Raw genomic sequence first — 54,055 nt, 5'->3', positions numbered from 1 at the left:
GGCACGTCAAAGTCGGCGACCGGATCGAGGAAGACGGCAAGCTGGCCGACGTGATGACAGACAAGGCCACGGTCGAGATGGAAAGCCCGGTTTCGGGTGTGGTTCTTGAAGTGGCCGGCGCCGAGGGCGACATGATCGCAATCGGATCGCCGCTGGTGGTGATCGAGACAGAGGGCGAAGGGGCAGCCGATGCCGTTGCCGACCGGATCGACGCCGAAACGCCCGACGCAGCGGATGTTGCAAAGGTGATTGCGGCCGTGCCCGCCTGTGATGAGCAACCCGAACCAGCTCCTGCATCTGCGCCAGCGCGAGCGCCCGAACCCGCGGCGCCTCAGTCTGCCGAGGGCCGTTCACCATCAAGCGCCCAAACTGCCAAAGTTCTCGCCAGTCCCGCTGTGCGATCGCGGGCCAAGGAGCTGGGCATCGAACTGGCCCAGGTCCGCCCGGCTGAGGATGGCCGTCTGCGCCACGCCGATCTTGATGCCTTCCTGGCCTATAACGGTGCCTATCGCGGTACTGGCGGCAAAGCGGCTGATCAACAGGTCAAGGTAATTGGCATGCGCCGCCGGATTGCGGAAAACATGGCTGCGTCCAAGCGCAACATCCCGCACTTCTCCTATGTCGAGGAATGCGACGTGACCGCGCTGGAAGAATTGCGCGCGCAGCTGAACACCGGCTTTGGTGCGGACCGGCCCAAGCTGACGATGCTGCCGCTGCTGATTGCTGCGATCTGCCGGACGCTGCCCGATTTTCCGATGCTCAATGCGCGGTATGATGACGAAGCCGGCGTTGTGAGCCGCTTTGGCGCGGTCCACCTGGGCATGGCGACGCAGACCGACGCCGGACTGATGGTTCCGGTCATTCGCGATGCGCAGGACAAAAACCTTTGGCAACTGGCCAACGAAATCCGCCGGCTGGCAGACGCGGCTCGCACCGGCAGCGCCAAGAGCGAGGAACTCTCGGGATCGACCATTACGATTACGTCGCTCGGTCCGCTGGGCGGAGTGGCGACCACACCCGTCATCAACCGTCCCGAAGTGGCGATCATCGGCCCCAACCGGATCGTCGAACGGCCGATGTTCGTGCCCGACGGAATGGGGGGCGAGCGCATCGCCAAGCGCAAGCTAATGAACATTTCGATCAGCTGCGATCACCGCGTGGTCGACGGCTGGGACGCGGCCAGCTTTGTTCAAGCGGTCAAACGGCTGATCGAAAACCCGGCGTTGCTGCTGGCTAGCTGATAGGCCTGCAAGATAACTGGTCAATTAGCGGACAATAGCGCTGTAGGCGATCTGTCCTGATCCGCGCGCGGCGACAAGTGCCGGCACGCGCCAGCGGATATGGGTGACGTCTTCCGGCGTGGCAAGGCGGCTGCCGAGACGCATCGCATCCAGCTTGCCCCAGGTCCGGCCACCGTCGATTGACACCTCTTCGTTCTCATCAGCGCTGGCCTGGTAGTAGACCGTGCGGGGCAAAGGATTGGTCACCACGAAACCGCCATCACCAGCCTGTCGCGTCCAGGTGACAACATAGACCACGCGGTCGCCGCGGCTAAGCCGGCTTGCTGGTTCCAGCATCCGCCCGCTGCGTGCCGTGGCTCGTTCAACAAAAATCGCGCTGTCCAGCGCCACCGTGGCACGCGCCTGCGCCAGAGCGGGAGCGACAAGAGCCCCTGCAACCATCAGGGCGGACAGAACGCGCGTTGCGCTGCGGTATGTTTTCAGCACCTGGCAATGGCCCCCGATTCACCCGCATAGGGGCGTCTCAAGGCGTTATGCCGGGCAGCGGCAAACATATGGTTAATGCTGTATTTGCCAACGCCATGCCACTTGGCGCAGAGAGCAAAAAATCCATGGGCGAAGCGGTTGACAGCCCCGATTGGCTGGCCTAGTGGCGCTGCTCCCAAGTGGCTGCGCGGGTGTAGCTCAGTTGGTTAGAGTGTCGGCCTGTCACGCCGAAGGTCGCGGGTTCGAGCCCCGTCACTCGCGCCACTTGGGGTTTTCCAATAAGATTGCGTAACGCGTTGTCGGTTTTGCGGCTAAGCGAATGTTGTTGCCCTTGTGGCGGGCAACAAGCACGTTCGCGGCATGACGCTTACGCCGCTGCTTCGATCAGCCTTGATCGACGTATCGACCATCATGGCGCCGGCGCGGCATGATTGGTGGATCATCGGCAGTGCGGCGCTGGCGCTTCATGGTTTTGATCCCGGGCCAGTTGGAGATGTGGATGTCTTGCTCGATCCGCGCGACTTTCAGCAAGTACTCGCTCCGCTGGCAATTGATTCTGCAGCGGGCGGCGATGCTGATCGGTTTCGGTCTGACATGTTTGCGACATGGTACGGCGGCGCATTGCCGGTCGAGCTGTTTGCCGGATTTTCGGTACGCGAAGGTCAGACGTGGCAGCAAGTTGCGCTAAGAAGGCGTCAGCCAGTCGATCTTGACGGCCAACGCCTTTGGGTGCCGCCGCCGGCAGAGCTTCACGCCTTGCTGCTGCGCTTTGGCCGGGAAAAGGACCTCGCCCGCGCCGCACTGATCAGCCCCAGCGGCCGGTTTCCATCCAGATCAGGAACCGCTTGAGCGGCAGCAGCCATACAAGGCCCAGAACAACGTACACCGGAAGCTGTGCCAGCGCAGGCCAGCTTTGCATCAGCGGGGCAACGGTGCGGGCAATCACAACGCCGTAGACCAGCAGCGCCAGCAGAAGTCCCAGGATGCCAAGCGGGATGCGGAGAGTGGGTTCTTCGCGCATGATCAGAACGGTCCGTAAAAGCGGGTTGGAGTCACCACCGCGCGCAGCGGCATATCGTGCGATTCCAATGGCAAGGCTTCAACCCGCTGGCAATCCCAGGCAAGGCCGATTGTCACAGCGTCCTGATATTCCGTCAAATAACGATCGTAATGCCCGCCGCCCTGTCCCAGCCGGTTGCCCTCGTCGGTAAACGCCAGCAGCGGCACGATCAGGACTTCGGGATCCGCTGGATCAGCAGCATTATCGGGTTGCAATCCGCCCCACGGCGACTGTTCCAGATCGTCCGTATCAAAGGGATTGTCCCACAGCCGAAACTGCATTGTGCTGCTGCGGCATTCAAACCAAGGCAGGGCTACGCGGTGGCCGGCTTCGTAGAACCAGCGCGCGTAACCCAGCGGAGACGCTTCGTTGCCGATCGGATGATACAGTCCGATCACTGCATCCGGCGCGATCAGGTCAAGCAAGGGCGAAGGCGGGCGCAGGAACAGCAGGCTGCGCATCGCATCGGGGATTGCCGCCTGGTGCTGTTGCCGTACTGCGCGCATCCGGGTGCGAAGCGCTTGCTTGTCGGTCACGGAGCGGCAGCCTTTTCGGGAAACGAGGGTGGGTGACGGGACCACCATGGGCCGTTGCCGGGGAAATCCTCTGACGCGTTCACGTCAGGTGGGGACCATGTGTGCCAAATCTCTACGCGAAGTAGCGATCTGACCAGGGACAGCCCCCATTGGATTGCTTATAGCCTCAGGGATGTTCTGTCGGTTCGTACCGGGCAGTACCCGTCGCGCCCCATGTAGGGCCATGCGGCCTAACCCTCAAGAGACAGAGCGAGTTTTTCCAGCCTGTCGGCTATTGCTTCAAACGCACCCGCGTTTTCATCGCTGTATGCGGCGGGTGTTGAAGCGGCAATTGCGGACGGACGGCCGCGCGCTTCGTGCAATTCGTCGGCCAGCAACAGCGATGCGAACAACAGTTGCCGCACTTCGCTTTGTCCGGCGCCCATCTGTTCAACCTTATCGGCGATGGAGCGGCCGAGCGCGGCAATGTGCGCTTCTTCCCCGTCCGCGCAGGCCATGGTGTAGGCGCGGCCGCCGATTTGCAGGGTCACGTTGCTCATCGCCGGATCACCCTTCAGCGCTTTCGATTATCTGGTCGAGCTGGCTGAGCGAATCCTGGACCACCGCGCGCAGCCGGTCATGCCGCGCCTGCAAATGCGCAAGTTCGGCCCCGCCGGTCGGGGCAGCTGCCCCGCCGCCCAAGCCTTTGGCCCTGTGCGCGCTCGCCTCGATCCGGGCGAGCGCCGCTTCGATCCGCGCCTGTGCGCGGGCGGTGCGATCCCCATCCATAATTGCTGGCTAACCTAAAACCTCCGGTGTGCAAAGGGATGCGTCATGCTTTTCCCACGCTTTGACAGCCCCACCCGGCAAGGCCGGGTTGACGGGGGCCGGTGCCTCCGCAAAGGAAGCGGCGCGCCGACTCGGTGCATATTCAGCGATCTTTTCGGGAGCCTTTGTGATGAGCCCCTCTGCCGCGAACCTGGCTCCTTCCCGCCTGGCCCCCATGGCCAATGCAATCCGTGCGCTATCGATGGACGCAGTGCAGGCGGCCAATTCCGGCCATCCTGGCATGCCGATGGGCATGGCCGACGTTGCCACCGTGCTGTTCAGCCAGTTCCTGAGCTTTGATCCCGCTGCGCCCAAGTGGCCCGACAGGGACCGGTTCATCCTGTCAGCCGGGCATGGATCGATGCTGCTTTATTCGCTGCTTTACCTGACCGGGTATGATGCGCCGACGATCGATGACATCCGCAATTTTCGCCAACTGCACTCGGTTTGTGCAGGGCATCCTGAAAATACCGAACTTGCCGGGGTCGAATGCACTACCGGTCCGTTGGGTCAGGGGCTGGCCATGGCGGTGGGCATGGCCATTGCCGAACGCCACCTCAATGCCGAGTTTGGCGGCGATCTGGTCAACCACAAAACCTGGGTGATCGCCGGTGACGGCTGTCTGATGGAAGGCATCAACCACGAGGCGATCGGACTAGCCGCCAATTACAAGCTGGGCGGAATGAACGTGCTGTGGGATTCCAATCACATCACGATCGACGGGGACACGTCACTTTCGACCTGCGAGGATATTCTTGCCCGCTACCGCGCGACCGGCTGGCACACCGCCGAATGCGATGGTCACGATTTTGCCGACATCGCCCGCGCCCTGGCCGAGGCAGAGGCCGATCCGCGCCCGTCGCTGGTTGCCTGCCATACCGTTATCGGCAAGGGCGCGCCTAACAAGCAAGGCACCCACAACGTTCATGGCAGTCCTCTGGGCGCCGATGAGATTGCCGCGGCGCGCGGTGTTTTGGGGTGGAGCGCCGAACCTTTCGTCATTCCCGCCGACATTCTGGCTGACTGGCGCAGCCTGGGCGCGAAGGGCGCCGCCAGGCGCGCCGATTGGGAAGCACGGCTTGCCTCCAATGCGCGCAGCGGCGAGTTTTCCGCGCGCATGGCTGGCGAGCTTCCGTCCCTGAACGGCTGGCATGAATACCGCGGCAAGCTGGCTGCCGATATGCCCAAGCTGGCCACCCGCAAGTCGAGCGAAGACGCGTTGACCGTCCTGACCGCAACCGTTTCGGCCATGATCGGTGGTTCGGCTGACCTCACGGGTTCGAACAACACCAAGACCGCATCGACCACGCCGTTTTCACCGGCTGACTATGCCGGGCGTTACCTTTATTACGGGATCCGCGAGTTTGGCATGGCCGCGGCGATGAACGGTATGGCCCTGCACGGCGGGATCGTGCCCTATGGCGGGACTTTCCTGGTATTCTCTGACTATTGCCGCAATGCCATTCGCCTGTCGGCGATCCAGCATGCCCGGGCGATCTATGTCCTGACTCACGATTCAATCGGACTGGGTGAGGACGGACCGACCCACCAGCCGATCGAACACGTCGCCTCGCTGCGCGCCATCCCCGGCCTGTGGGTGATGCGTCCGGCCGATGCGATGGAAACCGCGGAATGTTGGGAATTGGCGCTGAAACGGCAGAACGGGCCCAGCGCGCTTGCTCTAACCCGCCAAAATCTGCCTGCGCTGCGCAATGATGCGGACGAAAACCGCTGCGCCAAAGGCGCTTACCGTCTGGTTGCCGCCAAGGCATCGCGCAAGGTGGTGCTGCTGGCGACCGGCAGCGAAGTGCAGATCGCCGTGGAAGCCGCCGCCGCGCTGGAACAAGCCGGCGTGGGCGCCGATGTTGTTTCGATGCCCTGCTGGGAACTGTTCGAAGCGCAGGATGAGGCTTACCAGGACAGCCTGATTCCTGCTGGCATTCTGGCCGTCTCGATCGAGGCGGGCACGACTTTCGGCTGGCACAAATGGATTGGCCGCGATGGTCTGGCCATCGGTATCGACAGGTTCGGGGCATCGGCGCCGGCCGAAAAGCTATTCAGCTACTTCGGGCTTACGACCGAAGCTATTGTTCCGCAAATCAAGGCCAAGCTGGGCCTGTAAGAGGAGTTTAGTTCATGGCGATCAAGGTTGCGATCAACGGTTTCGGGCGCATCGGGCGCAATGTGGCGCGAGCCATTCTGGAGCGGACCGACCACGACCTGGAACTGGTTTCGATCAATGATCTCGCCTCGGCGAAAGCCAATGCCATGCTCTTCCAGCGCGACAGCGTGCACGGCGCGTTTTCGGGTTCGGTCGAAGTGGACGGCAACGATCTGGTGATCAACGGCAAGCGCATCCAGGTCACCGCCGAGCGAGATCCCGCCAACCTTCCGCACAAGGCCAACGGTGTTGACATCGCGCTGGAATGCACCGGTTTCTTTACGGACCGCGCAAGCTGCGAAAAGCATATCGCAGCCGGTGCGAAGAAAGTCCTGATTTCTGCGCCGGGCAAAAACGTTGACCTGACCGTGGTGTTCGGTGTCAATCATGACAAGTTGGAAGCAGGCCACACCATCGTGTCCAATGCTTCGTGCACAACCAATTGCCTGGCGCCGTTTGCCAAGGTGCTGAACGATGCGATCGGGATCGAGCGCGGGCTGATGACCACGATCCATGCCTATACCAACGACCAGAAGATCCTTGACCAGATCCATGAAGATCCGCGCCGCGCGCGCGCGGCTGGCATGTCGATGATCCCGACCACCACCGGCGCGGCCCGTGCTGTGGGCGAGGTTCTGCCCGAACTGAAAGGCAAGCTGGACGGCAGCGCGATCCGTGTGCCGACCCCCAATGTCTCGGTTGTTGACCTGACTTTCCAGCCCAAGCGCGACACCACCAAGGACGAGGTCAACGCCCTGCTCAAGGCCGCGTCGCAAGGTGCGCTCAAAGGCGTGCTAAGCTATTCGGACGAACCGCTGGTCTCGATCGATTACAACGGCGATGCCAGCAGCTCGACCATCGACGCGCTCGAAACCTCGGTGATCGATGGCAAGCTGGTCCGCGTGCTGAGCTGGTACGACAACGAATGGGGCTTTTCCAACCGGATGGTCGATACAGCTGGCGCGATGGGCAAGCTTATCTGATGAGCGGCGGGCGTCTTGTTGGCATTGCGCGGCACGCACGGCCGCGCGGGGCGATAGAGACGCTGGACCGGGTGCCGGTGTCGGCTGCAGGGGGCTTGCAGGGTGACTTTCGCGGTGCAGTGCGTCCCGGCCGCAAGCCACGCCGCCAGGTCTCGCTGATCGAGGCGGAAAGCTGGGCCGCCGCGCTGGCCGAACTGGGCCGCACCGATGACCCGGACCTGCCGTGGTGGGTGCGCCGGGCCAATCTGCTGACACAGGGCATCCGCCTGCCGCGCCAGCCAGGCGCAGTTATAGAAATCGGCGATAAACTGCGGATTGAGGTCACTACTGAATGTGATCCGTGCAGCCGGATGGAAGAAATCGCAACCGGCCTAAAGGCGGTTCTGCTGCCCGATTGGCGGGGCGGGGTGCTGGGCCGGGTTATAGGCGATGGTGAAATTGCCGTGGGTGACGGAATAAGGATAAGCGAATGACGCGGTTCAAGACGCTTGACGATCTGGGCGACGTTGCGGGCAAGGTTGCGCTTGTGCGGGTGGATCTCAACCTGCCTATGCAGGACGGCGCAGTAACCGACGATACCCGCGTGCGCGCTTCGGCTCCAACGATCCTGGAATTGGCAGGAAAAGGCGCCAAGGTCCTGCTGCTGGCCCATTTCGGACGACCCAAGGGCGAGCGGGCTTCGACCCTGTCGGTGTCGATGACGCTCGATGCGGTACAGGCGGTGCTGCACGAAGAGGTGATGTTCATCCCCGAAATCACCGGGCCTGTGGTTGAACAGGCGATCGGCATCCTCCAGCCGGGCGACATAGCGATGCTGGAAAACACCCGTTTCTGGAAAGGCGAAGAGGCCAACGATCCTGATTTCGCCGCGGCAATCGCCGCCAACGGTGACTTCTACGTCAACGATGCGTTTTCCGCTGCGCACCGCGCCCATGCCAGTACAGAGGGCATTGCGCACCTGCTGCCGGCCTATGCCGGGCGGTCGATGGAGGCTGAGCTTAAGGCGCTTGATGCGGCGCTGGGCAATCCGGCCAAGCCCGTCGCTGCAGTGGTTGGCGGGGCCAAGGTTTCATCAAAGCTGGATGTGTTGAAGCACCTGGTCACGCGGGTCGAACACCTGATTATTGGCGGCGGCATGGCCAACACGTTCCTTGCTGCGCGCGGGGTCGATGTGGGCAAGTCGCTGTGCGAACACGATCTGGCCAGTACGGCCGAAGAAATCCTCGACGCCGCCGATAAAGCGGGCTGCACCGTTCACCTGCCTTATGACGTGGTGGTGGCAAAGGAATTTGCCGCAAATCCGGCAAGCCTCCGAACTTGCAATGTCCATGAGGTCGCGCCGGACGAAATGATCCTCGATATCGGCCCGCAGGCGGTGGAAGCCCTGGCCGATGTGCTCAAGACCTGCCGCACTCTGGTCTGGAACGGGCCTCTCGGCGCGTTTGAGATGGCGCCGTTCGATACAGCGACCGTATCGCTCGCGCGAAGTGCCGCGGCGCTGACAGTCGAAGGCGCACTTGTATCGGTGGCGGGCGGCGGCGATACCGTTGCCGCGCTGAACCATGCCGGGGTGGCGGACGATTTTTCTTACGTCTCGACCGCAGGCGGTGCCTTTCTTGAGTGGATGGAAGGCAAGGAACTGCCTGGTGTGGTTGCTCTGGAACAGGCCTGATCGCCGCACTTGCAGGGTGACCGCAGGCCGGTTATGGCCCGCTCACATACGTATGCAACGCCAGGGACCCCACGCATTATGAACACTGCCGACATGACCGCCAAGATGGCCAAGGGAAACGGTTTCATTGCCGCGCTGGACCAGTCGGGCGGGTCGACGCCCAAGGCGCTGGCCGGTTACGGCATCGAAGCCGGGGCGTGGGGCAGTGACGACGAGATGTACGGCCTGATCCACGCCATGCGCAGCCGTATCATCCGGTCCCCGGCATTCGACGGCAGCAAGGTAATTGGTGCCATCCTGTTCGAGCGGACAATGGATGGGCTAGTCGACGGCCAGCCGGTCCCCTCCGCGCTGATCGCCAAGGGCATCGTCCCGTTTATCAAGATCGACAAGGGCCTGGAGGATGAGGCTGATGGGGTTCAGCTGATGAAGCCGATGCCCGATCTGGATGCGCTGCTGGAAAAATCCAAAGCGCTGGGCGTATTCGGGACCAAAGAACGGTCGGTCATCAATGCAGCCAACGCCGAAGGTATCGCTGCCGTGGTTGCTCAGCAGTTTGCAGTGGGACAGCAGGTCATCGCCCACGCCATGATGCCGATCATCGAACCCGAAGTGAACATCAAGAGCGCCACCCGGGCAGAGTGTGACACGATCCTGCGTGATGAGATCCTTAAAGCGCTGGCAGCGATGCCAGAAGGGCACAAGGTAATGCTCAAGCTGTCGCTGCCGGTCGTGCCGGGCACTTATGATGCGCTGGTCGACCATCCCAAAGTGCTGCGCGTCGTCGCTCTGTCGGGCGGATATGCGCGGGCCGAGGCCTGTGCCGAATTGGCCAGGAACCGCGGTATCATAGCCAGCTTCAGCCGCGCGCTGCTTGAAGACCTGCGCTTTGAAATGAGCGAAGACGAGTTCGACGCCGCACTGGGCAGTGCAATTGACGAGATTGCCGCCGGGTCGACCGTCAAGACGGGCTGAGGCGTTACAAACCTCCGGCGAACTTGAAACCGAAGCGGTATTCATCAGGGTAGATCGCCTGGTCTTTCTTCTTTTGAGGCAGCACCTCGACCAGCGTAAGGCTGCCATCTGCCACCGATTGCTCCTCGCCCAGCACCATGTCGCGGGTTTGTGAGCCGGTACCAAGTTCGACCCGCACCGATACCTTGACCCGTCCCGCCCAAAGGCACTGCACTTCGGCCGGGCAGCGGCTGTCTTCCAATACCGCAAGCGGAGTAACGGTCGGCCCGTCAACGCTGCCGGACTCACCAATCCGCAACCGGGTGATCCCGTCGCTGCGGTTCTGGTAGGTGATGCAGCCGGACAAGGCGACAACAAGGAGCGAGGCAAACGCGATCTTTTTCATGGCGACCCTAACGAACGATCCGGCTGAACGGTTGCGGAACGCTTGGCTAAGCGCGCCGGGGTCGATAGAGCGCAGGCCATGTCCGATTGCCAGCTTTATCTGATCTCTCCGCTCGACGTGTCGGGCGCCTTTCCTGATCGCCTTGCAAGTGCGCTCGATGCCGGGCCGGTCGCGGCGTTTCAGTTTAGGGTCAAGGGCATTGACGAACATGAAGCGGCGCGGCTGGCCGATCCGCTGCAGCGGATCTGCGCCGATCGCGAAGTTGCTTTCATCGTCAACGATTCGGTCAGTCTGGCCAAACGCCTTGGCGCCGACGGGGTTCATCTGGGACAAAACGACGGCGACCTGGCTGATGCCCGCGCACGCCTTGGCCGCGACGCGCAGATCGGCGTCACATGTCATAACAGCCGACATTTTGCGATGGAAGCGGGGGATGCCGGCGCCGACTACGTTGCGTTCGGCGCTTTTTACCCGACCATTACCAAGCAGACCGAACACGTCGCCGCACCTGACCTGCTGACCTGGTGGCAATCCATCTTCGAACTTCCGTGTGTGGCAATCGGCGGCATCACGCCAGACAACGCAGCCCCACTGGTGGCTGCTGGTGCCGATTTCCTGGCCGTGAGCAATGCGGTCTGGGGCGGTAATGAAGCCGCTGCGGTACAGGCCTTCGCCGCCGTCCTGCAAGCGTGAATCGCGGCACGCGCGTGATGAACATGCGGGATATTCTGTCCTTGATGTTCAGGGCTTGTCCCAAGGTTCCCTACTCCGACAAAACCTGTCACACCTTTGTCCAAGCGTTTGGCTTGCAGTAGGCGCTAGCGGTTTATGCGCACACGACCGTGTGTTTTGTGTGATGTTGTTCATTTCCTGCCACGCGAATATGAATGAGGGTATCTGATGAGCGGCATGCCGATTCCCAAGGAACTGACACTGCGCGGTGTAGTGCTGGGTGCGATCCTGACAGTCGTGTTTACCGCGGCGAACGTTTACCTGGGTCTGAAAGTTGGGCTTACTTTCGCCACATCGATCCCGGCAGCAGTCATATCAATGGCGATCTTGCGGTTTTTTTCAGGCGCGACGATCCAAGAAAACAACATCGTCCAGACCATTGCCAGCGCGGCGGGCACGCTGTCGGCCATCGTATTCGTCTTGCCCGGGCTGATCATGGTCGGCTGGTGGACCGGGTTTCCCTATTGGCAGTCGGTCGCGGTGATAGCCATCGGCGGGGTGCTGGGGGTGATGTATTCGGTGCCGCTGCGCCGCGCGCTCGTCACCGGATCGGACTTGCCCTATCCCGAAGGCGTGGCGGCCGCCGAAGTGCTCAAAGTCGGAGCTGGTGTAGGCGGGGCTGAGGAAAACCGCCGGGGTCTGGCCGCCGTCGTGCTCGGCACCGGTATCGCTGCGCTCTATCCGCTGCTCGCCAAGATGAAACTGGTGGCGGAAGGGGCCAACACGACTTTCAAACTGGGCGCAGGCAGCACTTTTGCCTCGGCTTCGTTATCGCTGGCGCTGGTCGGGGTGGGGCACCTTGTCGGTCTGGCAGTGGGCCTTGCAATGCTGGTCGGCATCGTGATCAGCTTCCTGATCATCCTGCCGCAGCTGACCGCCGCTGGCCCTCCTGCAGGGACCGAGCTGGCCGATTTTGTTGCCACGGTATTCCGCCAGAAAGTGCGCTTTATCGGTGCCGGCGCGATTGGCGTGGCGGCGATCTGGACGTTGCTCAAGGTCATCGGCCCTATTTTCAAGGGGATTGCCGGCGCTCTCACCGCTGATCGTGCACGCAAGGCGGCGGGCACAATGGACAGCCTTGAATTGACAGAGCGCGACCTGCCGATCGGCATAGTCGGAGGCACTATCCTGGCCCTGATGATTCCCATCGGCCTGCTGCTGGCAGACTTTGCCGTGGGCGGGCCAGTAGCCGGCAACCTTGGCCTGTCGCTGATTGCCTCGATTGCCTATGTGCTGGTGGCGGGCATCATTATCGCCTCGGTCACCGGATACATGGCGGGCTTGATCGGCGCGTCTAACAGTCCGGTTTCGGGAGTAGGCATCCTGTCTGCTTTGGGCATTTCGCTGTTGCTTCTCGGTCTGTTCGGCCGCGGGCTAGATGCCGATGCAACCAAGGCGCTGGTCGCCTTTGCGCTGTTCGTAACCGCGATCATCTTTGGCGTGGCGACGATTTCAAACGATAACCTGCAGGATCTTAAAACCGGGCAACTGGTGGGTGCGACGCCGTGGCGCCAGCAGGTCGCCTTGATTATGGGCGTAATATTCGGCGCGCTGGTCATTCCGCCGATCCTGACTTTGCTAAATCAGACTTTTGGGTTCCAGGGCGCGCCGGGGGCTGGTCCAGATGCTCTGGCCGCGCCGCAAGCGGCGCTCATTTCAGCCATTGCCCAAGGGGTGCTGGGCGGTAGTCTGGACTGGACACTTATCGGCCTGGGCGCGGCCATCGGCGCAGGTGTGATCGCGCTTGATGAGGTGCTGAAGAAGACCGGACGCGGATCGCTGCCACCGCTGGCCGTGGGGATGGGCATGTACCTGCCGATGGATGTGACCGCGATGGTCGTGCTCGGCGCTGTGCTGGGCCACCTTTATAACCGCTGGGCCGAAAAGCAGCGCGATCCCGGTTTTGCCGAGCGTATCGGGGTGCTGACCGCAACCGGGATGATCGTCGGTGATAGCCTGTTCAACGTGGTTTACGCCGGAATTGTCGCATGGAATGACAATCCGGACGCCTTGGCTGTGACTGCGGCAAGCGGCCTCACCACACCACTGGGCATCGCCCTGTTCGGCGGTCTGATCGCGCTGGCTTATTGGCGGATGCGCGAAGGTGCGCGGCGGCCAGTGCAGGCGGTCTAGCCGTTGTTGACAACCCGGCGGACGCAGCGCAGCGCGCTGTCCTTGCCGTCAGGTCCGATCAGACGCAGGAAACGGTCGGACAGGCGATGATAGCGGGTTCCCCGTTTGGGCCCGCTGGTCATGGTCAGGATATCGCCGGTCAGCAAATAGGATCCGCGCCCGGTCGGACTGCGATAGGTGTTGGCGTTGACGATATCGAACGCCTCGTCTGGCTGGCGCAGACCGGCCGCACCCGCGGCATCGCCGGGCAGTTCGCAAACGTAACTGCCGGCATCGAGAGTATCGAGCTTGCCGCCCGGAACCGCCCAGGCGGGAGTGGCGGCCAGCAGCAGGGCAGAAAAGGCGGTACGGATCATGGGCGTTCCCTTGGACGGGCATCGCTTAGCAGGCGATGAACGCCCGCGCCACCTTGCCGTTCGGCGCAGCCTCGGCTAAGGGCGCGCCTTTCCCGGTGCAGACCGGTACGTCTTTCTCAACTTTGAAGGCATCCCCATGGCGAAGATCAGCGGTGTGGACATTCGTCCCGGCAACATCATCGAATACGAAAAGGGCATCTGGAAAGTTGCCAAGATCCAGCACACCCAGCCGGGCAAGGGCGGTGCATTCATGCAGGTCGAAATGAAGAACCTGATCGATGGCCGCAAGACCAACGTCCGTTTCCGCAGCCAGGATACGGTCGAAAAGGTCCGCCTCGACACCAAGGACTTCCAGTACCTTTATGCCGAGGGCGATGACCTGGTATTCATGGACAAGGACAACTTCGAGCAGATCACTCTACCGCGTGATCTGCTGGGGGAAGCGGCCGATTTCCTGCAGGACGGCATGGATGTGGTTCTGGAACTGTGGGAAGAACGCCCGGTGAGCGTTGAACTGCCTGCCCAGATCGACGCCACCATCGTCGAAGCCGATGCGGTGGTGAAGGGGCAGACCGCCTCGTCCAGCTACAAGCCGGCGATCCTCGACAACGGAGTTCGCGTGATGGTCCCGCCGCACATTTCCAGCGGCACGCGCATCACGGTCGACGTGTACGAGCGTACCTACGTCGGCAAGGCGGATTAAGGACACCTGACATGGCCGTCATTTCCGGCATTATCCGCGTCATGGAGAAGGCTGCCCGCAAGGCTGGCCAACGCCTGCGCCGCGACTTCGGCGAGGTCGAGCACCTGCAAGTGAGTCGTAAGGGGCCTGCCGACTTCGTGTCCAAGGCCGATCAGCGTTCCGAACGGGCGATCTATGACGAGCTGCTGGCAGCGCGCCCTGATTGGGGCTTCGTCCTGGAAGAAGGCGGGATCATCGAGGGTGACCCCGGCAAGCCGCGCTGGATTGTCGATCCACTCGACGGGACGAGCAACTTTTTGCATGGCATTCCGCATTTTGCGATCTCAATTGCCGTGCAGGAACCCAAGCTTGATGGATCGGGCTGGGGCGAAGTCAGTGCGGGCCTCGTATACCAGCCGGTTACCGATGAAAGTTATTGGGCCGAGAAAACGCGCGGTGCCTGGCTCCACGATCGGCGCCTGCGGGTATCGGCGCGCCGCCATATGGACGAAAGCCTGATAGCTACCGGCACGCCCTTTGCGGGGCATGGCGATCCGGCAGAATGGACCAAGATTTTCAATGCGATTGCGCCGCAGGTGGCGGGGATCCGCCGCTTTGGCTCGGCTGCGCTCGATCTCGCCTGGGTTGCGGCGGGCCGCTATGAAGGATTTTGGGAAAGTGGTCTTTCGCCGTGGGACAGCGCTGCAGGCTGCCTGCTGGTCCGCGAAGCTGGCGGGTTCGTCACCGACTGGCGCGGCATCTCGCAGCCGATCTGCGACAAGCAGATCCTGGCCGGCAACGATGCCCTGCATTCGCGTCTCCACAAGGCGCTTGCTGCCGCGATCAAGTCCTGACTTTTTAATGCTTAACGTGCCGGTGAAGTGACCCCTTAATTCCTTCTTAGCCACGCTCCGCAATGTTCACCTGAACGGGAAGATTGCAAAAAGGGGGCGGAAGAATGTCTGGGGATCTCTTTGTTGAAGGGATTGGACTGCTGATAGCGGCAGCCGCGGCGCCGCTTTTGCCAACGCACACTGTGACGCTTGCCGATGCGGTGCCATCGCAAAGCGAAGCAGTTGCCGGCACCCCAGCGACCGCTGCGCAGCGCGCGCGGACCAGAGACGAACGCATCGGTGCGGTGGCCTTGCGCGGATTTCCGAGTGCGGAAATCTGGACGCCGCCAGCCAAGTCGTGGGGCGACCAGGCTTACGGGCCGGTGCTGGAAGTCGGCGCGCTTGGTGCGCGGCGCTCAAACCAGCCCGATCTGGCGCACGTGACGATTGACTGGCAATTTTAATTCCATCGCTTGAACCGGAACGCCGGGACGGCTAAGCGCGCATCCTGTCGTGCCCCTGTGGCGGAATGGTAGACGCGAACGACTCAAAATCGTTTGTCGAGAGACGTGCCCGTTCGAGTCGGGCCAGGGGCACCACGACGCTAGCTTCAGACGTTGCAATTGCGCTTCATCAGTCCGCTTGGTTGGCGTTCGGGTCAGCTCGCATACGGGCCAGACGCTTCAACTCTTCTATCTGTTCCTTGGTCAGTTTGAACGCCTTGCTCCGCGCCTTGAGCAGGTTAAGCGGCAATTTGGCGGGCCCTGGCGCGCTTGCGCGCGCAATGGCGCGTTGCATTTCCGCCTGATCCGGTCCGGCTGCAACGCTCGACGGGGTCCATTGCGGAGCGCTGCCCGGGTTACCAACGTCAGGCTTATCGTTGAGCTTTTCGTAGCCTTCGCCGCTATCTTGATTTTCGGCGACCGCATCGCGCCGTATCGACCGGGTTCCAACCTTCGCAGCTTCGGCCTTCAGCAAAGTGTTGCGCGCCTCGCGGGCTTTGACGGCTTCAACAAGCTGCGAGTTCTCGCCATTGGAAAACATGGCAAGCAGGGCCGTCGCGATAATCGTGATCAGCGTAAACTGCTTCATCACCTGAGGTGACAGCTGGACGGTGGGAGCGCGGCGCCGCATGCGGGGGGCTTAGCGGGGGAAGGTTAACCGGCCTTCACCGCGCCATGGTTAGCGAAATCTTACCGCAAATCGCGGTGTTCTGATCGTGTCACACCCTTAACCAAAGTCTGTAAAGTTTACCGACATTTTACACTCGGCCGTTAGGCCCGGACAGGAGATCACAAGGAAGGCTGCCGTGGGTCAATGATCCGGCTGTTCAAACACTACGTACCGCATGCCGTGCTGTTGCTTGGCCTGGTCGATTTCGTGCTGCTGTTTATGGCGGCTGACCTTGCTTGGCAGCTGCGCGCATCGCAGATAAATATTGCGGTAGGCGGCTTTGCCCAGCGCATCTGGCCATCCCTTGGCTTTGCCGTGACTATCCAGACAGCGATGATAGCTGTGGGCGTCTATGGCCTTGATGCCCTGCGCTCGCTGCGTCATGCCGGCGCCCGGCTGCTGGTGGCCGTGGGTTTGGGAATAATCGGCCTCGCATTTTTGAACTTCCTGTTTGGAGCCCAGGCTTTCTGGCGCTCGACCTTGGCCTATTCAATGGTGCTGGCTATCGTTTTGCCCCTGTTGAACCGGTTATTGACGGGCCGTCTGCTTGGGGCAGAGGCATTTCGCCGCCGCGTCCTCGTCCTTGGTGCGGGAAACCGCGCTGAACGCTTAAGGCAATTGTCCGAACGCCCGGAGAGCGGCTTCGTCATTGTCGGGTTTGTTGCGATGACTGATGCAGCACCGGTAATCGACACGTCAATCAACCGGGCCGCGATTGCCAACCTGACCAAGCATGTCGAAGTTCTGGCGGCCAGCGAAGTCGTGTTGGCACTGGAAGAACGGCGCAATTCTCTGCCGCTTGGCGATTTATTGCGGATCAAGACTACGGGCGTTCATGTCAACGAGTTCGCCAGCTTCATGGAGCGGGAAACCGGGAGGGTCGATCTTGATACCGTCAATCCCAGCTGGCTGATCTTTTCCGACGGCTTTTCATCGGGAAGGGCGATTTCAGGTGCGCTGAAACGAATTTTCGATATCGCCGCGAGTTCGCTTTTGCTGTTGCTGACCGCGCCAGTCATCGCGCTTTTTGCCGCTCTGGTTAAGTTGGACAGCACGGGGCCTGCCTTTTTCCGCCAGCGCCGCGTCGGGCTTTACGGAGAGGACTTCGATGTCATCAAGCTGCGTTCGATGCGCGTCGATGCGGAAGCAGGCGGCGCGCAGTGGGCCGTCGAGAACGATCCGCGCGTAACGCGGCTGGGACATTTCATTCGCAAATCGCGGATCGATGAACTGCCTCAGACCTGGACGGTGCTGAAAGGGGAGATGAGCTTTGTCGGCCCGCGCCCCGAACGGCCCGAGTTTGTCGGCGACCTTGAAAAACAGCTGTCCTATTATGCCGAACGCCACATGGTGAAGCCCGGCATCACCGGCTGGGCGCAAATCAACTATCCCTATGGAGCCTCGATTGAGGACGCGCGCCACAAGTTGGAATACGACCTTTATTACGCCAAAAATTACACCCCGTTTCTTGACCTTCTGATCCTGTTGCAGACGCTGCGGGTCGTGCTGTGGCGCGAGGGGGCGCGGTAGGCATGGCATTCGGCAGCGAAGGGTTGTGGTCCACCGTAGCGTCGCTGGCATGGCAGGCTGGCGCTATGTCCAGTACAATCGCTGCGGCGTGGCTGCTGGTCGTGCCTCGCCGTTACGGCCCGGCGCGCCGACCGCTGAGCGCTGCACTGGCGATGACCGCAGTCTGGGCAATATGCGGGATTTATAACGGCATCCACGCACCGGCTACCGCGCTGCTCGACGCGGCGCGCAATCTGGCCTGGCTGTTCGCTCTGTACCGGTTGTTTGCAATCGATGGCCGCCACACGTCAATGGCGCCGATCCGGCCAATTTTGGCTGCCGTGGCATTTGTCGAGCTGCTTTCCGCAGGCGGCGTGATGGCGCTGGTCAGGGCGGCACCGGGTGCGGCTGAACCGGTCGGCTTTCTGACATTCGTCTCGCTTGGGTTACTGGTGACGATTGGCGGTCTGGTGCTGGTCCACAACCTTTACGGCGCCGCTTCTGCACAGGCACGTCTGTTACTGCGCTGGCCAGCATTGGCCATGGCGCTGCTGTGGGGTTTCGACCTGACCTATTACGTGATTGCCTATCTTTCAGGGGCGAGTCCCGACGTGCTTGACGGCCTGCGCGGCGCGCTTGGTGTGGTACTGGCCGGGCTGGTGGTGCTGGGCGCGCGCGACGGCAGTGAGCAAATCCGTTTCCGCCCATCACATGCAGCAACGTTCCAAAGCCTGTCGCTGCTGCTGATCGGCGGGTATCTGGTAGTGCTGGTCGCGATTGCCCAGTGGCTGGCTTTTTCGGGCGGTGATTTTTCCGCGCGGATGCAGATCGGCCTGGTGGCGCTGGCCCTGCTGACCGCGCTTGCGATGCTGCCGTCAAAACGGCTGAGGGGCTGGCTGCGTGTATCGCTGAGCAAGCATTTGTTTGCGCACCGGTTTGACTACCGCGCCGAATGGCTGCGCTTTACACGCACGATCGGACAAGCTGGCGGTGCATCGGCCACGCTGGAGGAGCGCGCCATCCGGGCGCTGGCCGATATTACTGAGAGCCAGGCCGGGTTGCTGCTGACCCGCGGCGAGGATGGGATGTTTGAACTTGCTGCGCGCTGGCAATGGCCGACTGCCGAAGTACCGGTTGCAGCACTTGACGCGGTGACCGTAAGCGCGTTCGAAAGAACCGCTTTTGTTGCCGATATCGACGCATTGCGTGACGGCGTCCCCAATCCCGAAAAATGCCCGCCTCTACCCGACTGGTTGCTGGCTGAACCGCGCGCGTGGAGCGCAGTGCCGCTGCTGCATTTCGACCGGATGGTGGGTCTGGTTGTGCTTGCCCGCCCTGCCTATACCCGTTCGCTCGACTGGGAGGATTTTGATCTGCTGCGGGTAGCAGGCCGTCAGCTGGCATCATACCTGGCTGAGAACAAAGGGCAGGAAGCACTGGCCGAGGCGAGCCGGTTCGACGATTTTCATCGCCGCATCGCCTTTGTCATGCACGACATCAAAAATCTGGCGAGCCAGCTTAGCCTGCTGGCCCGCAACGCAGAGCTCCATGCCGAAAACCCGGATTTCCGTGCTGACATGCTGCTGACGCTGCGCAATTCTGCTGATAAGCTGAACGCCCTGCTGGCGCGTCTATCGCGCTATGGCCCCCTTTCGGTGCAAGTTCTTGCTCCGGTTCGCGCTGACGAAACGGCAAAACGCACCGTGCAGCAATTTCGCGGTGTCCACGCCGTTTCGGTGGTCGAAAGCGAAGTCTGTGAAGTGTCCGCTGAAGCAGATTCGCTGGAACAGGCGATTCTCCACCTGGTTCAGAATGCCGTTGATGCAAGTATTGACGGCGGCCCGGTGTTCGTCCGTGTGGCGACTGATAACCTCAACGGAATAATTGAAATTGTCGATTCTGGTGCAGGCATGAGCGCCGAGTTCATTCGCAGCCACCTGTTTAAGCCTTTTGTCTCAACCAAAGCCGGTGGGTTCGGGATCGGTGCCTATGAAGCACGCGAACTGGTCCGCGCCATGGGCGGCCGGCTTGACGTTGAAAGCCGCGAAGGCCTGGGGTCACGCTTTACCATCCGCTTGCCGTTGGCTGCCGCAGCGGCGCTGCGCAAAACTTTTGAAGATGTTGGCAAGAAGGTCGCCTGATGCCTGATACAAAACCAAAACTGTTGATCGTCGAAGATGATGCCGGACTGCAGGCTCAGCTAAAGTGGGCCTATCCCGATTTCGACGTCATCATCGCGGGCGACCGCGCCACGGCGATCAACGCGCTACGCTCGGAGGAGCCGGCCGTGGTCACGCTTGACCTTGGACTGCCGCCCGATCCCGATGGCACAAGTGAAGGCTTTGCCGTGCTGGACGAAATCATGGCCCTGAAGCCCGACACGAAGGTGATCGTCGCTTCAGGACATGGCGCGCGGGAAAGCGCGCTGCAGGCGATCGCCAAGGGGGCCTATGATTTCTACCAGAAGCCGGTGGATATCGAAGCACTTGGCTTGATCGTACGTCGCGCTTTCGAGCTGCACAGAATTGAGGCGGAAAACCGCCGCCTTGCCGTGCGATCGGACGGCGACAACCGCGTGTTGGGCCGGATGATCACCAGCGCGCCCGAAATGGTCAAGGTGGCCAGGACAATCGAACGCGTGGCCAACACCAATGTATCGGTGATGCTGCTGGGAGCCAGCGGCACCGGCAAGGAACTGCTAGCTCGGGGGCTGCATGAGGCCGGTGACCGGCGCGACGGCGCGTTCGTGGCAATCAATTGCGCGGCCATTCCCGAAAACCTGCTGGAAAGCGAATTGTTCGGCCACGAAAAGGGTGCGTTTACCGGCGCGGTCAAGACCACTGAGGGTAAAATCGAATTGGCCCATGGTGGCACCTTGTTCCTAGACGAAGTGGGCGATATCCCCTTGCCACTGCAAGTCAAATTGCTGCGGTTCCTGCAAGAACGAGTGATCGAAAGGATCGGATCGCGCAAATCCATCGCGGTCGATACCCGCATAGTTTGCGCCACCCACCAGGACCTTGAAGCGATGATCGCCGACGGACGGTTCCGCGAAGACCTGTTCTACCGTCTGGCCGAAATAGTCGTAAAAATCCCGAGCCTAGCTGAACGACCCGGCGACGCGGCGCTACTGGCCAAAGCGTTCATGGCACGCTTTGCCCGCGAGATGAACCCGCAGGTCAAGGGTTTCTCTGCCGATGCACTGGCCGCGATCGACGCCTGGCATTGGCCGGGTAACGTGCGCGAACTGGAAAACCGCGTGAAGCGGGCGGTCATCATGACTGACGCCAAGCTTGTCCACGCCCACGATCTTGACCTTGCGGCAGACGAAGCGGAGGACAGCCAGGTGCTGAATATCAAATCGGCGCGCGAGGCAGCTGATCGGCGGGTTATTCGCCATGCCCTGGCGCGCAGCGAAGGTAATATTTCGAGTACCGCCAAATTGCTGGGGATCAGCCGGCCCACGCTCTACGATCTGCTAAAACAATACGACATGCAGGTTTGACGGCTTGGGCCGAGCGTTCAACCTAGCTGCGGCACTTGTGCTGCTGACTGCCCCCGGGTTTGCAGGAGCAGGAGATACCGCACCGCTGCTGAGCGAGGCGCACAGCGCCTTGGAGCGGGGCGACGGAATCGCTGCCGAAATTGCCTTGAAGAAAGCCCAGGATGCGGGGGCAAGCCGCCCCCAGATCGCAGCACCCATGGGGGAAGCACTGATCATCCAGAACAATCTTGTTGGGGCACGAAAGTGGCTTGGCGAGGGTCGATTTGCCGCCAATGACGCCGGGTATGGCTGGCGGATGCTGGGAATGCTCGAACGGTTTTCAGGCAACCTTGCTGCTGCTGAAGAGGCATATCAGCGCGCCGCAGCGATGGCCCCCGATGACCCGCTGGTATGGTCCGACATCGGCCGTCTGCGGTTCAGCCAGGGCGATCAAGTTGGTGCGGTGGGGGCGGCCAACAAGGCATTGCTGGCGGATCCCGATAACCCGCGCGCTTTGGAATTGCGCGCCCAGATGCTGCGTGAGCAGGCCGGCTGGGAGGCTGCGCTTCCCCTTTACGAACGCGCGTTACTGAGAGCGCCGAAAGACATTGATCTGTTGGCCGGCTATGCCGGAACACTGGGTGAGGCTGGACGCATGCGCGACATGCTGACCGTGACCCGCAGCATGATCGCGCTCAACGCAAAGGACCCGCGCGCCTGGTTCTATCAGGCGGTGCTGGCTGCCCGCGCCGGGAATGTTGATCTGGCCCGCAGCCTTTTGGACCATACGCGTTCCAGGTTTGACGGAATGCCAGCCGGCCTGCTGCTGCGCGGCGCGCTGGAACTTGAAGCAGGCAATGCGAACGTCGCGGTAAGCTTGTTGGATGGCCTGATCCAGCGTCAGCCCGCCAACAGTACCGCGCAACTGCTTTTGGCCCGCGCCCTTTATGAAGCTGGCGACACGCGCGGGCTGCTGGGGCGCTTTGCCGGATTGGCAGGCCGTCCCGATGCCTCGTCCTATCTCCTTGCCCTGATGGCCCGCACGCTGGAAGAACAAGGTGACCGCGCGGGTGCTGCGCAGTATCTTGATCGCCTTGCCAAGGCCGCCCCTGCGCCGGTCATGCCAGTCGCTGAACACGGATCTGACGATGTCGCAGGAGCCGTGCGGCGCCTTATCGCCGGCGGCAATTTCGCCGCAGCCAATTTAGCGGCTGTGAATTATGCAAAGCAGCGGCCGGGCATGTTTGAAGCCTTGTCGCTGGCGGGCGATACCTCGCTGGCACAATCCCAATCGCTGCCCGCGCTGGATTACTACCGCCGCGCAATGGCGGTCCGCTTTCCTGATCGGATGCTGCTGCGCAGTGTCGAGGCACTGGAGCGCAGCGGGCGCGGATCGCAGGTGCCCGCAGTGGTGGTCGGCTATCTTGGCGCCTGGCCGAGCAGCCGCCTTGCTGCGCGCCTTGCAGCGGGACACGCGGCCTATGCTGGTGATTGGGCGCACAGCCGGTTGCTTTTGGAAACGATAGTCTTGCGGACGGGAACGCGAGATGCCCGGGTAATGGCTGATCTTAGTCTGGCGCAAACGGAGAGCGGCGATCCCGAAATGGCGCTGGTATCGGCTGAGCGGGCCGCGCTGTTGCTGCCGAACAGCGGTTTTGCTGCGCAGGCGTGGGGGCTGGCGTTGGTGGGACTGAACGCCGAGCCTGACGCAGCTCGCGCGTTGTTGACCAAGGCGCGCCGGATTGACGGTGACAACCCCCGCATTGCCGCCGCGCTTAAGGGGTTGGGCAAATAGCCCTCTCGACAAGCGACACTCATGGCCTAATAGAAATTTCATCGATCGATTAAATTTCGAGGGATGAGGATGGCTGGCGTACTTTCTGGGGTAACCGTTATCGAATTGGCCGGGATCGGCCCTGGTCCATTTGCGGGCATGATGCTGGCCGACCACGGTGCGAGGGTGATCCGAGTGGAACGGCCTGGTAGTGGTGGCCGGTTCGGCGATGGCGGCAACCGGGATATCCTTAACCGCAACCGTGAGCGGATCGAGCTGGACCTCAAAGACCCCGCGTCAATTGCCCAGCTCAAGGATATGGCCAAGGATGCCGATGCACTGATCGAGGGTTACCGGCCCGGTGTGATTGAACGGATGGGAATCGGCCCCGACCTGCTGCTGGCAATCAACCCCAAACTGGTGATCGGGCGGATGACCGGATGGGGACAGCATGGCCCGATGGCGCCGCTGGCCGGCCATGACATCAACTATATCGCTTTGTCCGGCGCGCTTCACAGCTATGGGCGCAAGGGGCAAAAGCCGACCTTTCCGGTCAACGCCGTTGGCGATTTTGGCGGCGGCGGGATGATGCTGGCCTTCGGTGTGGTGTCCGCGATCCTTCACGCGCGTAGCGGCGGGCCAGGCCAAGTGGTTGACTGCGCCATGGTGGACGGTGCAGCGATCCTGTCGGCGATGACTTATACATTCCTGGGCAATGGACAATGGCAAGACGAGCGCGGAGTTAACCTGCTCGATAGCGGGACGCACTTTTACGACACCTACGAAACAAGCGACGGCAAGTTCATCTCGCTTGGCTCGATTGAGCCGCAGTTTTATGCACTGCTGATGGAGAAAACCGGTCTGGCCGGAGACGGCGACTTTGCCCAGCAGATGAATCCTGCCAAGTGGGACGACCTTAAGGCCCGGATGACCGCGCTGATCCTGACGAAGACGCGCGACGATTGGTGCGCGATCATGGACGGGACCGACATCTGTTTCGCCCCGGTGCTCAGTCTCAAAGAAGCCCCCACGCATCCGCACAATGTTGCCCGGTCAACATTTGTCGAAGATGGCGGCATGATCCAGCCCGCGCCCGCACCGCGCTTTTCCGCAACGCCAGCCCCGGCGCCCAATCTGGCGGGACGCTGAGCACGGTTGCCTTGGAGCGGATGTTGCGCAATTGCGCCGCGGCATGAGCTGGACATCTCGCATCGATCCGATGGTCCGGCTGTTGGCGGTTGCAATCGCCCTGGCTGTCCTTGCGCCGGTTCACGGCGAGGGTCGCGCTACGGCCCAGTTCGTCGCCAACGCAGCGGTGTTTCTGCTGTTCTTCCTTAACGGGCTGCGCCTCCCCCGCAGCGAGGTATGGCAGGGCATGGGCAATCACCGGCTGCTGTGGCCGCTGATCGCCTGGGTATTCGGCGGCATGACGCTAGCTGGATGGCTGGTGTGGCAGGCGGGGCAGGGATGGATGCCGCCGCTGATAGCGCTAGGCTTCCTCTACTTAGGCTGCCTTCCTTCGACTGTTCAGTCGGCCACAGCCTACTCATCATTGGCGGGGGGAAATGTGGCGAGCTCGGTAGTGGCGGCCGCGCTCCTCAATATTTTGGGCGTGTTCGTTACGGCACCGCTGTTTTCCCTTCTTGCCGGCGGGCAGGGCGCAGGCTTTCACACCGATGGCCTGATCAAGGTGGTGACTATCCTGCTTGTGCCCTTTGTGCTGGGCCAAGCGCTTCAAACCCGGTTCGGATCGTGGGTCGCGGGGCACCGTGCGCTGGTTACCTGGATGGACCGCTGCTCAATCGCGATTGCGGTTTATGTGGCGTTTTCAGGGGCGGTCGCGCAGCGGTTCTGGACCCAAGTGGACGGCGCGGGCTGGCTATGGCTAACGGGAGGAACCGTTTTGTTGCTGTTGATCGGCCACGCAGGCGCGTGGCTGCTAGGCGGCGCAATGGGGCTTGATCCTGCCAACCGACGGACCATGCTGTTTGCTGGCGCGCAGAAAAGCATAGCCATGGGTGCGCCGCTGGCCACGGTACTGTTTGCACCGGCTGCCGCGGGGATCGTGCTGCTACCCATTCTGCTTTATCATTTGGCGCAGCTGGTAATCGCCGCGCCGCTGGCCGCGCGTCTTAGCCAGCCCTGATCACGCTGGCATTGCCGCTATCAGGGTGTCGCCGCTTGTGGCGGATCGACCACCAAAGCGAAAGGCCGATCAACACCGCGCCAATCAGCCCGGTAACCGATTCGGGTATATGGAACCGCGCTGACAGCAGCATGATCGCGCCCAGTACGATGATCGCCCAAAAGGCTCCGTGCTCCAGATAGCGATATTCCGCCAAGGTGCCCTGCTTGACCAGATGGATGGTCATCGAGCGGACGAACATGGCACCGATCGACAGCCCAAGCGCGATCACCACCATGTTATTGGACAAGGCAAAGGCACCAATCACGCCGTCAAAACTAAACGAGGCGTCCAGCACGTTAAGGTAGAGAAACCCGCCCAGACCTGATCGCACTATCACGCCGTTCACCGCCTTGGTCTGGTCCCGCATTTCCAGGATCGTGCTGATCGCCTCAACCGCGATAAAGCTGACCAGGCCAAGCGTACCTGCAACCATGAAGGTAAGCGCTTCATCCTGCGGCAGCAGGCGCGAAATGAGATAAAGTACGAGCAGAAGCAGTGCGATTTCGGCGGCCTTGATGTTGGAAACCAGCGCCAGTTTTTTCTCAATCCATTTCAGCCAATGAATGTCTTTTTCGCCGTCGAAGAAGAACGATAGACCGACCATGGCCAGGAATGCCCCACCAAACCCCGCAATGCCAACGTGCGCGCTGCTGACGATCCGTTCGTATTGGGCCGGATTGTTGAGCGACAGTTTCAGCGCGTCAACCGGGCCCAGACCCGCCGCAATAGCTACGATTGCCAGCGGGAATACAATCCTCATCCCGAATACGGCAATCACCATGCCCCAGGTAAGGAAGCGCTTCTGCCAGATATCGTCCATGTCCTTGAGCACAGCGGCATTGACCACCGCGTTATCGAACGAAAGCGATACCTCAAGGATGGCCAGGACCAGGATGATCCACAAAAGCGACGCCGTCGCAGCCATGCTGCCGCTTTGCGACCAGCCATACCACGCACCCAAGATTAGGCAGACGACCGTGAAAAAGATCGAGCCCTTGTAGAATCGCATCAACATCAATTTGTCCTGGTATTGGCGGCAGTTCCGGCCTGGCTGCTTCGGATCATTTTGGTTGGTAGGTTTGGTCGATCCCCGGAAACGCACGGATACGAACTTCAGTTGCATAGCGTTCTGCCGCTCCGGCTATGGTTGCGGCGATATCCTCGTAACGTTTGACGAAACGCGGTACGCGGTCGAACATCCCCAGCATGTCTTCGGTCACCAGAACCTGCCCGTCGCACTGGTTGGAAGCGCCGATGCCGATGGTGGGACAGCCAACGGATTTGGTCGCTTCAATTGCGATCGGCTCGACCACGCCTTCTATGACAATTGCAAAGGCACCGGCCTGATCCAGTGCCACTGCATCGGACACGATCTTCTTGGCTTCTGCATCGCTGCGTCCGCGAGCATTGTAGCCGCCCAGCGTGTTGACCGCCTGCGGGGTCAGGCCAACATGGCCCATCACCGGCACGCCGCGCTGCGACAGGAACGAAACCGTTTCGGCCATGACCGCGCCGCCTTCGAGTTTTACCGCCGAGCATCCAGTTTCGCTTAGGATCCGCGCCGCGCTTTCCAGCGCCTGTTCGGGCGAGCGTTCATAGCTGCCAAACGGCAGATCGACCACAACCGCTGCATGATAGGACCCGCGCACCACCGCCGCGCCGTGAGCGATCATCATGTCCAGCGTAACCTGAAGGCTGCTGGGCAAGCCATAGATAACCTGACCCAGGGAATCGCCGCACAGCAACAGATCGCAGTGCGCGTCGAGTAGCTGGGCCTGCCGCGCGGTATAGGCAGTAAGCATGACCACCGGCTCTGCCGTGACCCCGTTTTCCTTGCGCAATCGGATCGCGGGGATGGACAACCGGCGCAGTGGGGCCGGGGTGGGATGCGCGCGGCTGGTAGCCGTATCGAGCTGGTAGGTGGTGGACATGGGGCAGGGCCATAGCCGAGGCGGCAAAGCTGGGGAAGGCTTGGTGTTTAGCGCTTGCCATCGGCTCGCTTGCCGCTAGCTTCCGGCGCCATGTAAGAACAAGCGGTCGCACGCTCAAACTCTTGAGCGATGGGACCGCCAGACTAGGGGAAATGCATGTTCGGCCGCGTAAAACCGCTGGATGCCATTCTGGCGACCGCCGAAAAGAAATCGCTTCATCGGTCCCTTGGCGCCTTCCAGCTTACCATGTTGGGTATCGGCGCAGTGATCGGCACCGGGATTTTCGTATTAACCGCAGAAGCCGCGCAAAAAGCAGGGCCGGGCATGATGCTCAGCTTCGTCATTGCCGGATTCGTCTGCGCCGTTGCAGCGCTTTGTTATGCCGAAATGTCGGCGATGGTGCCGGTTTCGGGCTCTGCCTATACATACAGCTATGCCGTGATGGGCGAATTGATTGCCTGGATGGTGGGTTGGGCGCTGATCCTCGAATATGCGGTGGCGGCCGGCGCGGTCAGCGTCGGGTGGTCGGGCTACGTGGTCGGCCTGATAGAGAATGCGCTGCATATCGACATACCCGATCTGCTGGTACGCGGACCGTACGATGGCGGGATGATCAACTTGCCTGCAATGTTGATTGCCGGTCTGGTTACCTGGCTGCTGGTGATCGGCACCAAGGAAAGTGCCAGCGTCAACGCTGTGCTGGTCGCCATCAAGGTTTCTGCGCTTACCCTGTTTGTCATCCTGGCATTGCCGGTGATGAAGATGGAAAACTTCGAACCGTTTTCGCCGTTGGGCTTTAGCGGGATTGGTGCTGCAGCCGCTTCGATCTTCTTCGCTTATGTCGGGTTCGATGCTGTTTCGACCGCGGCAGAGGAAACCAAAAATCCTCAGCGCAACATGCCCATCGGTTTGATCGGCAGCCTTGGCATTTGCACGATATTCTATCTGCTGGTCGCAGCCGGGGTAATCGGCTCGGTCGGCGCGCAGCCAGTCATGGGTTCGCCGGGCGTTGGCCTTGAACCCGGCAGCCGCGAACTTGCCGCTCAGTGCGCCGCGATGGGCGATCAGGCAGTGGTCTGTTCCAAGGAAGCCCTTGCCTGGACGCTGCGCGAAATAGGCTGGCCGCAGATCGGAAACCTGATTGGTCTTGCTGCCGGCCTGGCGCTGCCTTCGGTCATTTTGATGATGATGTTCGGACAGACCCGCATCTTCTTCGTGATGAGCCGTGATGGTTTGCTTCCGGCGATGTTCTCGAAGATCCACCCGCGCTACAATACTCCGGCCACGATCACGATTATCACAGGTATCGCGGTCGCGCTGTTTTCTGCGTTCTTTCCGGTTGGCCTGCTGGCCAACATATCGAACTCGGGAACGCTGTTTGCTTTCGCCGCCGTTTCGATCGCTGTGCTGGTTATCCGCCGCACCGACCCTAGCCGGCATCGTCCGTTCCGGACACCGGCAATCATGGTTACTGCGCCGCTGTCACTGCTCGGCTGCCTCTATCTGTTCTACAAACTCGATGTGAAAAGCCAGATGCTGTTCGTTGTCTGGGCTGTGATCGGGCTGGTTGTCTATTTCGGTTACAGCCGCAGCCGCAGTCATGTCGGGCTTGGTCTGGTAGAAGTGCACGAAACCGATGCCGATGTGCCGCCTCAGCCCGTGCCGCCGATTTCGTCGGATCGTGAAGACTAAGCTTGTTTGAGTTCACCCCCTGAAAAGGGCCGCTTCCCAAGTGGAAGCGGCCCTCTTTTTTTATGACTCTAGGTGTTAGAGCGCTACTTCGGCGTAGCCGCCCTTCATATCGTCACGCACGTTCATGCCCATGGCCATCTTGGCAACGTTTAGCAGGCCCATTTCGCCTGACCAGATAGATGCGTCTCCCAGGTCCATGCGCAGAAGAAGGGCACTGGCCTTTCCTTCGGGAAACCAGGCTTCAACGAAATTATTCCATAGCGCGTCCTTTCGCTCGGCGCTGGTTTCCTCGGTCAGTGTGCCGGAGAAACGGGCGTGAAGGTCGTGTCCCTTGCTGCTGTAGGTGGCGGTGGCCGGACCCATTTTGGCAAAGCGGTTGTCGCGGCTGGTGAAAAACCAGATTTTGTGATGCGCATCCTTGTCTAGCTGTGCCGTCATCGGTGCGGCGCTATCGGGATCGGCGTCAAGCTGAAGCATCACATAGGGAGAACTGGCCAGTTCCTTCCAGAACTTGTCCTTCAGTTCATCAGCGTTGCCCTGGTCGTATTTCATGATGGTCTCCTGCGTTGGGGATAGTGATTTAACGACAGGCAGAGGCCCTGGGTTCCCTTGCCCCTTGGGCCATGCGGCAAGACGTTCGCACGGTCTTGCGAATCGTGATGTATGAGAACATAAGCGGAACACTGATTCTCTTATGGCACCCTTACACACCCCTCTCGCCGCCTTTGCGCGCCGCCCTTTGCCGCTGCCACGCGGCGTCACGCCGGCCGATGCCCGGGGCTGGCAGCCTGGCAAGGCGGACGCCCCCCTGCATGGCGAGATTTTTGCCTCCTCGCGCGAAGGCGGCGGGGCGGCTCTGGCCCTGGCCTTGGTGCTTGACCAGATGGCAGCGCAGGATGTGAACCCTGCGGCCGACGTGCCCGATCAGCGCGCTTGGTTGTGGGTTCAGGATGCAGGGGCCGTGCGGCTGACTGGACGGCCCTATCGACCGGGATTGCCCGCTGCGCTGCGCCACCGCCTGGTCCATGTCTCCGCCAAGAACCCCGAAGATGCGCTGTTTTCCCTGGAAGAGGGATTGCGTTGTCGCGATCTCGCCTTTGTCATAGGCGAAGTGGCGGGCAATCCTCGCGCGCTCGATTTCACTGCCTCGCGCCGGCTCAGCCTGGCGGCAGAGCGGCACCGCGTGCCGTTGTGGCTGGTGCGGATCGATGCGCAGCGGGATCTGTCATCGGCGCGGCAGCGCTGGGATGCGCGCGCGGCACCCAGCTTGCCACCGCGCTGGAATCCGCAGGGTCCCGGCAGTGCGGCGTGGCAGGCACAGCTGTTCCGCGCACGCAGCCATCCGCCCGGCGCATGGCTGCTGCACGATCAGGACGGCCGCTTGGCGCTGAGCGTTGCTGGCGATGCTGCCGCACTGCAGGTGTTCTGATCCGGTGTCCCGGCGCATCATGGCGATCTGGTTCGCCCGGCTGGCGATCGACCGCTGGCGGCTGGGCGAAGGGGTGCGCGGGGATGTGGACGATGCTGCCGCCCCGCTGGTCTTGATTGCTGATACCGCGCACGGACCGCGCATTACCGCCGCCACCCGCGCCGGACTGGATGTGGGCGCGCGGCCGGGCATGATGCTGGCCGATGTCCGGGCGCTGTGCCCCGCCATCGCCGTGGCTTCAGCCGATCCGACGGGCGATCTGGCCTTGCTGGAACGGCTGGCGCTGTGGGCGCAGCGCTGGGGGCCGTGGTCGGCGCTTGATCCGCCCGATGGGCTGGTGATTGATGTGACCGGCGCTGGCCATCTGTTCGGGGGCGAGGATGCACTGCTTGCCGATGCCCGCCAGCGTTTGACCGCGCGGGGGCTTTCCGCCCGGCTGGCCATTGCCCCCACTGCCGGGGCGGCTTGGGCGCTGGCGCATTACGGGCCCGATTGCGCCATTTTGCAGCCTGGCGGCAGCCTCGAAAGCCTGCCCGTCGCCGCCTTGCGCCTTGACCCCGCAGTACTGACCGTGCTGCGCCGCCTTGGGCTGAAGCGGATCGGCGATCTTTCGGGCGTGGCGCGCGATGCCCTGGCACGGCGCTTCCGCAGCGCCCATGCTCCGGCGGCCAATCCACTGATCCGGCTCGATCAGCTAGTAGGGCGCACCCCCGAACCCCTGCTGCCGGTCTTCGCGGTAGAGGCGCCGCTGGTCCAGCGCCGGTTGATGGAGCCGATCCGCCATCGCCCCTTGCTCGACCGTGTCCTGCACGACCTGTGCGCCGATATGGCGCGGCTGCTAGAAGGCCAGGCCCAAGGCGCGCGGCGGTTGGAACTGGCGCTGTGGAAGGTGGATGGCGAAGTGGTTTCGCGCCAGCTCGAACTGGCTGCGGCCAGCCGTGACGGAGCGCATCTGGCGAGGCTTTTCGGGCGCAAGCTGGATGATGTTGATGCCGGGTTCGGAATCGAACTGGCCCGCCTGCGCGCGCCCTGGACTGAACCTTTGGCCTTGGCGCAAAAGGATTTCGAGGCTGGTGCAGAGCAGCACGGCACCAGCCTAGCGGCCTGTATTGACCGGCTGAGCGTGCGTCTGGGCGAAGCGGCGATCCGCCGCCCGGTGCTCCACGCCAGCCATGTTCCGGAACGCGCCCAACGCTGGGTGCCAGTGCTGGACGGTGCAGCTGCGCAGCAGGAAAATCTGGCTTTCCATGCCCGTCCGCTCAAGCTGCTTGACCGGGCCGAACCGATCGCAGTGCTCTATGCCAGCCCGGTTGGTCTGCCGCGCCGGTTTCGCTGGCGCGGACACGTTCACGAGGTCGCGCGGGCCGAAGGGCCGGAACGGATTGCGCCGGAATGGTGGCGCGAACGATCAACCGTGCGGCTGCGCGATTATTACCGGGTCGAGGATGGTGAGGGCAGGCGCTACTGGATTTACCGCCACGGCCTGTCAGGGGACGGGCGTGGCGGCAATCCGGAATGGTATCTGCAAGGGCTCTATGGCTGATCCCTAGAGTTGCGGCAGGACCAATGCCTCACGGGTCATTTCGTCCAGCACTTCCTGGTTCCGAGGCGTCTCCTCACCCGACAGGAAAGCAAGAAGATCGTTGGTCAGCCGCTCGGTCTGCGTGGCGAACAGTCCGTGCGGCTCGCCCTCGTATTCAATCAGGTGCGCACTTTGGACGCGGCGCGCCACTTCATGGCCTGTTGCGGCAATCGGCACTGTTTTATCAGCAGTACCGTGGATGACTAACGTCGGCACAGTGAAGTGCGCCAGGTCGGGGCGGAAATCGGTAGAGGCAAAAGCCTTGGCCGCGGCCAGTGTCGGGCGAAGACCAGCCTGCATCGCCGTGGTCCAGGCCAAATTCAGCACCTCCTCGCTGACCGGGTGAGCCAGCATGCCGATGCCGAAAAAGTCCTTGAAAAAGCCACTGAAAAACTTCGCCCGGTCATCCAACATGCCTTGGGTCATCTGGTCGAACGTGGCTTGGGGCACGCCATCAGGATTGGTATCCTCCTTGAGCATGTAGGGTACTACCGACGAAATCAGCGCAGCCTGGCTTACTCCTTTACCGCCGTGCCGCGACATGTAGCGGGCAATCTCTCCGCCTCCCATCGAAAAACCGACCAGCGCCGCGTCAGCCGCAACGCTGTAGTGCTGCAACACTACGGCCAGATCGTCAGCCAACGTATCATAGTCGTAGCCACCCGAAGGCTGGCTTGACCGCCCAAATCCGCGCCGGTCATAGGCGATGGCTTTATACCCCGCTTCGGCCAGGGCATGACTTACCGGATCCCAGCTATCGCTCGACAACGGCCAGCCGTGGATCAGGATCACCGGACGCCCTTCGCCCCAGGCCTTGGAGTAGATGTGGGTTCCGTCGGCAGTCTCGATCATGTGCATTTCAAATCCTTTTCTGGAGTGAAAGAAAATGCACCGAGCGTGCATAAAGTTCCACAAAAGCGATGCTTTGCGACGAATTACTCGGCGTTTCTGCACAAAGGACTCGCCACCTCCAAAGTTGGAACATATAAGGAACGAATGTCGCAACCAAATCTGATGGAACGCCTTGGCATCCTCGCCGATGCTGCCAAGTACGATGCTTCGTGTGCTTCTTCCGGTACGTCCAAGCGAACCAGCAAGGGCGGCAAGGGCGTGGGCTCGACCGAGGGGATGGGCATTTGCCATGCCTACGCGCCGGATGGTCGCTGTATTTCGCTGCTCAAGATTCTGCTGACCAACCACTGCGTGTTCGATTGCCATTACTGCATCAACCGCAAGAGCTCGAACGTGCGGCGCGCCCGGTTCACCCCGCAGGAAGTAGCCGATCTGACTATCGCCTTTTACAAGCGCAACTATATCGAGGGGCTGTTCCTCTCTTCCGGCATCGTCAAGAACTCCAGCCACACGATGGAGCAGCTGATCGAAACTGCGCGGATCCTGCGCGAGGAGCACGATTTTCGCGGCTATATCCATTTAAAGACCATTCCCGAGGCGGAGCCGGAGCTGGTCCACCGCGCAGGGCTTTATGCCGACCGTGTCTCGATCAACGTCGAGCTGCCCACGGTAGCAGGCCTGACCCGCCTGGCCCCCGACAAGAAGGTCGAGGTGATCGAAGGGGCGATGAGCGATCTCAAGGCCTCGATCATCGAGGCGAAGGATGCGAAAAAGCGCTTTAAATCAGCCCCCCGCTTCGCCCCCGCCGGGCAATCGACCCAGATGATTGTTGGCGCTGACGATGCCAGCGATGCCGCAATTGTTGGCAAGGCCAGCACGCTTTATTCCAGCTTCCGCCTGCGCCGGGTTTACTATTCGGCTTTCAGCCCGATCCCCGATGCCAGCGCGGTGCTGCCGCTGCAGCGCCCGCCCTTGATCCGTGAGCACCGGCTCTACCAGTCGGACTGGCTGATGCGGTTTTATGGTTTTGCCCCGCACGAGGTGCAACAGGCCGCAGACGAGGCGGGAATGCTGCCGCTCGACATTGATCCCAAGCTGGCCTGGGCGCTCAAGTTTCGCGAACAGTTTCCGGTCGACATCAACCGTGCCCCGCGTGAGGCGCTGCTGCGCGTTCCCGGGCTGGGCACCCGCGCGGTGGGCGCAATCCTGGCCGCGCGGCGTCAGCGCCGGTTGCGGCTGGACGATGTTGGCAAGCTGACCGTGTCGGTGGCCAAGATCCGCCCGTTCATCGTTGCGGCCGATTGGCGTCCGGTCCTGCTCACCGACCGCGCTGATCTGAAGGCCTTGGTCGCCCCGCGCCGGACCGAACAGCTGGAACTGTTCGCGGCATGACCCAGCTGTTCCGCGATGCCCGGATCGGCGATGCCTGTGTGGTGGCGCTGGCCGCGCCCGACGATTTTGCCGGCTGGCGCGAACAGGCGCGGCGGCTGGTCATGGCCGAAGTCCCGCCTGACCGCGTGATCTGGCAGGTGCCGGGTGAGGGCGGGGGTGATCTGTTTGCAGGCCCCGGCAATGCGCGCCGTCTGCCTACGCCGCCGCGCGATGCGCCGCCGCCGCGGGTGCCGCGCGCGTTCCTCGATCTGGCCGGCAAGGCCGCGCTGCATCGCGATGAGCAGCGCCATGCCTTGCTCTACCGGCTGCTGTGGCGGTTGCAGACCAGGCCTGGCCTGATGGAGGATGCCGCCGACGATGACGTGCGCCGCCTTCAGATGCTGGCTCGTACCGTGCGCCGCGACATCCACAAGATGCGCGCCTTCGTCCGGTTTCGCGTGATCGCGGACACGCAGGGTGAGCGCTATGTCGCCTGGTTTGAGCCGGAACATTACATTTTGCGCGCCAATGCTGCGTTCTTCGTCAATCGTTTCACTCAGATGCAATGGACCATCCTGACCCCGCAAGGCTCGATCGACTGGGACGGTGAAACCCTGCGCGAAGGCCCGCCCGCCGCGCGCAGCGATGCCCCGGCCGAGGATGCCGCGGAAGACCTGTGGAAGACCTATTACGCGTCCATCTTCAACCCTGCGCGGCTCAAGATCGGGGCCATGCTTAAGGAAATGCCCAAGCGCTACTGGAAGAACATGCCCGAGGCCGCGCTGATCCCCGCATTGGTCGCCGGGGCCCAGGCGCGTGAGGCGCGGATGGTCGAAACCGGCGCGGCACTGTTTACCGAAGACCGTCCTGACAGTCTTGACGCCATCGCAGCAGGTGTTTCCGCCTGCACCCGCTGCGCGATCGGTTGCAACGGCACCCGCGCCGTGGCGGGCGAGGGGCGCGATGATGCCGCATTGATGATCGTGGGCGAACAGCCCGGTGACAGCGAGGAGCAGGCCGGGCGGCCTTTCATCGGCCCGGCCGGACAGGTCCTGCGCGGACATCTTGAACAGGCCGGGATAGATCCGCAGCAGGCGTGGCTGACCAACGCGGTCAAGCATTTCAAGTTTGTCATGCGCGCGCCTGCCAAGCGGCGGCTGCATCAGAATCCCTCGGCCAAGGAGATCGACACTTGCCGCTGGTGGGTGGAGAGCGAACGCCTGCTGGTCCGCCCCAGACTGGTCCTGGCGCTCGGGGCCAGCGCGGCGCGGTCGGTGCTGGGCAAGACGGTCAGCGTGCAGAAGGTGCGCGGGGTGCCGCATCGGCTGGATGACGGGGCCGAACTGTGGATCACCACCCATCCGTCCTATCTGCTGCGTCTGGATGATGCGGCCCGCGCGGGTGAAGAGGCGCGCTTTGCCGCCGATCTGGCTGCTGCGCAGGCTCGCCTGCGTGAGCTGGCCGGGTGAACCATGCCCGAGCCCGCCCTTACCCCTGAACGGCGCCGGGTAGAACAGACCTTGCCGCCGCCCGAAGCGGCCGCGCCGTTTGTCGAGCTGGGGCTGGCAAGCTGCTTTTCGTTCCTGCGCGGTGCGTCCGATGCGGTCGACCTGGCGACCGCCGCTCGCGCGCTGGGTTATGACGCAATCGGGATTGCTGATGCCAACACCATGGCCGGGGCGGTGCGCCTCCATAGCGAGGCGCGCGCGCTGGGCCTGCGTCCTGTGATCGGCTGCCAGATCGAGACGGTCGAGGGCCTGGTCTTTTTGGCCTATCCTGCCGACCGTGCAGCCTATGGCCGCCTGTGCCGCCTGATTTCCGCTGGACGCATGGCAACGCCCGAAGGGCAGTGGCAGGACAAGGGGGTTTGCGACATCACGCTCGCCATGCTCGCCGCTCATGCGCAAGGCGTGCATCTGGTGTTGTTGCCGCCAGACGATCTCGACGCGCCCTTCAAGATCGCCGCGCAAAGCAATGTGGTGCCGCTTCGTAGTTCCGGCCTGCGGGGGGATGATCTGCGCACCGCCCCTTTTGCTCAGCTGCTTCCTGATCTTGCCGCGCAGCTGCCAACGCTGCGCCACCTGGCCGCCGCCTATCTCTACTCCGGTGATGATCTGGCCCGGATTGAGCGGCTTGATGCCCTGGCCAGGGCGCATGATCTGACGATCATGGCCACCAACCGCGTCCTTTATCATGCCCCGCACCGCCGCCCGTTGCATGATGTGATGACGGCCATCCGTCACAAGACCACGGTCGCCGCAGCGGGCCACCTGCTTCAAGCCAACGCTGAACGCCATCTCAAGGGGCCCCAAGCCATGGCTCGCCTGTTCGCCCGCTGGCCTCATGCGCTGGCTGTGGCGCGGCAACTTGCGGATGAATGTACCTTCAGCCTGGAGGAGCTGCGCTATGAATATCCGGAAGAAACCTGCCCCGACGGATTAAAGCCGCAGGACCAGCTGGACCGGCTGACCTGGCAGGGCGCTGCCCGGCGCTATCCCTCGGGCGTGCCCGCTAGCGTCGTCGATACGTTGCATAAAGAGTTGGTGCTGATCGGTAAACTAGACCTCGCACGGTACTTTCTGACTATCAAGGATATCATTGATTTTGCGAGAAATCAGGATCCACCAATCCTGTGCCAGGGGCGTGGTTCGGCGGCTAATTCGGCGGTCTGCTACTGCCTGGAAATTACCGCAGTCGATCCCGCGCGCCATGCCTTGCTGTTCGACCGGTTCATCTCCGAGGAGCGCAAGGAGCCGCCCGACATCGATGTCGATTTCGAGCACGAACGGCGCGAGGAGGTAATCCAGTACATCTACGCCCGTTACGGCCGTCACCGCGCTGGCCTGTGCGCCACGGTGATCCACTACCGCCCGCGCATGGCAATCCGCGAGGTGGGCAAAGCAATGGGGCTGTCGGAAGACGTGACATCCTCGCTCGCCCGCACGGTCTGGGGAGGACACGGACGCTCGATCAAGGAAGCGCATGTCGAGCAGGAAGCCGGTATGGACCTGTCCGATCCGCACCTCAGGCGGGTTCTTGCGCTTACCGAGCAAATGATTGGAATGCCGCGCCATTTGTCTCAGCATGTGGGCGGCTTTATCCTCACCCAAGGCCTTCTGACCGAGACGGTGCCGATCGGGAACGGGGCCATGCCCGATCGCACTTTTATCGAATGGGACAAGGACGATATCGACGCGCTAGGTATCCTCAAGGTCGATGTCCTGGCGCTGGGAATGCTGACCTGCATCCGCAAATGTCTGACCCTGCTGGGCGCACACCACGGCCAGGACATTACCTTGGCGAACGTCCCGCGTGAAGATCCTGCAGTCTACGACATGCTGTGCAAAGGCGATTCGCTGGGTGTGTTTCAGGTCGAAAGCCGCGCCCAGATGAACATGCTGCCGCGTCTGCGTCCGCGTCAATTCTACGATCTGGTGATCGAGGTGGCGATCGTCCGTCCCGGCCCGATCCAGGGTGATATGGTTCACCCCTATCTCAAGCGGCGGCGCGGGGCTGAACCGGTAGAAATTCCTGCCCCCGACGCCGAGCACGGACCCCCGGATGAACTGACCAGCATCCTCGGACGCACGTTGGGTGTGCCGATTTTCCAGGAACAGGCGATGAAGATTGCGCTAGATGCGGCCAAGTTTTCCAGCCTTGAGGCCAACCGTCTGCGCAAGGCAATGGCCACGTTCCGCAGCCGCGGCATGGTCGATGAACTGCAGGACATGATGGTCGGGCGAATGATCGCGCGCGGCTATGATCCGGTCTTCGCCGAACGCTGCTTCAACCAGATCAAGGGCTTTGGCGAATACGGCTTTCCGGAAAGCCATGCCGCCAGCTTCGCCTTGCTGGTCTATGTCTCGTCGTGGCTGAAGTGCCATTTCCCCGCGGCTTTCGCGGCAGCCTTGCTCAATTCGCAGCCGATGGGCTTCTATGCGCCCGCCCAGATTGTGCGCGATGCGCGCGAACATGGCGTCACGGTACTGCCGGTAGATGTCAACCACAGTAATTGGGATAACACGCTGGAGGGCGCTAAAGAGCACGTCGCGCTGCGCTTGGGCATGCGCCAGGTTGATGGCTTTCCCGAGGCTGCCGCCGCCCGCATCGTCGCCGTCCGGGCAGACGGTATTCCGTTCCGCAATATCCGCGAATTAAAGGAGCGCGCCGGACTCTCACCAGCACTGGTGGAACGCTTGGCTAGCGCCGATTGCCTGGGATCGCTGGCGCTCACCCGCCGTCAGGCGCTGTGGGATGCGCGCAGCTTGATTGCCGCCCCCGATCTGCCGCTGTTTGCCGCTGCCGCAACGCGCGACGAGGGGCCTGAACGCGGGGTTACTTGTCTGCCGCAAATGCCGCTGAGCGAGGAAGTGGTGGCAGATTACCAGACCCAGCGGCTCAGCTTGAAAGCGCACCCAGTGGCCTTTCTGCGCGCCAGCTTGGCCGAGCGCGGGTTTGTTCGGGCGAGCGAGCTGCGCGAACGGAAATACCGCAGCCAGGTCCAGGTGGCTGGCGTGGTGCTTATCCGCCAGCGCCCCGGCAGCGCCAAAGGGGTATGCTTCATCACGCTGGAGGATGAAACCGGAGTAGTGAACCTGGTGATCTGGCCCGATCTGATGGAAAAGCAGCGCAAGGTGATCATGGGAGCGCGGCTGATGGAAGTACGCGGCCGGGTGGAGTACGACGACGAGGTGATCCACGTCATCGCCCAGCACCTGACCGACGCAACCGTCAGCCTGCATGCCCTGTCGGACGATCTGCTGAACAGTCAGGTCGCCCGCGCCGATCACGTCAACAATCCCCTGCCATCGCGGGCTCAGGCCCCTGATTTCGAGTTGCCTGGTGCCGCCAACCGCGATTGCGCGTGGCATGGCGGGCATCCGCGAGATGCCCGGATAATACCGGCCTCGCGCGATTTTCATTGATTGCGCGCAGCAAGGACACTGCTAGCCTGAACCAAACAGGGAGAACATAATGGCAAAGCGCATAATGCTGATTATCGCTGCAGCGGTAAGCAACATCGGGCCATTGGCCGCCAAACCCTTGCCCGTCCCTCTTGCCATTTATACCGATCCTGCACCGGACAAGATGCATCCCGCGCGCATGGAAGTGCTCCACGTGCCTAGCGGCGGGGTCGAGATTAACGCTGCGGCATATCTTCCTGCAGGCAAAGGAACGCATCCGACTATCGTGATCTGCCACGGCTGGCCGGGTAACGAGAAGAACCTTGATCTGGCGCAGGCGGTTCGCCGGGCCGGATGGAACGCGATCACGTTCAATTATCGCGGGTCGTGGGGCAGCCCTGGCAGCTTCCGCTTTGCCCATAACCCTGAAGATGCCCAAGCGGTCATTGCCTACCTGCGCAATCCCGCCAACGCCGCCAAACTTGGCGTTGACCCGTCCAAAATCGCCATCATCGGACATAGTATGGGCGGATGGGTCAGCGCCACGGTCGGCGCTCGCGATCCCCGCCTTCTGGGTGCAGGGCTAATTTCTGCCGGCAACATGGGCATTCTGAAAATGTTGCCACGTGAAGAGCTGATCAAAGAATCAGCAGGAAACGCAGAAACCCTTGCTGATACCAGCCCCGAGCGGATGGCTGATGAACTGATCGCGGCCCCGACATGGTTTGATTTTCGTAGCGGAGCAGCGTCGCTGAAGAATAAGCCAGTTCTGGCCCTGACGTCGGACGACGGTCTGGCCGGACATACCGATGATCTGGTAAAAGCTATCCACGCTATAGGGGGCACCAAGGTTACGGCTTACCATGCGCCAACTGATCACAGCTGGTCTGACAGGCGGATTGACTTGCAAGTCCATGTCATTCGCTGGCTGAACACGCTGATACCGCCGCGAAAATAGCGCTTAGATGGCTTCGAGAGAGTACCCGGCCGACCGCACTGTGCGGACCGGATCAGCAGACCCGGCAAGTTCTATGCCCTTGCGCAGACGGCGAATGTGGACATCAACAGTGCGCAGTTCGATGTCGCTGTCCGTACCCCATACGGCATCGAGCAGCTGCCCTCGGCTAAATACCCTCCCGGGGTGCTCCATGAAGAACTTCAGCAGGCGGAACTCGGTCGGTCCCAGGGCGACCACCTGTCCCTTACGCGTGACCTTGTGAGCGGTCGCATCAAGCGCAAGGTCACCGACTTCCAAAGTCTCGCCGGCCAGAGCTGGCCGAATACGGCGCATGATCGCATTGACGCGCGCGATCAACTCGCGCGGTGAGAAGGGCTTGGTAACATAGTCATCGGCGCCGGTATCAAGACCGCGGATCTTGTCATCCTCGGCCCCGCGCGCGGTCAGCATCACGATGGGAACGTGGGCGGTTGATTTTTCGCGGCGCAAACGGCGACAAACTTCGATACCGCTGGTTCCTTCGATCATCCAGTCGAGCACCACCAGATCCGGAGCTTCTTCAACTGCAAGAAGCAGCGCTTCGTCGCCGTCTGCGGTTGCAGTCACGCTATAGCCCTCTGCGGTAAAGCGGAACTCTAGCAGCTCAGCCAAAGCCGGGTCATCTTCTACCAGCAGCAAACGCGGCGCGGGCACGGCGATCACACTCCCGTCTTGTCTTCCTTGTCCGTCAGATAGCTGCCGGTTGCTGCGTAATAGACCATTTCGGCCACGTTGGTGGCATGATCGCCGATCCTCTCAATATTGCGCGCAACGAACAGCAGTTGGGCAATGCTGGAAATGGTCGCCGGATTTTCCATCATATGGGTCACGAAGTTACGAAATATGCTCTCGTAAAATGCATCGACCTTGTCGTCACGGACGACAACCTCGGCGGCCAGAACGGGGTCGCGCGCTGCAAAAGCGGTCATTACATCATGGACCATGGCAATAGCCAAGTCGCCCATCGTCGGGATCAGGGTCAGCGGTTCGAACTTTCGCCGGTTTTCGATCTTGTCCGCGCTCTTCGCAATATTTTTGGCATAGTCGCCAATACGTTCGACGACGCCCGCGATCTTGAGTGCGGCAATTACCTCACGCAGATCGTCAGCCATTGGTGCGCGCAGCGCGATCGTGCGAACTGCGAGGCGATCAACCTCAGCCTCGAGGGCATCGATCCGCTTGTCGCGGGCAACGACTTCACGCGCTAGTTCGGAGTTGCCCTTGACCAAAGCTTCCATTGCTTCAGCAATTGCGACTTCGGCCAAACCTCCCATTTCGGCAATCAGGCCGCGCAGTTTGGTGATGTCCTCGTCGAAGGCCTTGACGGTGTGTTCGTGTGCCATTTTACCCGTACCTTCCGGTAATATAATCCTTGGTCCGTTCTTCACGCGGGTTGGTGAAAATATCGGACGTCTTGCCATATTCCACCATTCTGCCGAGGTGGAAAAAGGCGGTACGTTGCGAAACGCGCGCGGCCTGCTGCATCGAGTGGGTGACGATCACAATGGCGTAGTTTCCGCGCAGTTCGTCAATCAGTTCCTCGATCCGTGCCGTCGCGATCGGATCCAGAGCGGAGCAGGGCTCATCCATCAGGATTACTTCGGGTTCGACTGCAATTGCCCGAGCAATGCACAGTCGCTGCTGCTGCCCGCCCGAAAGCGCGGTACCGCTGTCACTCAGACGGTCCTTCACTTCTTCCCAAAGGCCGGCGCGGCGAAGCGAGCGCTCAACAATCTCCTCCAACTCGGTCTTGCTAGCGCTTAGGCCATGGATACGTGGACCATAAGCGACGTTTTCGAAGATAGATTTGGGGAACGGATTGGGCTTTTGAAATACCATGCCTACGCGTGCGCGCAGTTGCACCACGTCCATGCTCGATTTGTAGATGTCGATCCCGTCAAGCGCGATGTCTCCTTCAACGCGCGCGCCTGCAATCGTGTCATTCATCCTGTTTAGGGTGCGCAGAAACGTTGACTTGCCGCATCCGGAAGGCCCGATGAACGAGGTGACATATTTAGGGCTGATGTCGATCGAAACGTCATCAATGGCGCGTTTGTCCCCGTAATAGACTGAGACATTTCGCGCCGTGATCTTCGCATCAGCGGTATCAAGGGAATGAAGTGTGGTCATTACCAGCGTTTCTCAAAGCGGTTGCGAAGGTAGATGGCGAGGCCGTTCATCACCAGGAGGAACAGAAGCAGGACGATGATCGCGGCAGAAGTGCGTTCGACAAAACCGCGGTCGATTTCGTCCGACCAGAGGAAAATCTGAACCGGGAGCACCGTTGCGGGCGAGGTTACACCATCGGGCGGGGTGGCAACGAAAGCGCGCATCCCGATCATCAGCAGTGGTGCTGTTTCACCCAATGCGCGGGCCATTCCAATGATGGTGCCAGTCAGGATTCCCGGTAGGGCCAGTGGCAGGACGTGATGAAAGACGGTCTGGACGCGGCTGGCCCCGACGGCAAGCGCAGCATCGCGGATCGACGGCGGGACAGCCTTGATTGCGTTGCGTCCGGAAATGACGATAACCGGCATTGTCATAAGCGCGAGAGTCATGCCGCCAATCAGCGGCGCCGACCGGTAATTGGGGAAGATCGCCAGAAATACGGCGAGCCCTAGCAAGCCGAAGATGATCGACGGCACGGCCGCGAGGTTATTGATCGAAACCTCGATAATGTCGGTCCAGCGGTTCTTCGGGGCGTATTCCTCAAGATAGACGGCTGCCAACACGCCGATCGGAAAGGCCAGCAGCAGCGTAACCAGCATGGTCAGCATCGATCCTTTGAGCGCTCCCCAGATGCCCACATCCTGCGGGCCTGTCGCATCGCCGCGCGACAGGAACCCCAGGTCGATCGCATTAACAAGCTTGCCTTGCTTGCCAAGCGAATCGGCCAGGCCGCGCAATTGTGCTTGGCCATCACCTCGCAAAGCCGAGGCAAGATCATCGGATGCAGGGATTGAAACATTCAGCGTACCCGACAATTTGCTGGGATCGGCGATCAAAGCCTTTGCCACTTCACGCCATGCTCCGTCTTGAACCTGCGCAGCGCCTGCTTCACCAAGACCGTTGACAGCGGCGAAAGCGACAACGTCTTTCAGTCCAGCCCCGTCCAGCGCCTGCATCGCGCCCGTCCCCTGAAGCTGCGCTGGATCAATACTCAAAACACCGGACGTGAAGTCGATGGGAAAGCGAAGTTCGGCGCGCTTGAAACCGCCGAGTGCATTGGATGTCATCGTGAAAAGCAAAAAGGCGAGGACGAGGCCGGAAAAAAACACGGCACCGAAGCCAAGCGCTTTGAATCGCCGTTCAGCCGCATAACGGCGTTTAAGCAAGCGCTCAATGCGTTCATCGCGCGGCTGGCTCTCAAATTTACTCATAAGCTTCCCTGAAGCGCTTCACCACGCGCAAAGCTATGTAATTGAGCGCAAGAGTAACCAGGAACAGCACCATGCCTAGCGCGAAGGCCGACAAGGTAGCGGGGTGATCGAAGCTTCCCTCTCCTGTCAGCATGGCGACAATCTGGAAGGTCACCGTGGTCATTGATTCAAATGGATTGGCGGTAAGGCGCGCGGCGGCACCGGCCGCCATGACGACAATCATGGTTTCCCCGATAGCCCTGCTGACCGCCAGCATCACACCCGCTACAATACCCGGCAGAGCGGCCGGGATAAGTACCCGTTTGATCGTCTCGGATTTCGTTGCGCCCATGGCCAGGCTGCCGTCGCGCATGGCCTGGGGGACCGCGGCGATTGAATCGTCTGCCATTGAGGAGACGAAGGGAATGATCATGATTCCCATTACCAGCCCGGCGGCAAGCGCACTTTCACTCGACGCGCTCGATACCCCGATCATGTGCCCGAAATCGCGAATGAACGGGGCCACGGTCAGTGCGGCAAAATAACCGTAAACGACGGTGGGCACGCCGGCGAGTATTTCAAGCAGAGGCTTCATCCATTTGCGCAGAAGCGGCGATGCGTACTGCGTCAGGAAAATAGCGCTCATCAAGCCAAGCGGGATGGCCACCGCCATAGCGATGATCGCTCCTATGAAGATGGTTCCCCAGAACAGCGGCACCGCGCCGTAGGTATCGCCGCGCACCGACGCGGGATCGGACATAGGATCGGGCCCCCAATGGGTGCCGAACAGGAAGTCCACCGGGTTCACAACGTTGAAGAAGCGCGCAGTTTCAAAAATCAGTGAAGCGAGAATTCCAAAGGTGGTGAGGATCGCGACCAGTGATGCGCCGAGCAGCCCCATCATCACAGCGCGTTCGACCCGAGTGCGAGCAGTGAAATCGGGACGCAAGCGCACAAAGGCGTACGCGCCCCCCGCAAAGCCGATTGCCAGGGTCGCTACCAGACCGATGACCGAAAAATGCTTCAGCGCAGCGCGAAATGGCTCAACCAGTAAGGCGCTGCCTTGCTGAAAACCTGCGGTTGCCGACCCGCTCGCGATGGCCTGAGCCTCAGCCAGGATTGAATCCCGCTGGATCCCGAAAGCCGGCAACGTTGCTGCGGCGGGATTGGCCAACACCTGCTGCAAGACCAGACCAGGACTCAACGCGTCCCAAGCGACGGCAAACAGCAGAGCCGGAACTAGCGTCCATAAGGCTACGTACCAGCCATGGTAGTGCGGAAGAGAATGCAGTTCGCCACCCTCAACACGGACGGCCTTTCGCATGGACCATGCGCGCGAGCGTGCCGCCAGCCACCCGATTAGCCCCAGCGCCAGGGCAAGCAGAATCGGAATGGCAGGCGACATCGTTTGCTGGGTACCTTGTGCTCGATGATTCGAGCGGTTCTTACTTCAGTTCAGCGGGATCGAGCAGTGTGAAATCGCTTGCAGTCGTAGCGCTTTTGGCAAGCACGGCGTCCGGTGCAACGACCATGCCCTGCTTTGCCAGCAGGCCGTCTTTGCCCCAGCTCTTGGCCCACTCGGCTACAAACTCCTTCAGGCCCTTGATCGCATCCAAGTGTGCTACCTTGACGTAGATGTAGAGCGGACGCGCGCCAGGATAGCTGAAATCTGAAATCGAAGCATAAGTCGGCGTTATTCCGTTCATTGTCAGGCCCATCAGCTTGTCGGCGTTTTCCTCGAGGTAAGAGAATCCGAAGATGCCGATTGCCTTGGGATTGGCTTCCAGCTTCTGAACGATCAGATTGTCGTTTTCGCCCGAATCGACATAGGCCCCGTCATTACGCACTTCGGTGCAAACCTTGTCGTGCTTGTCCTTGTCGCTGTCTTTAAGCGCTTTCATTTCGGCATTGGCGTCGCAGCCCTTGGTCAGGATCAGTTCCTTGAGCGCATCGCGTGTGCCCGAGGTGCTGGGCGGGCCATAAACCAGGATCGGTTCGGCCGGATATGCCGGGTTGACATCCTTCCAGGTTTTGGTGGTGTTGGCCTTGCCGTAAGGGTTTGCGGCCAGCGCTTTGTAGACGTCTTCAGGCGTCAATTTGATACCCAGGCCGCCTTTGGATTCAGCAAAAGCCACACCATCCAGGCCGACCTGCACTTCTGCAATCTTTTCGACGCCGTTCTTCGCACAGTCTTCGTACTCGGATTTCTTCATTCGCCGAGATGCGTTCTCAATATCGGGGAAGGCAACGCCAACGCCAGCACAAAACAGCTTCATGCCTGCGCCCGTTCCGGTCGATTCGATGATCGGTGACTTGATCGCGGCGTTCGACTTTGCCAGCGAATCGGCAACTGCCTTGGCGAACGGATAAACCGTCGACGAACCAACGGCGCGGATTTGATCACGTGACGAGCTTTGCGCACCGCCGCAAGCTGCAAGCAGCGCGGAGGCGGAAATGACGGTGGCAAAAGTCAGCATTTTCTTGGTCATGGCGATTCTCTCGTTCGCGGATGTTGCCGCCGCTCTGGTTGGGTTTCGTGACAACTTCGTGACAATGGCTGTCGGTGCACTGACAGCATGGTGACAACGCGCGCAACGTCGTACGCTTGTCTAATTAGCGCGGCAAAGCGTCATTGAAGTGTCACAGAACGGACTTAATGGCCACCCCGAAGCTATCGCACAGGGATAACCAAGATCATGCGCAAGACAATTCTTCTCGCTACCGTGCCCGCGCTGGCGCTTGCCAGTCCGAGCTACGCGAATGAGGACACCCAGTATTGGCAGACACTCAGTGTGGGAGTAGCCCTTTCGCCTGACTTCAAGATCACCAATGAACTGGTCGCCCGCTCCGGAGAAGCACGCGGTTTCTACGAGCTAGAAAACTCAACCATGCTAAATTACAAGATAACGAAGCAAGTCACAATTGCGGCTGGATACGTTCACAATCCCACATATAGATCGAGCGATTTCGTCGCGATGGAGCACCGCTTTCGCGAACAGGTGACATTCGACAACATCGCCAAACTGGGGTCGATCAAGTTGGGTGCAAGGCTGCGAATGGAACAGCGCTGGCGCGATAACGTCGCCGGTACTGGTTGGCGTTTGCGCCCCTATCTCAAGGCCAGCATGCCTTTTGTCGGCAAATCATCGTTAAACGTTACCCACGAAAGCTTTGTAAACTTGAACACTACAGCATTCCAGAGGGTCGACGGTTATGACCGGATGCGAAATGCCGTGACCGTTTCTGTCCCGCTCAACAAGCAGGTCAGTCTTGATGTCGGCTACCTGAACCAGCTCGGCATTGTCCGAAATGGCCCGGATAACATGGACCATGTGGCCACCGTTGCTGTCAGCGCAAACTTCTGACCGGGTCAGTCCCCTGCGTGCCGCAAGGCAGGCAGGGTGACGCTGACCTGGGTGCCTTCGCCAAGCTGGCTTGATATCTCCAGTTGACCGCCATGTCGCTCGACTATGTGCTTGACTATCGCAAGGCCCAAGCCCGTTCCGCCCGAGGCCCTGCTTCTTCCCGGATCGGTGCGATAAAAGCGCCGTGTCAGGTGAGGCAGGTGTTCGGGCCCGATTCCGGGGCCCTGATCCGTTACGCGCACGATCAACTCCGAAGCTCCGTCACGCAATATTGCAACGTTCACGGCCGCGTCGGGTGATCCGTATTTCATGGCATTATCGATCAGGTTGCGCAGGATCTGTTCGAGCTGACGGGCGTCGCCTTTGATAAGTGGTTGGTCGACTGCTTCTTTCAACACGATGCGGTCTTTGCCTGTCATGGCGTTCATTTCCGACAGCACTCGGCGGACTAATTTGGCAAGGTCGACCTGTTCATCTGGCCTGTCGTGCTTTTCGGCTTCGACATGACTTAATGTCATCAGGTCTTCGACCAAGGTTAGCATGCGCTTGGCTTCGCGTTCGGTGACACTGAGGAATCGCTTGGTCGTCGTTTCGTCAACCGCCGGACCGCCATCTGACAGGGTTTCAACATAGCCGATGATCGCCGCAAGAGGCGTGCGAAGTTCATGACTGGCATTGGCGACAAAATCGGTGTGAGCCCTGCTGACATCCGATTCTGCAGTGCGATCGATCATTTCGATCATCCAGCGCTCATCATCGACGCGGCGGCGGGTAAGTTGCCATAAGCTGCGCCCCCCGGTGAATCCGGCGATACTGACCGTGTCATTATCGTCCATCTCGAGCAATCGCATGGCATCGGGATGGCGCAGCGCAATGCGCGCGTCCTGGCCGACAACATGAGTGCCAAGGGCCGCACGCGCAGCAGCATTTGCGACAAGAATCCGCCGGCCATCCAGGATCAGCAGGGGATGGCCAAGCGGCTCGATGGTCTCGCGCACCGCATCGCGCGAGACTTCGCCCAAATCTACGCGCGGCGGTAAAATCTCCGGCTCAGGGGCTGCCAGCCACAACGAGCCAATCCAGACAATCAAGACTATCAGGGCGATCCACGCACTGACGCCCGCGGCGATTATCGCTGCAGCAGTGGCCGCGGCAAGGATCGCGCTTGGCCAGGGCATGGGTCGCACAGGTCTCATCAGGATTGCTTTAGAAAGGGGTTGGTGATGATGCCAGACGCAAATGCGGCCCATGTATTACCATGTGGTGACCCCTACGGGAATCGAACCCGTGTTTCAGCCGTGAGAGGGCCGCGTCCTGACCGCTAGACGAAGGGGCCGCAGAACCAAAACGCCCACGGCATTCCCGTTGGTGACCCCTACGGGAATCGAACCCGTGTTTCAGCCGTGAAAGGGCCGCGTCCTAACCGCTAGACGAAGGGGCCTCACTGGGTGTGCCGTGGGCAGGCCCGCGCCTTTAGGCAAGCACGGGAAAAGGGTCAAGCCCTCGCTGGCAAGAATGTCTCAATCACAGAACGCTGCATCTTCCAGATGAAGTTCTGCCGCAGGCCGCGATGTCCAATCATCGATCTTGGCACGGCCGGCCAGCCACAGCCGGCGCTGGTGCGTGGCGTGAAGCAGGGTTTGACCCATTTCGCTGTTGGCCGCGCGAAAGGCGATGGCTTTGAAGCTGGTGCCATCATCGCCGCGCACGATAAGGCGCAAGTGATCGGTGCCCACCACATCAGCCTTGACCAGCCGCACTGGCCCGACCGCTATGCGCGGCCCTGGCCAACCAACACCAAAAGGGCCAGCGCTCTCCATGGTTTCGACCAGAGCTGGCACAAGCCCGCCTGGCGCAATCGCCATATCCAACAGCATAGCCTGGTTCGCCATGGCGACCGAAACGGTGCTGCCCAGTTGTTTGTCAAGCCAGTCGCCGAGCGCGTCGATCTTGCCTTCGGCAATGGTCAGCCCTGCCGCCATCGCGTGCCCTCCGCCAGCCACCAACAGGCCATGCTCGCGCGCGGCAATGATCGCTGCACCCAGATCGACACCGGCAATCGAACGTCCTGACCCTTTGCCGTTGCCATGCTCGTCCGCATTCAGCGCGACGACTAGCGTAGGTTTGCCGGTTTTTTCCTTAATTCGCCCGGCGACAATTCCGATCACGCCCGGATGCCAACCGTGGCCCGCAATTGTTAGAACCGCTCGGTTGTGCTGGGCAGCAATCTGGGCTTCGGCGGCCTCTTGCACTTCTGCCTCGATCGCGCGGCGTTCTTCGTTAAGGGTGGAAAGCTGCGACGCAATAGCGCGCGCCTCGTCGGGATCTTCCGTTATCAAGAGCCGCACGCCCAAAGTCGATTCGCCAACGCGCCCACCGGCATTGATCCGCGGGCCCAACGCAAAACCGAGATCGCTGCAAGTGGGCGCTCGGCTAAGCCGGCTGGCATCGATCAGTGCGGCCATGCCGATATTATCGCGCCTTGCCATGACCTTCAGGCCCTGAGACACAAGTGCGCGGTTCAGCCCGTGGAGTGCCGCCACGTCGGCAACTGTGCCAAGCGCCACGATGTCGAGCAGCGCGAATAGGTCTGGTTCGCTTCTGCCGTCAAAGAAACCGCGCTGGCGCAAGGTGCGTACTATGGCGACGGCGAGCAGAAATGCGACACCAACAGCGGCAAGATGCCCATGCGCCGCGCCGGTATCGCTTTCGTCCAGCCGGTTGGGATTGACCAGGGCAGCAGCCAGCGGAAGTTCGGCCGAGCACTTGTGATGATCCACCACGATCACGTCCACCCCGGCGGCATGGGCCATGCCTAGCGCCTCATGCGCCATTGCACCGCAATCGACCGTGACAATCAGACTTGATCCTTCTTCGGCCAGACGAACCAGTGCTGCGCCAGAAGGTCCGTACCCTTCAAGCAAGCGATCTGGAATGTAGTATCCCGCATCGAGCCCCAGATCACGAAGCAGACGGATCAGCAACGCGGCGCTGGTTGCACCATCAACATCATAATCGCCGTAGACAGTTACGCGTTCCTGAGTCAGGACCGCCTGAGCCAGGCGTTCTGCGGCGGCGTCCATGTCGCGGAATTGCGACGGATCAGGCAGGAAGGCACGCAATGAGGGGTTGCGGTGGCGCTCCACATCTTCCGGAGCCACGCCGCGTGACAACAACAATTGTGTGACCAGGTCGTGATCCAACGTTGCCGCGCCGCCACCGAGATTCATGTTGCCGCCGCGCCAACGCCACAAGCGACCGGAAAGTGAACGGTCAAGGCCAAGGACGGAAGCGTGCGGTGCAGACATACCTGTAGCGCTATCCTATTGCGGCCTCAGCGCAAAGGCCCAGTCGATGACGGCCGGCAGTTGACGCGGTATGGCATGTCGGACCAATCCCAGGCGAATTGTCTCAGGAGAAATTGATGCTGGCGATTGTCTGGCACAGCCGAACCGGCGCATCGCGCGCCATGGCGCAAAGCGCTGACCGCGGTGCAGCAGGCCGGGCGCGGCTTATCCATGCTGGAGACGTTGTGGCGCAGGATTTGCTGAACGCTAGCGGCTATCTGTTTGTTTGTCCCGAAAACCTGGGCACGATGAGCGGCATGATGAAAGACATGTTCGATCGCTGCTATTATCCGTTGCTTGGGCAGATCGAAGGACGGGCCTATGCCACCGCCATTGCGGCTGGGTCCGATGGCCGCGGGGCGCAAGCCCAGATCGACCGGATCGTGACAGGCTGGCGGCTGCGCCGCGTTGCTGAGCCTCTGATCGCTAACCTGGGGGCTCAGACGCCTGAGCAAATATTGGCGCCAAAGGTGATTGAACAGGCGATTGCGCAGCAATGTTTCGATCTAGGTGCGGCGCTTTGCGAAGGCCTCGACGTGGGACTGTTTTGACACATTGATGCAATTAGCACCGAAATCGAACAATCGAATGCGTCAGGACTCGACTAAACCATTGTATAAGTGCCAGAGACATAAGTGTTACTTGGAACAGATCGGGGTTAAGTCATCGTTGATGCACGCAACAATTGCGAGCTTGCTGACGGCACGGTCCTTTCGCTTGTCTTTGCGGAAGGGCATCGACCCCACGCAGACCTTATCGCAGAAGCAGGACTGACACCGGGGCCGGAAGGCGCTTTTTCAATCAGTCACCGGCCGGATCCGCAAGAAGGGTGGCTGGAACTGCTGGCCAGCGGCCTGACCTTTGATTGCCATGGATTGCCGCCGGCCGGACCTTCGCCGATGCCTGGCCCAGGCGCATTGCTGGGGATCGATGCTTTGCCCCGTGGAGAACCGATCGCGCTCAGACCAGGGCAGCATATCGCGGCTGGGCGCGGTCTGCTGCCGGTTGTTCGCGTTCTGGCCGCGATAGGGAATAGGCTCGCCGCCTTGCCCCATGTCCGGGCGGTCTGCTGGCTTCCCGCAGGAAGCTGGATGGAACCGGCATATTACCGCCGTGTGGTGGGTGACTGGCTTAATGGTGGTGCCTTTCCTGCACTTGGCTTGACGTCGCTGCGGCGAGAAAGCAATGGCGCGATGGTCTCGCTCGGCCTTGGCCTTCTGATCGGTCAGGAACTTCGGTTCGAGCCCGAACGTTCTCTCTCTGCGGGCGCTGTTGCCCGTATTTCGGTGCGGTTGATCCACGAACTGGTCACCAGCGGTCCGGTCGATTCGCCGCGCGAGTTTACCGGCGCCGATGGAGAGGTTCTGCTTGCCGTACCGGTCAGAGGCGGGGCGCAGCTTCGGGTCATGGTACGCAAATGATCTTATGCAGGTTGTCTTTTCGGCGGAAAACAAACCTTGCCTGAACGGGTGCGGGGTATCCCTTTTGTTCCCCCGAAACGTCGTGACTGCATTCGCTTTCGTGCGGTCAATTGCAGAAACGCGCCTGATTATGACGGCGGCCTGCAGCGGCATCACATCCTGCCGCGCCAAATCCTCAAGAAGGCCGCTTTCACACCGATGCTTGCAGCCATCGGTACAGACCGCCTGTGCTTTGACGATTTCCGCGCCAATGGCTTGCTCCTGCCGGCCAATGACGACGCTGCGATACGCCATGGACTGCCGCTCCACCGCGGCCCGCACAACACCTACAACGCCATGGTGATGGAACGTGTTGGCCAGATTGAACAGACATGGTCTTCAACGCGTTTGCCCGCGCCCGAAATCGCTCTATGCGAAGCTTACGAGCGACTTGCATTGCTGCAACGCGCGCTGCGCCGACGCCTTCTTGATCAGCAGCGCCGGCTTCGGCTCAATCGCAACGATCCGTTGGGCAGCGGAATCGACTTTGCCGAGTTGGATGCCATGGCCAATGCGTTGTGGCCAGCGACAGAAGACGCAGTAAGCTAGCTTGCCGTCATGCGCGCCTTGGTCGCCAATTCCAGCCGAGCATGGTTATATTCAGTTTCCAGCCGGTCAACCCGGTCGGCCACGCTTTCTACCGCGGTAACGGCACCAATGCCTTGACCCGAACCCCAGATATCCTTCCATGCCTTGGCTTCGGTGTTGCCGCCCGATCCAAAGTTCATTGCACTGGGACTGCTGACCGGCAGATTGTCGGGATCCATACCCGCCGCGACGATTGAGGGTCGCAGGTAATTTCCGTGAACTCCGGTGAAGAGGTTTGAATAGACGATATCGTCGGCCCGCCCGTCGACGATCGCATTCTTGTAACCTTCAGCCGCATTTGCCTCTTTGGTTGCGATCCACGGGCTGCCGATATAGCCGAAATCGGCGCCCATCGCCTGCGCCGCCAGGATCGAACGGCCGCAGGCGATTGAGCCAGACAGGGCAATCAAGCCTTCGAACCACTCGCGGATTTCCTGCATCAGGGCGAAGGGTGACAGTACCCCGGCGTGGCCGCCAGCCCCAGCCGCCACAGGGATCAACCCGTCAGCGCCTTTTTCAATGGCCTTGCGGGCGAACCTGTCATTTATCACATCGTGCATGACGATCCCGCCCCATCCATGCACCGCCTTATTCAGGTCTTCACGCGCGCCCAGCGACGTAATGATCATCGGGACCTGCCACTTGGCGCAGACTTCCATGTCCTCATCCAGCCGGTTATTCGACTTGTGGACGATCTGGTTGACGGCAAAGGGCGCCGCCGGACGATCGGGATTATCGCGATTGTGCGCGGCCAGCTCTTCGGTAATCCGGTGACACCATTCGTCGAACACGCCTGAGGGCCGCGCGTTGAGCGACGGGAACGAGCCGACGATCCCCGCCTTGCACTGGGCAATCACCAGTTCGGGTCCAGAAACGATGAACAGCGGCGAACCGATGACGGGCAGGCGAAGGCGATCGAACGGGGCGGGAAGCGGCATCTCTCGAAGGATCCAGTTCTGGTTGTTTCGGTTTTCCTATGAGACTTGATTGGACCTGTCGAGTGGTCCGAAGTTCACAAAGTTGACAGGGCCGCCCCATCTGAAAAAAGTCAGCGGCGCTCTGACCACACCAGTCCAAGCGGTGAAATGGGCGACAGGGGCTGCGGATGCTGCGATCATGGCCCAGGTTTTATAGAACGCGCATGATGTAGGAAAACCGCAGCATCTGCTTGCCCGTCTGGCAGCGGTCCCATAGCCTGACCGTCATGAGCGCCACGATCCTTGCCCTGGCCAGCGACCCGGCGCACCGTTTCTCAAAGATTGAACAGTGCGAATTGACGCTTATTGCCGGACGGGGAGCCAAAGGTGATGCGCACGCCGGCCAGACAGTCCAGCATTTGTCGCGGATCGCCAAGGATCCCTTTCAGCCTAATTTACGCCAGATCCACTTGATCCATGCTGAACTGTTTGAAGAGCTCGCGGCGCAAGGTTTTGCTGTTGCGCCTGCCCAGCTTGGCGAAAACGTGACGACACGCGGGGTGGACCTGCTTGGCTTGTCGCGCGGGACGCGATTGCAGCTGGGACAGGAAGCGGTGATCGAAATTACCGGCTTGCGCAATCCTTGCCGTCAGATCGACGGGCTTGCCAAGGGCCTGATGGCGGCCACGCTCAGCCTGGCGGACAACGGCAGCCTAATCCGCAGGTGCGGCGTCATGGCGATTGTTGTCGCGGGAGGCACCATATCCGTTGGCGATCCGATCGAACTTCACTCGATGCCAAAGATACATCAGCCGCTTGAGCCGGTATGACCCCGGCGGCCAAAGGGGACGGTTCAATTGTTCCCGCCACGGCTGACCGCGCTTTCCATTTGCGGCCGCGCGCTGGCCCAGGCGTACTCGCTGCAGGCCTTGCTATCATTGATTTGCCATTTCGCCGCCCTGGGAGGCGGCCCGCAGAAACGAGCGATCACGTTAGTGATGCGTTTTTCAAGTTTGGAGACCCCGGCGGCTGTCGCAAGGTCGAGATCTTTGATGCCAACGACCATTTTGACCGGCTCCAGTCCTTCCGGG

General features: G+C 61.1%; 52 protein-coding genes and 4 tRNA genes. 32 read left to right on the top strand and 24 right to left on the bottom strand.

The window, feature by feature from the left end:
- On the top strand, window positions 1-1,241 hold a 1,241-nt coding region (locus Q0L62_RS06795), incomplete at its 5' end, for a dihydrolipoamide acetyltransferase family protein (RefSeq protein WP_296678228.1).
- Between the two features lie 24 nt (window positions 1,242-1,265).
- Here Q0L62_RS06795 and Q0L62_RS06790 read toward each other — a convergent pair.
- Complete coding sequence (locus Q0L62_RS06790) at window positions 1,266-1,727, bottom strand: hypothetical protein (RefSeq protein WP_296678226.1); 462 nt, start codon at window positions 1,725-1,727, stop codon at window positions 1,266-1,268.
- A 187-nt stretch (window positions 1,728-1,914) separates the two neighbouring features.
- On the opposite strand from Q0L62_RS06790, the gene Q0L62_RS06785 reads away from it, so the two are divergent.
- Together Q0L62_RS06785 and Q0L62_RS06780 are read left to right on the top strand one after the other, a co-directional pair.
- Window positions 1,915-1,991: transfer RNA gene (locus Q0L62_RS06785), tRNA-Asp, on the top strand.
- Window positions 1,992-2,087: 96 nt separating this feature from the next.
- Window positions 2,088-2,576, top strand: coding sequence for a hypothetical protein (locus Q0L62_RS06780; RefSeq protein WP_296678223.1), 489 nt, complete (start codon window positions 2,088-2,090; stop codon window positions 2,574-2,576).
- On the opposite strand, the gene Q0L62_RS06775 is transcribed toward Q0L62_RS06780, so the two are convergent.
- From Q0L62_RS06775 to Q0L62_RS06760, 4 genes are all read right to left on the bottom strand, one after another.
- The gene (locus tag Q0L62_RS06775; RefSeq protein ID WP_296678220.1) at window positions 2,533-2,748 is read right to left on the bottom strand and encodes a DUF2842 domain-containing protein; all 216 of its coding nucleotides are present in this window, start codon (window positions 2,746-2,748) and stop codon (window positions 2,533-2,535) included. The two genes, Q0L62_RS06780 and Q0L62_RS06775, sit on opposite strands and share 44 nt — an antisense overlap.
- A 2-nt stretch (window positions 2,749-2,750) precedes the next feature.
- Window positions 2,751-3,323 carry a 5-formyltetrahydrofolate cyclo-ligase gene (locus Q0L62_RS06770; protein ID WP_296678217.1) on the bottom strand — a complete coding sequence of 191 codons (573 nt, stop codon included), beginning with the start codon at window positions 3,321-3,323 and terminating at the stop codon, window positions 2,751-2,753.
- A 230-nt stretch (window positions 3,324-3,553) separates the two neighbouring features.
- On the bottom strand, window positions 3,554-3,862 hold the full coding sequence (locus Q0L62_RS06765) for a cell division protein ZapA (RefSeq protein WP_296678213.1): 309 nt from the start codon (window positions 3,860-3,862) through the stop codon (window positions 3,554-3,556).
- A 7-nt stretch (window positions 3,863-3,869) separates the two neighbouring features.
- Window positions 3,870-4,091 carry a hypothetical protein gene (locus Q0L62_RS06760; RefSeq protein ID WP_296678210.1) on the bottom strand — a complete coding sequence of 74 codons (222 nt, stop codon included), beginning with the start codon at window positions 4,089-4,091 and terminating at the stop codon, window positions 3,870-3,872.
- A gap of 169 nt (window positions 4,092-4,260) precedes the next feature.
- On the opposite strand from Q0L62_RS06760, the gene tkt reads away from it, so the two are divergent.
- From tkt to Q0L62_RS06735, 5 genes are all read left to right on the top strand, one after another.
- Window positions 4,261-6,252 (top strand): transketolase, encoded by a 1,992-nt coding sequence (gene tkt, locus Q0L62_RS06755; protein WP_296678207.1) that lies wholly within the window; start codon window positions 4,261-4,263, stop codon window positions 6,250-6,252.
- A gap of 14 nt (window positions 6,253-6,266) precedes the next feature.
- Window positions 6,267-7,274 (top strand): type I glyceraldehyde-3-phosphate dehydrogenase, encoded by a 1,008-nt coding sequence (gene gap / locus Q0L62_RS06750; RefSeq protein WP_296678204.1) that lies wholly within the window; start codon window positions 6,267-6,269, stop codon window positions 7,272-7,274.
- Window positions 7,274-7,747 carry an MOSC domain-containing protein gene (locus Q0L62_RS06745; protein ID WP_296678202.1) on the top strand — a complete coding sequence of 158 codons (474 nt, stop codon included), beginning with the start codon at window positions 7,274-7,276 and terminating at the stop codon, window positions 7,745-7,747. Before gap ends, Q0L62_RS06745 begins: the two co-directional genes overlap by 1 nt.
- Window positions 7,744-8,946 carry a phosphoglycerate kinase gene (pgk, locus tag Q0L62_RS06740; RefSeq protein WP_296678199.1) on the top strand — a complete coding sequence of 401 codons (1,203 nt, stop codon included), beginning with the start codon at window positions 7,744-7,746 and terminating at the stop codon, window positions 8,944-8,946. The genes Q0L62_RS06745 and pgk overlap by 4 nt, the downstream gene beginning before the upstream one ends.
- Before the next feature lie 78 nt (window positions 8,947-9,024).
- Window positions 9,025-9,921 (top strand): fructose bisphosphate aldolase, encoded by an 897-nt coding sequence (locus Q0L62_RS06735; protein ID WP_296678196.1) that lies wholly within the window; start codon window positions 9,025-9,027, stop codon window positions 9,919-9,921.
- Between the two features lie 4 nt (window positions 9,922-9,925).
- On the opposite strand, the gene Q0L62_RS06730 is transcribed toward Q0L62_RS06735, so the two are convergent.
- The gene (locus Q0L62_RS06730; protein WP_296678194.1) at window positions 9,926-10,306 is read right to left on the bottom strand and encodes a hypothetical protein; all 381 of its coding nucleotides are present in this window, start codon (window positions 10,304-10,306) and stop codon (window positions 9,926-9,928) included.
- A gap of 78 nt (window positions 10,307-10,384) precedes the next feature.
- On the opposite strand from Q0L62_RS06730, the gene thiE reads away from it, so the two are divergent.
- Entirely contained in the window at window positions 10,385-10,999 is a 615-nt protein-coding gene (thiE, locus tag Q0L62_RS06725) for a thiamine phosphate synthase (RefSeq protein ID WP_296678191.1), read from the top strand.
- A 207-nt stretch (window positions 11,000-11,206) separates the two neighbouring features.
- Complete coding sequence (locus Q0L62_RS06720) at window positions 11,207-13,171, top strand: OPT family oligopeptide transporter (RefSeq protein ID WP_296678189.1); 1,965 nt, start codon at window positions 11,207-11,209, stop codon at window positions 13,169-13,171.
- Here the strand turns inward: Q0L62_RS06720 and Q0L62_RS06715 are convergent.
- The gene (locus Q0L62_RS06715; RefSeq protein WP_296678187.1) at window positions 13,168-13,527 is read right to left on the bottom strand and encodes a hypothetical protein; all 360 of its coding nucleotides are present in this window, start codon (window positions 13,525-13,527) and stop codon (window positions 13,168-13,170) included. The genes Q0L62_RS06720 and Q0L62_RS06715 overlap by 4 nt on opposite strands.
- Window positions 13,528-13,663: 136 nt before the next feature.
- Between Q0L62_RS06715 and efp the strand changes: the two genes are divergently transcribed.
- The 4 genes from efp (at window position 13,664) to Q0L62_RS06695 (ending at window position 15,641) form a co-directional block, all read left to right on the top strand.
- Window positions 13,664-14,230: an elongation factor P gene (efp, locus tag Q0L62_RS06710; RefSeq protein ID WP_296678185.1), complete on the top strand. Its 567-nt coding sequence runs from the start codon at window positions 13,664-13,666 to the stop codon at window positions 14,228-14,230.
- 11 nt (window positions 14,231-14,241) lie between these two features.
- Window positions 14,242-15,063, top strand: a complete 822-nt coding sequence (locus Q0L62_RS06705; RefSeq protein WP_296678182.1) for an inositol monophosphatase family protein — start codon at window positions 14,242-14,244, stop codon at window positions 15,061-15,063.
- A gap of 104 nt (window positions 15,064-15,167) precedes the next feature.
- Complete coding sequence (locus Q0L62_RS06700; RefSeq protein ID WP_296678179.1) at window positions 15,168-15,506, top strand: hypothetical protein; 339 nt, start codon at window positions 15,168-15,170, stop codon at window positions 15,504-15,506.
- Window positions 15,507-15,557: 51 nt separating this feature from the next.
- Window positions 15,558-15,641 (top strand) — tRNA-Leu (locus Q0L62_RS06695).
- Between the two features lie 34 nt (window positions 15,642-15,675).
- On the opposite strand, the gene Q0L62_RS06690 is transcribed toward Q0L62_RS06695, so the two are convergent.
- The gene (locus Q0L62_RS06690; protein WP_296678176.1) at window positions 15,676-16,176 is read right to left on the bottom strand and encodes a hypothetical protein; all 501 of its coding nucleotides are present in this window, start codon (window positions 16,174-16,176) and stop codon (window positions 15,676-15,678) included.
- Window positions 16,177-16,359: 183 nt separating this feature from the next.
- Between Q0L62_RS06690 and Q0L62_RS06685 the strand changes: the two genes are divergently transcribed.
- From Q0L62_RS06685 to Q0L62_RS06660, 6 genes are all read left to right on the top strand, one after another.
- The gene (locus tag Q0L62_RS06685) at window positions 16,360-17,745 is read left to right on the top strand and encodes a TIGR03013 family XrtA/PEP-CTERM system glycosyltransferase (protein ID WP_296678174.1); all 1,386 of its coding nucleotides are present in this window, start codon (window positions 16,360-16,362) and stop codon (window positions 17,743-17,745) included.
- A 65-nt stretch (window positions 17,746-17,810) separates the two neighbouring features.
- Window positions 17,811-19,865, top strand: a complete 2,055-nt coding sequence (gene prsK, locus Q0L62_RS06680) for an XrtA/PEP-CTERM system histidine kinase PrsK (RefSeq protein ID WP_296678171.1) — start codon at window positions 17,811-17,813, stop codon at window positions 19,863-19,865.
- Entirely contained in the window at window positions 19,865-21,229 is a 1,365-nt protein-coding gene (gene prsR / locus Q0L62_RS06675) for a PEP-CTERM-box response regulator transcription factor (protein ID WP_296678169.1), read from the top strand. The genes prsK and prsR overlap by 1 nt, the downstream gene beginning before the upstream one ends.
- Window positions 21,230-21,233: 4 nt before the next feature.
- Window positions 21,234-23,003, top strand: coding sequence for a tetratricopeptide repeat protein (locus Q0L62_RS06670; protein WP_296678165.1), 1,770 nt, complete (start codon window positions 21,234-21,236; stop codon window positions 23,001-23,003).
- 69 nt (window positions 23,004-23,072) lie between these two features.
- Window positions 23,073-24,131, top strand: coding sequence for a CaiB/BaiF CoA-transferase family protein (locus Q0L62_RS06665; RefSeq protein WP_296678164.1), 1,059 nt, complete (start codon window positions 23,073-23,075; stop codon window positions 24,129-24,131).
- Between the two features lie 43 nt (window positions 24,132-24,174).
- Window positions 24,175-25,128, top strand: a complete 954-nt coding sequence (locus Q0L62_RS06660) for a bile acid:sodium symporter family protein (protein WP_296678161.1) — start codon at window positions 24,175-24,177, stop codon at window positions 25,126-25,128.
- Here the strand turns inward: Q0L62_RS06660 and Q0L62_RS06655 are convergent.
- Window positions 25,115-26,185: a DUF475 domain-containing protein gene (locus Q0L62_RS06655; RefSeq protein ID WP_296678158.1), complete on the bottom strand. Its 1,071-nt coding sequence runs from the start codon at window positions 26,183-26,185 to the stop codon at window positions 25,115-25,117. The genes Q0L62_RS06660 and Q0L62_RS06655 overlap by 14 nt on opposite strands.
- 46 nt (window positions 26,186-26,231) lie before the next feature.
- Window positions 26,232-27,101, bottom strand: a complete 870-nt coding sequence (panB, locus tag Q0L62_RS06650; RefSeq protein WP_296678157.1) for a 3-methyl-2-oxobutanoate hydroxymethyltransferase — start codon at window positions 27,099-27,101, stop codon at window positions 26,232-26,234.
- 156 nt (window positions 27,102-27,257) lie between these two features.
- Between panB and Q0L62_RS06645 the strand changes: the two genes are divergently transcribed.
- Window positions 27,258-28,793, top strand: coding sequence for an amino acid permease (locus tag Q0L62_RS06645; protein WP_296678155.1), 1,536 nt, complete (start codon window positions 27,258-27,260; stop codon window positions 28,791-28,793).
- A gap of 75 nt (window positions 28,794-28,868) precedes the next feature.
- On the opposite strand, the gene Q0L62_RS06640 is transcribed toward Q0L62_RS06645, so the two are convergent.
- Window positions 28,869-29,345: a pyridoxamine 5'-phosphate oxidase family protein gene (locus Q0L62_RS06640; RefSeq protein ID WP_296678153.1), complete on the bottom strand. Its 477-nt coding sequence runs from the start codon at window positions 29,343-29,345 to the stop codon at window positions 28,869-28,871.
- Between the two features lie 142 nt (window positions 29,346-29,487).
- Here Q0L62_RS06640 and Q0L62_RS06635 point away from each other — a divergent pair, with 142 nt between their 5' ends.
- Together Q0L62_RS06635 and Q0L62_RS06630 are read left to right on the top strand one after the other, a co-directional pair.
- The gene (locus Q0L62_RS06635; protein WP_296678150.1) at window positions 29,488-30,222 is read left to right on the top strand and encodes a hypothetical protein; all 735 of its coding nucleotides are present in this window, start codon (window positions 29,488-29,490) and stop codon (window positions 30,220-30,222) included.
- 19 nt (window positions 30,223-30,241) lie between these two features.
- Complete coding sequence (locus Q0L62_RS06630; protein ID WP_296678276.1) at window positions 30,242-31,765, top strand: DUF6504 family protein; 1,524 nt, start codon at window positions 30,242-30,244, stop codon at window positions 31,763-31,765.
- A gap of 3 nt (window positions 31,766-31,768) precedes the next feature.
- On the opposite strand, the gene Q0L62_RS06625 is transcribed toward Q0L62_RS06630, so the two are convergent.
- Window positions 31,769-32,662 (bottom strand): alpha/beta hydrolase, encoded by an 894-nt coding sequence (locus Q0L62_RS06625; protein ID WP_296678147.1) that lies wholly within the window; start codon window positions 32,660-32,662, stop codon window positions 31,769-31,771.
- Between the two features lie 138 nt (window positions 32,663-32,800).
- Between Q0L62_RS06625 and Q0L62_RS06620 the strand changes: the two genes are divergently transcribed.
- Genes Q0L62_RS06620 through Q0L62_RS06605 form a run of 4 tightly spaced genes read left to right on the top strand, consistent with a single transcriptional unit; the run spans window position 32,801 to window position 39,889 of the window.
- Window positions 32,801-34,048 (top strand): putative DNA modification/repair radical SAM protein, encoded by a 1,248-nt coding sequence (locus Q0L62_RS06620; RefSeq protein WP_296678143.1) that lies wholly within the window; start codon window positions 32,801-32,803, stop codon window positions 34,046-34,048.
- Window positions 34,045-35,496 carry a UdgX family uracil-DNA binding protein gene (locus Q0L62_RS06615; protein WP_296678139.1) on the top strand — a complete coding sequence of 484 codons (1,452 nt, stop codon included), beginning with the start codon at window positions 34,045-34,047 and terminating at the stop codon, window positions 35,494-35,496. Before Q0L62_RS06620 ends, Q0L62_RS06615 begins: the two co-directional genes overlap by 4 nt.
- Before the next feature lie 3 nt (window positions 35,497-35,499).
- Complete coding sequence (locus Q0L62_RS06610; RefSeq protein WP_296678135.1) at window positions 35,500-38,952, top strand: error-prone DNA polymerase; 3,453 nt, start codon at window positions 35,500-35,502, stop codon at window positions 38,950-38,952.
- 49 nt (window positions 38,953-39,001) lie between these two features.
- A complete protein-coding gene (locus tag Q0L62_RS06605; protein ID WP_296678134.1) occupies window positions 39,002-39,889 on the top strand; it encodes an alpha/beta fold hydrolase in 888 nt (295 codons plus the stop codon).
- Between the two features lie 3 nt (window positions 39,890-39,892).
- Here the strand turns inward: Q0L62_RS06605 and phoB are convergent, their stop codons facing one another.
- Genes phoB through Q0L62_RS06575 form a run of 6 tightly spaced genes read right to left on the bottom strand, consistent with a single transcriptional unit; the run spans window position 39,893 to window position 45,776 of the window.
- A complete protein-coding gene (gene phoB / locus Q0L62_RS06600; RefSeq protein ID WP_296678131.1) occupies window positions 39,893-40,582 on the bottom strand; it encodes a phosphate regulon transcriptional regulator PhoB in 690 nt (229 codons plus the stop codon).
- Between the two features lie 5 nt (window positions 40,583-40,587).
- Complete coding sequence (phoU, locus tag Q0L62_RS06595; RefSeq protein ID WP_296678129.1) at window positions 40,588-41,271, bottom strand: phosphate signaling complex protein PhoU; 684 nt, start codon at window positions 41,269-41,271, stop codon at window positions 40,588-40,590.
- A 1-nt stretch (window position 41,272) separates the two neighbouring features.
- The gene (pstB, locus tag Q0L62_RS06590) at window positions 41,273-42,058 is read right to left on the bottom strand and encodes a phosphate ABC transporter ATP-binding protein PstB (protein WP_296678126.1); all 786 of its coding nucleotides are present in this window, start codon (window positions 42,056-42,058) and stop codon (window positions 41,273-41,275) included.
- Entirely contained in the window at window positions 42,058-43,308 is a 1,251-nt protein-coding gene (pstA, locus tag Q0L62_RS06585) for a phosphate ABC transporter permease PstA (RefSeq protein ID WP_296678123.1), read from the bottom strand. Before pstA ends, pstB begins: the two co-directional genes overlap by 1 nt.
- Window positions 43,301-44,692, bottom strand: a complete 1,392-nt coding sequence (pstC, locus tag Q0L62_RS06580) for a phosphate ABC transporter permease subunit PstC (RefSeq protein ID WP_296678121.1) — start codon at window positions 44,690-44,692, stop codon at window positions 43,301-43,303. Before pstC ends, pstA begins: the two co-directional genes overlap by 8 nt.
- A 40-nt stretch (window positions 44,693-44,732) precedes the next feature.
- Window positions 44,733-45,776, bottom strand: a complete 1,044-nt coding sequence (locus tag Q0L62_RS06575; RefSeq protein WP_296678119.1) for a substrate-binding domain-containing protein — start codon at window positions 45,774-45,776, stop codon at window positions 44,733-44,735.
- Between the two features lie 207 nt (window positions 45,777-45,983).
- On the opposite strand from Q0L62_RS06575, the gene Q0L62_RS06570 reads away from it, so the two are divergent.
- Window positions 45,984-46,652, top strand: coding sequence for a DUF2490 domain-containing protein (locus tag Q0L62_RS06570; RefSeq protein ID WP_296678114.1), 669 nt, complete (start codon window positions 45,984-45,986; stop codon window positions 46,650-46,652).
- 5 nt (window positions 46,653-46,657) lie between these two features.
- Here the strand turns inward: Q0L62_RS06570 and Q0L62_RS06565 are convergent, their stop codons facing one another.
- The 4 genes from Q0L62_RS06565 to recJ all read right to left on the bottom strand — a co-directional run bounded on the left by Q0L62_RS06565 (window position 46,658) and on the right by recJ (window position 49,960).
- Window positions 46,658-47,830, bottom strand: a complete 1,173-nt coding sequence (locus Q0L62_RS06565) for an ATP-binding protein (RefSeq protein WP_296678113.1) — start codon at window positions 47,828-47,830, stop codon at window positions 46,658-46,660.
- 83 nt (window positions 47,831-47,913) lie between these two features.
- A tRNA-Glu gene (locus Q0L62_RS06560) sits at window positions 47,914-47,988 on the bottom strand.
- 30 nt (window positions 47,989-48,018) lie between these two features.
- Window positions 48,019-48,093 (bottom strand) — tRNA-Glu (locus Q0L62_RS06555).
- A gap of 79 nt (window positions 48,094-48,172) precedes the next feature.
- Window positions 48,173-49,960: a single-stranded-DNA-specific exonuclease RecJ gene (gene recJ / locus Q0L62_RS06550; protein ID WP_296678109.1), complete on the bottom strand. Its 1,788-nt coding sequence runs from the start codon at window positions 49,958-49,960 to the stop codon at window positions 48,173-48,175.
- Between the two features lie 116 nt (window positions 49,961-50,076).
- On the opposite strand from recJ, the gene Q0L62_RS06545 reads away from it, so the two are divergent.
- From Q0L62_RS06545 to Q0L62_RS06535, 3 genes are all read left to right on the top strand, one after another.
- On the top strand, window positions 50,077-50,550 hold the full coding sequence (locus Q0L62_RS06545; protein ID WP_296678107.1) for a flavodoxin family protein: 474 nt from the start codon (window positions 50,077-50,079) through the stop codon (window positions 50,548-50,550).
- Window positions 50,551-50,898: 348 nt separating this feature from the next.
- Window positions 50,899-51,420, top strand: a complete 522-nt coding sequence (locus Q0L62_RS06540; protein WP_296678105.1) for a hypothetical protein — start codon at window positions 50,899-50,901, stop codon at window positions 51,418-51,420.
- 48 nt (window positions 51,421-51,468) lie between these two features.
- Window positions 51,469-52,008, top strand: coding sequence for an AHH domain-containing protein (locus Q0L62_RS06535; RefSeq protein ID WP_296678103.1), 540 nt, complete (start codon window positions 51,469-51,471; stop codon window positions 52,006-52,008).
- Here the strand turns inward: Q0L62_RS06535 and Q0L62_RS06530 are convergent.
- Window positions 52,005-52,985 carry a nitronate monooxygenase family protein gene (locus Q0L62_RS06530; protein WP_296678100.1) on the bottom strand — a complete coding sequence of 327 codons (981 nt, stop codon included), beginning with the start codon at window positions 52,983-52,985 and terminating at the stop codon, window positions 52,005-52,007. The two genes, Q0L62_RS06535 and Q0L62_RS06530, sit on opposite strands and share 4 nt — an antisense overlap.
- A gap of 266 nt (window positions 52,986-53,251) precedes the next feature.
- Between Q0L62_RS06530 and Q0L62_RS06525 the strand changes: the two genes are divergently transcribed.
- Window positions 53,252-53,794 (top strand): MOSC domain-containing protein, encoded by a 543-nt coding sequence (locus tag Q0L62_RS06525; RefSeq protein WP_296678097.1) that lies wholly within the window; start codon window positions 53,252-53,254, stop codon window positions 53,792-53,794.
- 23 nt (window positions 53,795-53,817) lie between these two features.
- Here the strand turns inward: Q0L62_RS06525 and Q0L62_RS06520 are convergent.
- Window positions 53,818-54,055, bottom strand: a 238-nt coding sequence (locus tag Q0L62_RS06520; RefSeq protein ID WP_296678094.1) for a UrcA family protein, incomplete at its 5' end; no start/stop codon positions are given.

Source organism: Novosphingobium sp. (genome assembly GCF_024642085.1).
Classification (GTDB): Bacteria; Pseudomonadota; Alphaproteobacteria; order Sphingomonadales; family Sphingomonadaceae; genus Novosphingobium.
The sequence above is the reverse complement of the archived record's forward strand: the minus strand, read 5'-3'. Positions and strand labels throughout refer to the sequence as shown.

Bases quoted from the DNA above. Each gene is read 5' to 3' on its own strand.
- Q0L62_RS06760 (WP_296678210.1), bottom strand. From the start codon at position 4,091: ATGGATGGGGATCGCACCGCCCGCGCACAGGCGCGGATCGAAGCGGCG.
- Q0L62_RS06765 (WP_296678213.1), bottom strand. From the start codon at position 3,862: ATGAGCAACGTGACCCTGCAAATCGGCGGCCGCGCCTACACCATGGCC.
- Q0L62_RS06640 (WP_296678153.1), bottom strand. From the start codon at position 29,345: ATGAAATACGACCAGGGCAACGCTGATGAACTGAAGGACAAGTTCTGG.
- Q0L62_RS06655 (WP_296678158.1), bottom strand. From the start codon at position 26,185: ATGTTGATGCGATTCTACAAGGGCTCGATCTTTTTCACGGTCGTCTGC.
- Q0L62_RS06615 (WP_296678139.1), top strand. From the start codon at position 34,045: ATGACCCAGCTGTTCCGCGATGCCCGGATCGGCGATGCCTGTGTGGTG.
- Q0L62_RS06775 (WP_296678220.1), bottom strand. From the start codon at position 2,748: ATGCGCGAAGAACCCACTCTCCGCATCCCGCTTGGCATCCTGGGACTT.
- Q0L62_RS06780 (WP_296678223.1), top strand. From the start codon at position 2,088: ATGACGCTTACGCCGCTGCTTCGATCAGCCTTGATCGACGTATCGACC.
- Q0L62_RS06635 (WP_296678150.1), top strand. From the start codon at position 29,488: ATGGCACCCTTACACACCCCTCTCGCCGCCTTTGCGCGCCGCCCTTTG.
- Q0L62_RS06620 (WP_296678143.1), top strand. From the start codon at position 32,801: ATGTCGCAACCAAATCTGATGGAACGCCTTGGCATCCTCGCCGATGCT.
- pstC (WP_296678121.1), bottom strand. From the start codon at position 44,692: ATGTCGCCTGCCATTCCGATTCTGCTTGCCCTGGCGCTGGGGCTAATC.
- thiE (WP_296678191.1), top strand. From the start codon at position 10,385: ATGTCCGATTGCCAGCTTTATCTGATCTCTCCGCTCGACGTGTCGGGC.
- Q0L62_RS06745 (WP_296678202.1), top strand. From the start codon at position 7,274: ATGAGCGGCGGGCGTCTTGTTGGCATTGCGCGGCACGCACGGCCGCGC.
- Q0L62_RS06625 (WP_296678147.1), bottom strand. From the start codon at position 32,662: ATGCACATGATCGAGACTGCCGACGGAACCCACATCTACTCCAAGGCC.
- Q0L62_RS06565 (WP_296678113.1), bottom strand. From the start codon at position 47,830: ATGCCCTGGCCAAGCGCGATCCTTGCCGCGGCCACTGCTGCAGCGATA.
- Q0L62_RS06715 (WP_296678187.1), bottom strand. From the start codon at position 13,527: ATGATCCGTACCGCCTTTTCTGCCCTGCTGCTGGCCGCCACTCCCGCC.
- Q0L62_RS06690 (WP_296678176.1), bottom strand. From the start codon at position 16,176: ATGCGGCGCCGCGCTCCCACCGTCCAGCTGTCACCTCAGGTGATGAAG.
- panB (WP_296678157.1), bottom strand. From the start codon at position 27,101: ATGTCCACCACCTACCAGCTCGATACGGCTACCAGCCGCGCGCATCCC.
- Q0L62_RS06645 (WP_296678155.1), top strand. From the start codon at position 27,258: ATGTTCGGCCGCGTAAAACCGCTGGATGCCATTCTGGCGACCGCCGAA.
- Q0L62_RS06720 (WP_296678189.1), top strand. From the start codon at position 11,207: ATGAGCGGCATGCCGATTCCCAAGGAACTGACACTGCGCGGTGTAGTG.
- Q0L62_RS06685 (WP_296678174.1), top strand. From the start codon at position 16,360: ATGATCCGGCTGTTCAAACACTACGTACCGCATGCCGTGCTGTTGCTT.
- Q0L62_RS06605 (WP_296678134.1), top strand. From the start codon at position 39,002: ATGGCAAAGCGCATAATGCTGATTATCGCTGCAGCGGTAAGCAACATC.
- Q0L62_RS06735 (WP_296678196.1), top strand. From the start codon at position 9,025: ATGAACACTGCCGACATGACCGCCAAGATGGCCAAGGGAAACGGTTTC.
- pstA (WP_296678123.1), bottom strand. From the start codon at position 43,308: ATGAGTAAATTTGAGAGCCAGCCGCGCGATGAACGCATTGAGCGCTTG.
- Q0L62_RS06610 (WP_296678135.1), top strand. From the start codon at position 35,500: ATGCCCGAGCCCGCCCTTACCCCTGAACGGCGCCGGGTAGAACAGACC.
- efp (WP_296678185.1), top strand. From the start codon at position 13,664: ATGGCGAAGATCAGCGGTGTGGACATTCGTCCCGGCAACATCATCGAA.
- Q0L62_RS06660 (WP_296678161.1), top strand. From the start codon at position 24,175: ATGAGCTGGACATCTCGCATCGATCCGATGGTCCGGCTGTTGGCGGTT.
- phoU (WP_296678129.1), bottom strand. From the start codon at position 41,271: ATGGCACACGAACACACCGTCAAGGCCTTCGACGAGGACATCACCAAA.
- gap (WP_296678204.1), top strand. From the start codon at position 6,267: ATGGCGATCAAGGTTGCGATCAACGGTTTCGGGCGCATCGGGCGCAAT.
- Q0L62_RS06700 (WP_296678179.1), top strand. From the start codon at position 15,168: ATGTCTGGGGATCTCTTTGTTGAAGGGATTGGACTGCTGATAGCGGCA.
- Q0L62_RS06540 (WP_296678105.1), top strand. From the start codon at position 50,899: ATGCCTGGCCCAGGCGCATTGCTGGGGATCGATGCTTTGCCCCGTGGA.
- Q0L62_RS06525 (WP_296678097.1), top strand. From the start codon at position 53,252: ATGAGCGCCACGATCCTTGCCCTGGCCAGCGACCCGGCGCACCGTTTC.
- pgk (WP_296678199.1), top strand. From the start codon at position 7,744: ATGACGCGGTTCAAGACGCTTGACGATCTGGGCGACGTTGCGGGCAAG.
- Q0L62_RS06630 (WP_296678276.1), top strand. From the start codon at position 30,242: ATGGCGATCTGGTTCGCCCGGCTGGCGATCGACCGCTGGCGGCTGGGC.
- Q0L62_RS06665 (WP_296678164.1), top strand. From the start codon at position 23,073: ATGGCTGGCGTACTTTCTGGGGTAACCGTTATCGAATTGGCCGGGATC.
- Q0L62_RS06545 (WP_296678107.1), top strand. From the start codon at position 50,077: ATGCTGGCGATTGTCTGGCACAGCCGAACCGGCGCATCGCGCGCCATG.
- prsK (WP_296678171.1), top strand. From the start codon at position 17,811: ATGTCCAGTACAATCGCTGCGGCGTGGCTGCTGGTCGTGCCTCGCCGT.
- Q0L62_RS06530 (WP_296678100.1), bottom strand. From the start codon at position 52,985: ATGCCGCTTCCCGCCCCGTTCGATCGCCTTCGCCTGCCCGTCATCGGT.
- Q0L62_RS06575 (WP_296678119.1), bottom strand. From the start codon at position 45,776: ATGACCAAGAAAATGCTGACTTTTGCCACCGTCATTTCCGCCTCCGCG.
- prsR (WP_296678169.1), top strand. From the start codon at position 19,865: ATGCCTGATACAAAACCAAAACTGTTGATCGTCGAAGATGATGCCGGA.
- recJ (WP_296678109.1), bottom strand. From the start codon at position 49,960: ATGTCTGCACCGCACGCTTCCGTCCTTGGCCTTGACCGTTCACTTTCC.
- tkt (WP_296678207.1), top strand. From the start codon at position 4,261: ATGAGCCCCTCTGCCGCGAACCTGGCTCCTTCCCGCCTGGCCCCCATG.
- Q0L62_RS06705 (WP_296678182.1), top strand. From the start codon at position 14,242: ATGGCCGTCATTTCCGGCATTATCCGCGTCATGGAGAAGGCTGCCCGC.
- Q0L62_RS06730 (WP_296678194.1), bottom strand. From the start codon at position 10,306: ATGAAAAAGATCGCGTTTGCCTCGCTCCTTGTTGTCGCCTTGTCCGGC.
- pstB (WP_296678126.1), bottom strand. From the start codon at position 42,058: ATGACCACACTTCATTCCCTTGATACCGCTGATGCGAAGATCACGGCG.
- Q0L62_RS06570 (WP_296678114.1), top strand. From the start codon at position 45,984: ATGCGCAAGACAATTCTTCTCGCTACCGTGCCCGCGCTGGCGCTTGCC.